Here is a 51070-nt window from a genome sequence, read left to right as displayed (position 1 = left end):
CGACTTGCCACGGCCATGATGCAATCCACACCATGCCCAGAGCCGGTTTTACGTGCAGCGAGCAATTTTCATGGCTGAGAGTCGGGGCTAATCAGGTGATCTTTAGCTTTTGGTAGACCGCTTGGCGTGGAACTCTTCGACCTTGTCCCACGTCATCTTGATCGCTATGGCACTGGCCGCAGACATATCCAAAACATAGACCTCAACACTCGGGTCCTCTACCGGAATGCCCATATTAAACGGAGAGGACATTTGGCCAGTCCCGATCGTCCCGTCTTGCGCGAACAGCACAGCTGGGTGCTGGACTCCAGATTCAAATAAGGCCCTCACTCCGGACTTTAGGTAGTCCCAGTCGACTAGGGTGTGAAACGGTGCCCGCACGGTGTGCAGGACCCTAGGAATAATTGAGTCAATGCCTGGCAGAACCACGGAAGCAAACGACTCAAGTAGTCTTTGATCATCGAGCTTGGCGGTGAGTGAGCCGGCACTCTCACCGCAGCTCATCGCCTCACCGACATCCAGTCCTACAAGCGACGTCCCCCCATCCTGAGTAGCAGTCGGGTTTAGAGTCCGGGGTTGATGATATCGCTGTTGGCCAGGTGCTGGGCATAGGCCGTCGGCGTCATTCCGCCGATNTGATCTGTTCTTCGGAAAAACGCTTCTTCACGTCCAATCTCCTCGGGGTAGGGAATTGGACTCCAAACTAAGGCGCTACTCAAACTTGGGGGGACGTCGCAAGTTCCACCAATTCCAGAAACGGAGCGGATTTGAATGCTTGTCCTTGACTACCATCCGCTTGCTTCAGCGCGAACTCCAGAACTCGACGAGCACTTTTCGCTGCCTCTGTAGCAGCCGGCCCCGCATAAGGATCAGCGGCACCATCCTCTATCCAGTCGAATAGAAGTGCGTTGGAGAACCCAATCTCAAAACATGCCTGATGAGCAGGGTGATCCGAGCCAATCAGATCAAGTGCAACCCAGTCGACTAGCTCCTGGAGTCTCTCCAGTCGCTGTTCTGATCTGTTTGATAGCGTCGGCATTGGCTTTACCACTTCTATGCTGGCATTGGACATCTGCAGCATCTCGACCCCATACCTGACCGCTTCAAGCTGCGACCACTCGAGCATAGGTTCACCTGATTAGCCCTGACCATCAGCCGCCTGTCGCAGGATCTGCGCCGCGCTGGGTGGATGCTGCTGTCACCTGAAGCCAACGAGGTGGCGTGATGAGTATCAATGCCGTGCAGTTCCAAGCGGGATTGTCGATGCCTGAGTTCTTCGCGTCCTACGGCACCGAAGCCAAGTGCTATCGCGCGCTTTACAAGTGGCGCTGGCCGCAAGGCTTTCGTTGCCCTGTTTGTGCCGGACGCGTGCGCTCGCGTTTCAAGCGGGGTGCTGCGATCTACTACCAATGCAGCGCGTGCCGGCATCAGACCAGCCTGATTGCAGGCACGATGTTCGAAGGCACCAAGCTGCCGCTGCGCACCTGGATGCTGGCGTTGCACCTGCTGACCTCGACCAAAACCAACATGGCCGCGCTGGAGTTGATGCGGCATCTGGGCGTCAACTACAAGACGGCCTGGCGGATGAAACACAAGATCATGCAGGTTATGGCCGAGCGCGAATCCATGCGGAAACTGGCGGGTTTCGTGCAGATCGACGATGCCTATCTCGGCGGCGAGCGTAACGGTGGCAAGGCCGGACGCGGATCGGAGAACAAACAAGCGTTCCTGATTGCGGTGCAGACCGATGCCACCTTCACCGCGCCGCGCTTTGTGGTGATCGAGCCGGTGCGCAGCTTCGACAACACCTCGCTGCAGGACTGGATTGCCCGTCGCTTGGCGCCCGAATGCGAGGTCTACACCGATGGGCTGGCCTGCTTCCGCCGGCTAGAAGACGCCGGCCACGCGCACACCACGCTGGACACTGGCGGTGGTCGTGCCGCGACCGAAACGGCCGGTGCACGTTGGCTCAACGTGGTGCTGGGCAATCTCAAACGCGCCATCAGTGGCGTGTATCACGCCATCGCGCAAGGCAAATACGCAAGGCGTTACCTGGGAGAAGCGGCCTATCGTTTTAATCGTCGATTCCGCTTGCGCGAGATGCTGCCACGACTTGCCACGGCCATGATGCAATCCACACCATGCCCAGAGCAGGTTTTACGTGCAGCGAGCAATTTTCATGGCTGAGAGTCGGGGCTAATCAGGTAGGTTCAAGCACCGCGGCATGCTGGTGGCTCTGAGATGAGCTATGTGCGGCAAGGCCGAGGTCACCGAGAGCACGTCCGACGGCAAAAGCCTCTTCACAGCCAATCAGGCCATTGGGAAATGGTGATCCAGCTGTAAGGTTGGACACTAAGGTCATTCCCACTACGGGATCAGTCCAGTCTAGTTGGCTGGCGGAAATGAAGGGCATGTAGTTCTGGCGGACTGCAGGATTTGCTACAAACTCCCGGGCGTAGCGCCCCAGGCTTCCCCAGAAATCGAACCGAACGGGCACAGCCCTCTGCCTTAACCCGTGAGCCTTCACCGCCCACAGAAGATCGCTTTCAAAACCTGTTTCAAAACTTTCGCGCAGCAGAGTGAGTGCCGCTCTGGCAATGCCATAGAGAGACCGGGGTGCGCTGCCTGACTCAACACTAGAGCGGAAGTACTGCGTAGCCTCTGAAGAGCGCTGTGGCAGACCATTGTCAGTCGCCCATGCTGACATCGCGTAGGGATCCACCGTGGTCAGTGTCAAGCACCAGCAACCCGAGCCGTACGCTCCAGCGTCGCGCCACAACATCACGAAACCATGCGCCCCTGTGCGATCGCCCTCCCGTGCAATCATTTCCATTGCTGTGAGTACGATCCTGGGAGGGTACCGGCTGGCATCATCAACGCCCGCCAAGTCATCAGCAGCACCGCATCCTTCCTGATCATCTGAGCGGCAGGTTTTACGATCCTTGGGCCAAAGGTAGAGATCGATGGACGGCAGTGCCTCACCGGGCAAGCACAGAGCACCAGTCAGGTGCCAAGCCTCGGGGATCTCGATTGCTAGGCGGAAGCCTCTCGTCGCCGGGGCTATCTTCAGGCCTAGGTACTGTTTTCCCGACCAAGCGTTCATGTTCCCAACGGCATGTGTCAGCAGCGGTGACCAGTTCGCAGCCACAACGACAAATAGAACGTCGTAGGTGCCGAGAAACGGCGCCGCGTTCCGAAGCTCCTGCTCGTACCCTGCAAGCTCGGTGACAGTCTGTCGCTCAGTATCCGTGGCCCGCTTGACCTCGAAGACCACCAGTGTCCTTGTCTCTTGGTTGAAGCAAAGGATGTCCGGCCGGAGGACCTCGCCGGTCGTCAAGGATATGCTTGTGTCAACCGAGATGATCTCAAGTGAGCCCAGATGCTCCAGCACATTGGCAGCCGCATCTGCGGAAGCTCTGCGGGAGAAGTGGTCGATGCCAAAAGCCGGGAGGAAGTTCTCTTGGCTTCCCATCGCAGCTAGTGCGGTGATGCTATCGCGCCCATCGATCTCATCAAGCAGCAGTCCATCCTGAATCTGCGTAACCAGCCACCTGACAACATCAGACTCCAAGTCGAACTTCCTGGCCATCTAGGTACACTCCGCAAAAATCTATTGATCTTGACCTGCAATCAAGCCGGTATCAGGCCCAAGGCCGCTGGTACCGGATGTCCTCACTGGCAGTGTTCGCCACTTCTCAGACTCTCACATTTGTATATATATTCGTGCTATTGCTCCAAGGTACGGTCGGCCCTGCCATCTTAGCGGCCAGTCAAAACAACCATGGAATAGGCGACGCAGGGGGTGTCAGGTGCCGACAATTGAACGATTGATCCTAAAGAATTTCAAGAAGTTCCGAGATTTTGATGTTTCCTTCGACGACAAGCTGAACATACTTGCTGGAGGCAATGAAGCAGGAAAGAGCTCAATTCTGCAGGCAATAGACCTTGCTCTCAGCTCTAGTCGTAGCAAGGTCGAGGCGCTGGGAGTTGAAACGATCTTCAGCGCACAGGCGATCTCGGAGTTCCTCGGCGGTGATCGAAATGTTGCCAATCTTCCGGTCCTCCACATCGAGGTGTACTTTAAGGGATTGGGCGACCAGGAGTTCGACGGAAGGAACAACAGCCTTCGTCGTGACGGCTGCGGCATTCGAGTGTCTTGTCTTCCAATGGACGAGTACACAGACGAGATCAAGAAGGCTCTGGCCGATAAGGACGGCAGCTTTCCCTTTGAGTTCTACGAGGTGAGGTTCAGAACGTTTGCTGACAGAACACTGCTTCCATACCGGAAGCCTCTTAAGCACCTTCTGATTGATAGCTCCCAGATCAACAACGACTACGCTAATCGCGATTACACGCGTGCGATGTATGTTGCACAGTCGACCCCCAGCGAGCGGAACAAGCACGCCTATCAGTACCGCAAGGCGAAGAGGGCTTAGACTCAACTTCCAAGTGCAACACCCCGCCTTGACGTAGGGTAGCGGCATGGGCACACAGTACAGGCACCTGGGTTCCGAAGAACGCGCTTTGCTTCAAATTGAACTCNGACGCCGACGGCCTATGCCCAGCACCTGGCCAACAGCGATATCATCAACCCCGGACTCTAAACCCGACTGCTACTCAGGATGGGGGGACGTCGCAGCACACGTACGACACGAGCCGGGATGGCCAGAAGAACAGCACCTTGCATGATGACTACGCAAGGTACAAGGCTAGGTTCGTAGCAGCAGGGCTTCGAGTGGACACAGATTCCCTCAAGGTCAGCAGGCGCTGCTCAGTGAGTGTCTGCCAGTTCATCAGCAACCAGTTAGGCGTCTCAATCGTTGCGCATGAGGACCGAGAGACCGCAGTTAGATTCGAGTCCGATCCGGAAGCTGTCCTGGCTCTCTATAGTGACCCGTCGGTCGTCAAGCTCTTCTACCAAGAGCACTACAAGTACGGCTGCTTCTCGGAGAACTGGGGTGCTTCCAAAGGTGCAGATCACTATGGCGATGTCTGCGTCGTCCTCAGTGCTCCAAACGTCAAGGCCTTCCACGCTTCGACTTTGAGTCAACTCAAACCCGGTCCGCGAAACAGGCTCTACGTAGCATGCTCTCGGGCAAGAGGAAGCCTTACTTTCATCCCGGAGTCCCTGCTCAAACAGTTCAAGCAGAAGTAGCAGCGGTCTGGTCCCACTGGCTGCGCAACATTCATATCGCGAGCTTGAGAATAACGGTTCCCGAAAATAACGGTTCCAGGTTCACTTACAACGGAAAACAACGATTCCAGGTTCACGTCCACCGCAGCCCCGACGTCCCCCAACCATCGCGCCCATACCGTCCGCCACGCGGCAGGCATGGGCGCGACACGTTGGCGCTAGAACTTGTAGGTCAGCCCGAGGTACGCCAGCCGGCCTGCGTAGCCGCCGGTGTAGAAGCGGGCGCGGGTGTCCTCGCCCAGGTGCGAGCGGGACTCCTGCTTGGTCAGGTTCAGCACCGAGGCGGTGAGGCTGAGCGCCGGGGTGATGTTGTACGCCGCGTTCAGATCGATCTGGTAGTACGGCTCCTCAAAGACGTTCAACCCGTTGACCAGGCCTTGCACCAGCTCGCCGCGACGGTTGTACGAGGCGCGCAGCAGCAGGCTGTCGGTCTCGTAGAACACGGTGAGGTTGGTCTGGTTCTTGGCGCTGCCCGGCATGGAGGTCTTGCCGGCCTCGGTGCCGTCCTCCAGCCGCACCGCCGCCTTGCTGGCATCGTTGTAGGTGTAGTTGAACTGCACACCAAGACCGAATGGCAGCGTGTGCTGCGCGTAGAGCTCCACACCCTGCGAGACCGCATCCTGGCCGCCGGCCTGGGTGCTGTAGTTCTGCACGGTGACCGGTTGCCCGTCGACCATCATGTTCACGTCGCTGATGACGTCGACCGCAAAGTTCTCCACGTTCTTGCGGAACAGTCCCACACCTGCCACCGAGCCCGGCTGGAAATACCATTCCAGCCCCAGGTCGAACTGGTTGGCCTTGTACGGCTCCAGGTTCTTGTTGCTGCCCGAGCCGTACCAACCCTGCTCGCTGGCGCCGCCGGTCAGGCGCCGGTCGGCCACGTACTCGGGACTGTAAAACTCCAGGCTGCCGGGCGCGGCAATATCGTTATAGCTGGGACGTGCGATCACCTTCGACGCCGCCGCGCGCAGCAGCAGGTTCTCGGTCAGGTCGTAGGCCAGGTTGAAACTCGGCAGCACGTCGGTGTAGTTGCGGTCCAGCCCGCTGACCACGAACGACTCGGTGCGTTGCACGCTGTCGGACAAACGCCAGTAGCCTTCGGTCCCGCAGTAGGTGTCGGCCGGGGCGCCGCCGGGGGCGGCGGCGCCCTGCTGGCAGGCCAGCGGATTGCCGTCGGCGCCGTCGAAGAAGTAGTCGTTGTAGGCGGTCACCTTGTCGGTGGAAGCGGCACGCTGGCCGGTCCGCGCCACCCGCACGCCGACGTTGCCACGCAGCCGCTCGGTGTGGAAATTGAGTTGCAGGTAGGTGGAATAGATCTCCTCGTCGACGTTGTAGACGAAGTTGTCTTCGCTGCGGGTCTGCATTGCGCCGTAGGTTTGGTTCAAGTAGCCGATGTAGCCCGGGAAGTCGATCGCCGGGAACGCGCTGGCCTTGACGCCACCGGCCAGGTTGTCCTGCGCGAACAGCAGGCCCGGCGAGAACTGCGTGGCGATGGCATTGCAGCGCCCGTTCCAGTAGCGGTTGTCGTAGTCGCCCGGGTCGGTGCCCGGGCACACCCAGTAGTTGTTGCCGGTACTGCGGTGGATGCCGCCGTCGCGACGCTTGAGGCCGAACTGCAGCGAGTCGAAGACCTCGCCATCGAAATGCCAGGTGGTATCGATCTGCGCGTACTGCTGCTGATTGGTGTTGCGGGTCCAGGACGAGCCGGTCGAGCCCAGGTCGACCTGCAGGATGCCGTCGCGCAGGTTTTGCATCAGCTCCGGCGAGAACGTCATGGACGGCGTGCCGGTCAGGTCCCAGGCGCTGGCGAAGTTGCCGTTGCTCCAGCTGCCGTCGGCGTTCTGCAGGCGCGGCTTGATCGGCAGGGAGAACTGCAGCTCCGGCCCGCCCTTGGCCCAGGTGCGGCCGGCCTTGAACGCCACGTCCACCTGCTCGCCACGCCATTCGCCGCCCAGATCCACCGTCTGCGATTGCGATTTCTCGATGTTGTAGCTGCCGGTGATCTGAGGGGTCGGCACCGTGCAGTCGTCCGAGCCCCAGCCGCCCGGCGGCAGGCCGGCCGCGGCGGCCTGCGCCTCGCTGCAGTAGTAGGTCTTGCCCGGACGCAGGCTGTAGGCGGCGCCAGTGACAATCGTGCCGCTGGGATCGAACTGCAGGCCGTCGAGCAGACGCCCGCCGCGCCAGTTGCCGTCGCCGTCATAGCGCGCGATGTTCCACTCGGGAATCTTGATGGTATTGGTCTGCGAGTCCTGCGACAGGTCGAAGCGGAAGTAGTTGGCGGTCAGGGTCAGGTCGTCGGTGGGCTTGAACTGCAAGGTCAGTTGCCCGCCCTTGCGCTCGCGCTCCTCGCGTTTGGCCTCCAGACTGACCGCCGTCGGCATCATGAAACCGGTGGAGTACTTGCCGTCCTGGTTCCAGAAACCGGTACCGCCCCACCAGTTGGCGTTGAAGTCCGACGGATTGCCGTTGACGTCCACCGCCGGGCCGACTTCGTCGCGGCCGTACCACTGCCAGCTCTCGGTACTGGCATTGAGCGTGCGTGCAGTGCGCTTCTGCTGCGTGTAGCCAACGAAGACACCGAAGCGGTTGTCCTGGTCGTGCCACGAGTAAGAACCGGAGAACTGGCCGTCGGTCTTCTTGCTGGTATCCGACCAGGTGCCCTCGGCAGAGACGAAACCGGAATGTGGCTCCAGTTCCAGGGGGCGCCGCGTCTGCAGGATCACCGTGCCGCCGATGCCGCCTTCGTCGATGCGCGCTTCCGGGGTCTTGTACAGCTCGGCGCTACCCAGCAGGTTCGACGGCAGCAAGGTGTAGTTGAACGAGCGCGTCGGGTCGCCATTGGACTCGGCGGTGGCGATGTAGTTGCCGTTCAATTCGGTCAGCACCAGCTCCGAGGACAGGCCGCGGACACTGACATTCTTGCCTTCGCCGCCGTCGCGGCTGATGACCACGCCGGGCACGCGCTGCAGCGCATCGGCCACGTTCTTGTCGGGGAACTTGCCCACGTCCTCGGCGGTGATCACATCGACCACGGCGTTGGCGTTGCGCTTCTGCTCCAGACTTTTTTCGATCGCGTAGCGGTAGCCGGTCACCGTCACCGCATCCAGGTCTGTGGCCTGCACCTCGGTCTGGCCCGTGGGCGCCGGCGTGCCGTCGGCCTGCTGGGCGGCGGCGGTAGAGGCGGCGCTTGCGAACAAGGCGATGGCGATACCGGCGGACAGCGTGCTGCGGTGGCGTGCGAATGGCGTGCAGTTCATGTCGATCGTGCTCTCCCAAAAGTGATCGGCTTCGGTGGATTTCTATCGATCCAACGATCGGACCAGAACGCCACGCGAAGTGACACAGAAATATCCGGCGCCACTGCAGCGACCCGGCCCCTCCTCTTGCGTCCGCTTCCGCGCAGATGCAATTAGATCGTTCTAATGCAGTGGGAAACTTAAGTAACACAGCCCATTCGGCAACGCATTCTGCCGCGCAGCAGACCTGCGCCGTTGCTGGGCATCCACGATGGGCCGAAGACTTATCACGCTTGCACGCTGCACGGCAGAGCCTGCTGCGTCGCTGGCTGCAGCAGAGTCATCGCTGCAAGCAACACAGCCTCGCCCGCAACCGGACGCAAGCGGTTTGCCGAGGCGCCAGCACACGCCTTACTTGAGAACGAGCTCAGCGAGAAACAGGATCGACATGGGTGTCGACACGCTCCAGGGCATGGCCCACCTCATGCCGCTTGGCGGCAGTTCCAGATCCAGTCCGAACTGGGCCGCGGCAGCCGCTTCATGATCCGCGTGCCGCTGACGTTGGCGATCCTGCCGACCCTGCTGGTGCAAGCCGGCGAAGCGGTCTCGCCTTGCCGCTGGCCCGCGTGGTCGAAGTGCTGCACGCCCCGCAGACCTCGCTGGGCTGGTTCGACGGCCGCGCGGTGCTGGACCGCCGCTCGCATACCCTGCCTCTGATCGACCTGCGCCGCTGGCTGGGCGTGCCTGCCGAACAGCCGCCGCTGCTGACCGTGGTGCTGCAAGCGGCGAAACCCGCTTCGGCCTGGTGGTGGACCAGGTGCGCGGCCGCGAGGACGTGGTGATCAAACCCCTGCCCCGCGCCCTGCGCGGCCTGCCCGGCTACGCCGACGCCACCCTGATCGGCGATCGCCGCATGGCACTGATCCTGGATGTGGGTGGATTGCGTTCCAGCGATCATTGATTTTGGGAATCGGGAATCGGGAATCGGGAATCGGGAATCGGGAATCGGGAATCGTGCTGACGATCCGGGTTGCTCGATGTGATCACAACGGCCGCCCACAGCGGCCGTTGTCGTTCCATGCATGCGCAGTCAACCGGCGCGATTCAACCGGCGTGATCTAGCGCAACGCTCGCCGTTGGAAGCAATCGCTCAGCTCACCCGCCACGCCGTCGCCACCTGCTGCGCGTTCCACAGCGCGCCATAGCGGCCGTTGCAGGTCAGCAGTTCCTCATGCCGGCCCTGCTCCACCAGCCGGCCATCCTCCATCACCAGGATGCGGTCGGCGCCGGCGATCGTGGACAGACGGTGAGCAATCACGATCACCGTCTTGTCGCGCACCAGGAGGTCGATGGCCCGTTGCACCGCCAGCTCGCTCTCCGTATCCAGCGCGGCAGTGGGCTCATCCAGGACCACGATGGGCGCGTTCTTGAGCAACGCGCGGGCGATCGAGACGCGCTGGCGCTCGCCACCGGACAGCCGGTCGCCGATTTCGCCTAGCCGCGTGTTCCAGCCCTGCGGCAGGCGTTCGATGAAGTCCAGGCACTGCGCGGCTGCGGCGGCAGCGCGGACCTGTGCGTCATCGGCATCCGGGCGTGCCATGCGGATGTTGGCCAGCACCGTGTCGTCGAACAGATGCACGTCCTGGAACACCACCGACACCAGCGCGTTTAGCGCCTCCGGCGGCATGCGACGGATATCGATGCCGCCGATCGTGACGCTTCCCGCTTGCGGGTCGGCATGGCGTAACAGCAAGCGGGCCACGGTGGTCTTGCCGGAGCCGGAGGAGCCTACCAGCGCCGTCATCGCCTGCGCCGGCAGCGTCGCGCTGAAGTGCACCAGCGCGGCACTGTCCGGATCGTCGGCATAGTGAAAACAGACCTGTTCGAAACGCACATCGAACTGATCGGGCATGGCCTGCGGCAGCTGCACCGGTAGCGCCGGAATGGCCAGCAGCGCCTCGATCCGTTCCAGCGCGGCCTCCATCATCTCCAGCACCATGGTGTAACTGACCAGGGTCGCCATCGGTTCGGACAAGCGCACCACGATCACCATGACCGCCGCCACCGCCGCAGGCTGCAGCCTACCCGACACGACCCATCCGGTGGCCGCCACGACGACCCCCAGCAGGCCCAGCTCGACCAGGCTGGCGGTGACCACCGACGGCCGCACGCCTTGACGATGGGCCGCAGTCTGGATCTGCCGCAGGCGCTCGAACCCCGCGTGCAGCATCCCCACGCGACCGCCTTCCTGGCAGGCCGCGCGCAGCGCGGTCAGCCCCTGCGTGTACTCGACCAGATCCGCATGACAGCGCCGATGCGCGTCGTTCAGGCTGCGCATGTCGCGCGCGAAGGCTGGACGACGCCAGCGATGCAGTCCCCACAGCAGCGGGAAGACCGCCAGCAGCAATGCCCCCAGGCGCAGATCGAACGCCAGCACTGCCAGCCCCAGCGCCAATGGCGCGACGGTGGCGGTCAGGATCAGGTTGGCGATGGCCACGATGTAATTCAGCTGCTCGTCCACGTTGCCCAGCAGCAGCGCGTTCATCTCCCCGGCGCGGCTTTCGCGCAACCGCTCCAGCGGCATGCGACGCAGTTGCTCGCCGAGCCGCAGGCGCAACGCGTGAGTGACCTGCGCCAATCGACCGCCGTACTCGAACCCCTGCGCACGCCAGCGCAGCACCGTGGCGATGCCGGCCAGCACCGTCATGGCGGCCAGCCAGCCTAGCGCCCGGCCCTGATCCGGCGCAGGAAACACCGACGCCAACAGCGGCAACACACAAGCCAGCGCCAATCCCTGCAGGACCGCAGCGGCGACAAGCCCGGCCAGGCAGCGCTGCAAGGCCGGCGCGTGCGACCCCATCACGCCCAGCAACCGGCGCCAGGCCGTCCGCGTGGAAACCAGCCGCGTGGACAACTGCGACAACGGTCTAGGCAACCCACTCATTTCACTACCTGCGGCGCGCGATCGGCCGGCTGCCCCACAGCATCAGTCCCGCGCAAGGCCCAACGCCGGGCCTGCGCGTGATGCTCCCAGAGCCGCGCATACACGCCCCCGCCGGCAGCCAGCGCAGCGTGCTGCCCGGATTCGACCAGTCGCCCACGCTCGAAGACCAGGATCTGGTCCACATCGCGCACCGTGGCAAGCCGGTGCGCCACGATGATCACCGTCTTGCCGCGCATCAGCGCAGACAGGGCGGTCAACAAGGCTAGTTCGTTTTCCGGGTCCGCAAACGCGGTCGGCTCGTCGAGCACCAGGATCGGCCGGTTCTGCAGGATCGCGCGGGCTACGGCGATGCGCTGCCGTTGCCCGCCGGAGAGCGCGGCGCCACGCTCCCCCACCTGGGTGTCGTAGCCCTTGGGCAGCGCCTGGATGAAGACGTGCGCCTGGGCGGCGGTGGCGGCTTCGATCACCGCGCGCATGTCCGCATCCGGCACGCCAAGACGGATGTTGTCGGCCACCGTGTCGGCAAACAGGAAGGTGTCCTGGAACACGAACCCGACCTGGGCCATCAGCATCTCGGTAGGCAGTGCGCGCACGTCCACGCCGCCGATGCTGACCTGGCCCTCCAGCACGTCCCAGAAGCGTGGAATCAGCCGGGCGACGGTGGTTTTGCCCGCCCCCGAAGGACCGACCAGCGCGGTGACGGTGCCGGGTTCGACGCGGAAGCTCACCCCGCTCAGCGCGCGCTCCTGCGGCGGCTCGTGCGCTCCATTGGCCGATCCCGTCTGCTGCGCATAGCCGAAGCTGACATTGTCGAACACCACTGCGGAATCCGCCGGCACGCTGACGCACGCCGCCGGCACCGGCTGGACCGGCAATGCCAGCACGTGCTGGATACGCGCCGCACTCAGCTGCGCCTTCTCGACCATCTGCCGCAACATCATCATCGGCATCATCGCTTCGGCCATGCCAGCGCTCAGCAGCAACGCGCCTACCCAGATTCCGAACGCGAGCTGCCCGCGCAGCAGCAGCCATCCGCCCAGCCACAGCAGCACCAGCAGCGTTGGCAGCGGGTTCAAGACGGCGAAGGACACCCGCGCCGAAAACCCGGCCTGACGGTACCAGCGCGTGAGCACGTCCAGATACCCGTCCAGTGCCTGCCGATAACGGCCAAAGGTCGACTGGCCGGTGTCGAAGCTGCGCACCACCGGCATTGCCTGCACGAACTCGATCACCGCCGCGCTCACCTGCTCGCGGGCCTGGTTGTAGCGCCGGCCCATCTCGGCCCCGCCCAGCATCGCCAGCGCCAGCACGCCGAACCCCAGCGCCAACGGCGCCGCCGTGATCAACGCCAGTCGCCAGTCGAGCCATAGCAGCGCCAGACCCGTGCAGACAGGCATCACAAAGGCCCGCGCATACAGCGGCGTGCTATCAGCAACGAACACATGCAGCGCCTTGACGTCGTCCTGCAGCACTTTCGACAGTGCCGCCGCGCCCCAGCGCTGGATCTCGCCCAGCGGCACGCGCGTCAGGTGCTGCGCCAGTTGCTGGCGCAACAAGGCCTCCAGCCGAAAAGCGGCCGCATGGGACTGGTTGAACCCGGACAGGCGCATCCCATAGCCGCCCACCAGGCACGCTGCCGCAGCGAGCAGCGGCGCCACCGGCCAGCGGCCCGACGCCTCGGCAAGCTGACGTACCGCCAGCGCCAGCGCCAGCAGCGAGCCCAGATTGAGCAGTGCAGCGGTAGCGGCAAGACACATCGCCAGCCGGATCTGGCCACGCACCGGCTGCATGATCTGCCAGGCGTTCGGTTCGCCACATTGCGCCCGTGCGTGCGTGGGGAGCGCGGCCGCAGACGCTGGCCCGTCGGTGTTGCCTTGCCTGGTTGTCGCGCTAGAAGTCATGCCTGACACCGACACCCAGCGTGCGGCCACGCGCGGGTGCGCCGACATAAGTGGGCGCGGCGGGTGCGAACCCGTACAGGTCGTACTGCTCGTCGAGCAGGTTGCTACCGAACACATAGATCTCGGTGCCACTGGAGGCCACCCCGATGCGCACGTCGACTTTTTGATACTTGTTCAGATCGAAGTGATTCTGGGTGTCGGCCGCACGCGTACCGACGTACTGGTAGTCGAGCCGGGCGTTCAGCACCGACGCGGAAAGCCAGCGCAGCGCCGCCAACGGCCGCATGTACGCCGCACCCAGCGTGCCGCCCCACCTCGGCACGTCGGGCAAACGGTTGCCCTTGCGGATATCGCCGCCGGACACACCCGACACGTTGTTGGTGATCTCGGCATCGATGACGCTCAGCCCGCCCGACAGCGAGAATCCCTGGCCCACCTGCCAGGTTCCCTGCAATTCGGCGCCCCGGCTGCGGGTATCGGCATTCACCGTCGAGGTGGCCAACGTTGCCGGATCGAAGCCCATCAAGTGGTCGTCCTTGACCCGGGTGGCAAACAGCGCGCCATTCAAGGCGTAACGGCCGTCGGCAGACTCCGTCTTGAAGCCCACCTCGAGCGCATTGGACGCGGCCGGTTTGAACGGCACGCTGTCGGCCAGCTGGGTCGGAAAGTCGCCGATGCCCCCGGATTCGTAACCGCGCGAGACTGCGGCATACAGGTTGGTGGTCGCTGTCAGCGCAGAGGACAGCGCCACCCGCCCGGTGGAATAGTCGTCGCGAAGCCGGCGGTAGTCGGAGACGGTTCCGGCGTAGAGGGCATCGTAGGCCTTGTGGTCCCAGGTATGGCGCAGGCCGCCAGTCAGCTTGAGCACGTCGGTGAGCGGCCAGGTGACCTCGCCGTACACCGCGTGACTATCGGTCTGGTAATCCCGTTCCATGGCCTGGTTGCTGCTGATGTACAGCTGGTCGAAGCTGCGCTGGGCGCGCGACAGGTTCACACCGGTCACCCAGAACACCGACGCGCCCGGCAGGGAGGTCCAGCGCAGGTCCTGGCTGAGCGTGTTGCCGTCCATTCTGCTGCGCTGCATGTTTTCGGCCGCCACGCCGAACATTGCCTGCATCGCACGCGCGTCGTAACCGCCCACGAAGTCGGTATCGAACCTGCTGTAGCCGGTGACCGACGTCAGCCGCCCCACCGGCAGATCGTGGTTGAGGATGACCGCATAGCGCTCCACCGTCTTGCTGTTGTCGTCGTACAGGCCCGGCGTGACATCCATGACTGGCGGGTCGTCGTAAGGCCGCAGCACCGCCAGGCCCAGGTTGCGCCTGGCATCCTCGCGGTCGGCAGTGAACAGCAGATCGGTGCCGGCGCCGTTTTCCCAACACACGCTGCCACGGAACATCAGGCTGCGCGGCTTGGACAGCGGCTCGCCGGTGCGCGTGTTGTCGACCCAGTGATCGGAGCCGCTGTTGCGAATCGCAAAACGCCCGCTGAGCGACTCCGACAGCGGGCCGCTGATCATGGCTTCTTCCAGTTGCTGGCCTTGCTGACCCATCTCGCCGCGGACGTAAGCCTGCAGATCGCGGGTAGGCTTGTTGGTGATGACGTTGATCGCACCGGCCCGGCTATTGCTGCCGAACAAGGTGCCCTGCGGACCCTTGAGGATCTCGACGCGCTCGATATCCAGCGTGCCGAGCGACATCGAACGCATGGACAGCGGCACGCCATCGATCGACAGCGCCACCGCGCCATCGTCGGTGCTGACCGGATTGATCGAGCCAGTGCCGCGGATCAGCACGTTCGCGCTGTGCGGTGAGCCATCGCTCCAGACGTTCACACCCGGCGTGGCGCGCAGCGCCTCTTCCAGCGTGAGCTGCCGGCGGGTCTCAAGCTCGCTGCCCCCGATCACGCCGATCCCGAAAGGAATATCCTTGGCGTGCTCTGCCGCAAGGCGCGCCGTCACTGTCATTCCATCCAGTTCCGTTACCTGTCCCTCCACCGTGGCGCCCGGATCCGACACGGCGTCCTCGGCGGCACGATTCGGCGAGCTCCCCTGCGCCGCTGACACGCTCGGCGCGGCGGCAAGCGCAGCCAGCAACGCCAGGGTCAAGGAATGGAGCGTTTGAAAACGGCATTGCGGCGTCTGCGCGACGAACGGGTGCTGCACGGACCGGGCTCCTGACTGAAATGGGAAAAGCGGCTGCGTCTGGATCCACAGGCAGCTGGCGGCAAACGCCGGCCGGTTGCGGCATGCAGAAACCAGAAACGGTCGACGACGCGCATTGCCCGCCTGCCTGGTTGCTGAACCAAGCCGAAGCGACAGCCGTCACACCGTCTTGACGGTTAACGATAATGATTCTTATTTTTTTACACTACCCGTATCGGTTCACGCTTCCCCCGGATCCGCATCGCCCATGAAGCAGGTCGTATGAACTCCACCCCTACGCCGCATATCGCTTCCGAAGTCACCGTCTCCTCGTTACTTGCCGGCACGGCGGTGCCGGATCTGCAAGCCGACGCATCCTGCGGACTGATTCAGGTGACGCCGCAACCCGGTGTCGATGTGCTGCTGTGGCAGGCGCACTTCCCCCAGCCGGTGACCATGAGCGTGCGCGACGACTGGGACCGGGTGCACTTTTCCTGCGCCCTGCATGGACGCTGCAGCTTCGCGATGCGTGAACGCGGCAGCGAGATCGAGCATGTGCTGGAAGAACGCATGAGTTGCATCAACTACACCCCGGGCTGCACCAGCAAGTCGTCCTACGCGGGCAGCTTCGAGCAGGTCACCGTCTCCGTCCGTCCGGATCTGCTTGCCGATTGGATACCTGACTTGGGCGGATCGCTGCGCCGGGACCTGGACGCAACCCACTGCTGCGACATGCAGCGCTGCGGCGCCGAAATGCATGCCACGGCGCATGCCCTGAGCGAGGCCTTGCGGGCGGCGTCGGCACGCCCGGATTTGCGCAAGGCTGCCTCCCCGCTGTGGTTGCTGGGCCAGGCGCTGGTGCTGGTGAGCCTGTCGGTGGAAGCCCGCTGCGAACAGGCACCATCGCAGCAGAACGCGCCCTGCCCGGCCAGCCAGAAGAAACTGCTGCGTGCACGCGACCTGCTGCTTGCGGATCTGAGCAAGGCGCCCACAATCACCGAACTGGCGCGGGAAACCGGACTGAGCGCGGTGACGCTCAAGCGCGGCTTCCGGCAGTTGTTCGACCACAGCATCTATGGGCTGTTCCAACACGAACGGATGCACATGGCGCGCGAGCGTCTGTGCAACGGCCATGCCGCGGTGACCGTAGTCGCCGCCGACCTGGGCTACACCAACGCGAGCCACTTCACGGCCGCCTTCCGCAAGCAGTTCGGCGTCAATCCTTCGGCGTTCAAGCGCCAGCGCTGAGACAACTCCGGCGCGTTCGCCGCATCGGCCATCGCGCACACCGGCCCTGCCATGCGCCTGCGGACTGACCGGATACGGGCCGAGAAAAGCCTGATCCGGGCGGCAACACAATTACGAATAATTATCATTTACCTCTCGATCAGGCAGCACGCCACCCTGCGTCAAGAGCGGCGTTACGGGCCGATGCGCGCACATTGCGGCGTGCCGCCCCCTGTCCTGCTGATCGCCGCCGGCTTTCCTTCCGAAGGTATTGCATGATTCCGTTTGTCGACACCCGGGACTGGCCTCTGGTCGCACTGCACATGCCGGAGTATGTGCCCGATGCGCAGGCCGATGCGCTGATGGCGCAACTCCAGGCTGTCTATGCGCGTGCCGAGCGGCACGTGCTGTTGCTGCAAGGCGCGCAACTGCCGCGCCACTCGGCGCACTTCATGACGCTCTATACCCGCTGGAGCAAGGACAGCTTTGCCCTGCAACAACGCGACTGCCTGGGCGCGGTACGCGTGGTGGAAGACCCGGTGGCGCGTGGCGAGTACGCGTGTCAGGCCGATGCCTGGAACGCCTCTGGTCAGGCCGCGTATCCCTACCGGATCGTCGCCACGCAGGCCGAGGCACTGGCCCAGGCGCGTGCCTGGCTTGCGGCCGCGCAGGCCACCGACGTGGCTGCGGCCGAGCCGGCACCGGAACGATGACGGCCTTGCGGCCCCTGCTGTTGCGCCGCCACTGGCGCTTCTGCCGTCAGCTGCCGACCCGCGTCATGTCGGCATGGAACGACCCCTATGAGCTCGCCCGTGGCCTCTGACACCGAATCGGACATCAAGCGCCCTGCCCCCGCAGGCAGCGCCGCGCTGCAGACAGATCCTGCGCAAACCGACCCGACACTGCACGCCGAGCTCGCAGCTGATCTGGGCATCCCGACCGCACACCTGGAGGCGCACGCCAATCTGATCCAGCTGGGCATGGACTCCATGCACCTGATGGCGTGGCTGAACCGGCTGCGCCAACGCGGCCACAAGGTCACGCTGCGAGAGCTCTATGCCGCGCCCACGTCAGCCGGCTGGAGCCGCCTGCTGCGGCACAAGACCGGTACCGTGCACGCGCCAGCCGCCGCGTCGCCGGAGTGGCCGCAGATGCGCGACGGCGAGGCCTTCGAACTGACGCCGGTGCAGCATGCCTATCTGGTCGGCCGCTCCCCTCAACAAACGCTCGGCGGGGTCGGTTGTCACCTCTACCAGGAGTTCGATGGCGGCGGCCTCTCCAGCCGGGCGCTGGAATCGGCGGTGCAGGCGCTGATCCAGCGCCATCCGATGCTGCGCGTGCATTTTCGCAGCGATGGGCTCCAGCAATACCAAACGCAATCCAGGTGGCCCGGTCTGGCCATCCACGACCTGCGTGCGATGGACGCCGCCGCGCGCGATGCCGCCTTGCTGGATCTGCGCGAACGGCTCGGGCATCGCGTGCTGGCCGTCGCGCGCGGCGAAACCATCGATTTCCAGCTTTCGCTGCTGCCTGATGGCCGCCATCGGCTGCACGTCAACATCGATCTGCTGGTGCTCGACGCGGCCAGCTTCACGCTGGTGTTCGAAGAATTGGCTGCATTGCTGCGCGGCGACACGCTTGCGGCGCCCGATCCCGGTTACGACTTCCGCAGCTATCTGGCCCAACTGCAGCAGCAGACCGGACCTGCCCGCGAGCGTGCGCAACGCCATTGGCTCGACCGGCTGGGCACCCTGCCACGCGCACCGGCGCTGCCGCTGGCCTGCGAACCCGAGCGCATCGAATCGGTCCGCACCCGCCGGCACCGCGCCGAACTGAAGGCCGCTGACTGGGAACGCTTCAAGACCCATGCAGGCGCCAGCGGCGTGACGCCGACCATGGCGCTGGCGACCTGCTTCGGCGCCGTGCTGGCGCGCTGGAGCAATCAGCCGCGCCTGCTGCTCAACCTCACCCTGTTCGACCGCCAGCCGCTGCATCGGTCGGTCGAGCGCATGATCGCCGACTTCACCAATGTGCTGCTGCTCGACCTGTGCGGCGAAGGCGCCGCGTTCGACACGCTTGCGCAACGCAATCAGGACGCCTTCGCAGACGCTTACGAACATCGCCACTGGTCAGGCGTGGAACTGCTGCGCGAGTTGCGCAAGCAGCAAACCCATCCGCACGGTGCGCCGGTGGTGTTCACCAGCAACCTCGGCCGCCCGCTGTACGGCGATGGCACCGGCCCGATGCTGGGTGAACCCGGTTGGGGGATCTCGCAGACGCCGCAGGTCTGGATCGACCATCTGGCGTTCGAACACGGCTCGGCGCTGTGCCTGCAATGGGACAGCAACGCGACGCTGTTCCCGCAGGGTCTGGTCGACACCTTGTTCGAGGCCTACACGACCCTGGTCCGCCGCCTGGTTGACGACGCGGAGGCTTGGCACGTGCCGTTGCCGGACCCGATGCCGGCCACGCAGCGCCAGGTGCGCGCGCGGATCAACGCCACCACGCGGCCGGTGCCGCGCGGGCTGCTGCATCAGGGCGTCTTCGCCGCCGCCGAGCGCAACCCGCAGGCGCTCGCGCTCATCCACGGCACCCGTTCGCTGAGCTATGCCGCCTTGGCCGAGCAGGCGCGGCGTTGCGCCGGAGCGCTGGTTGGCCAGGGCGTGCGCCCCGGCGACACGGTTGCCATCGTCATGTCCAAGGGCATCGGACAGGTGGTCGCGGTGCTGGGGGTGCTGTCTGCCGGTGCGGTCTACGTGCCGGTCGCGCTCGACCAGCCGGCGCAACGTCGCCGCAAGATCCAGCGCGACGCCGGCGTGGTCATGCTGCTGACCTGTCGCGAAGACGCACAGCCCGCCGCTGCGCAGGACACCGACGCCAACGACCCCCCGGTGCTGTGCTGGCAGGACGCCATCGGCCATGCGCCCATGGCCTCCCCCGTCGACGTGGACCCGGAACATCCCGCCTACGTCATCTACACCTCCGGCTCGACCGGCACGCCGAAGGGCGTGACCATCTCGCACCGCGCGGCGCTCAATACCTGCGCCGACATCAACCAGCGCTACCGGCTCGCGGCCGGCGACCGCGTGCTGGCGCTGTCGGCGCTGCACTTCGATCTTTCCGTATTCGACATCTTCGGTCTACTGGCGGCCGGTGGCGCGCTGGTGCTCGTCGATGACGCGCAACGCCGGGATCCCGCCGCGTGGTGCCAGATCATCGACAGCCACCGCATCACGGTCTGGAACAGCGTGCCGGCATTGTTCGACATGCTGCTGACCTACAGCGAGGGCCTGCAGCTGCATGCGCCGGCCCGGCTGCGCCTGACGCTGCTGTCCGGCGACTGGATCGGGCTGGACCTGCCGCAACGCTACCGGGCGTTCCGCGCCGACGGGCAGTTCGTTGCGATGGGCGGCGCGACCGAAGCGGCGATCTGGTCGAACGCCTGCGATGTGCAGGACGTGCCGCCGCAATGGCGCTCGATCCCCTACGGAACCCCGCTGGCCAACCAACGCTACCGGGTGGTCGACGAGCACGGCCGCGACTGCCCCGACTGGGTGCCCGGCGAGCTGTGGATCGGCGGCGAAGGTGTCGCCTTGGGCTATTTCAACGATCCAGAGCGCACCGCCCGGCAGTTCGCCGCCGCCGCCGATGGCCGCTGGTACCGCACCGGCGACATGGGCTGCTACTGGCCCGACGGCACCCTGGAATTCCTTGGCCGCCGCGACACCCAGGTCAAGATCGGCGGCCACCGCATCGAGCTGGGCGAAATCGAGACCGCCCTGCAGCGCATCGACGGGGTGCGTCAGGCCGTGGCGATGGCGGTCGGCAAGCGCGAGAAATCGCTGGCTGCCTTCGTCGTGGCCCAGGGCGATGCATTGCACAGCCTGCGTCACGCCGACCCTGCACTGCCGGCCGACTATGCCGCCCTGTTTGCGCCGATTGCCGCCGAGGCGACGCGTGAGCCGGAGGTCGAACGCCTGGTCGCCGACTTTGTGCTCGCACATCTACGCCGGCAGGGTCTGGACTTCACTGCACCGACCGATATCGATGCGATCGTCCACCAGATGGGCAGTGCGCCGCGCTGGCGCGGCTTGCTGCAACGCTGGCTGGACCTGCTGGTCCGCCAGCAACGCCTCGACCACGCTGCGCAAGGCCAGGGCTACGTTCGCGGGCTGCACCACCATCAGGCGCCCTGGCAACCTGCGAGCGGCAACCCGCTCAGCGCAACCGCCGAGGCCTTGCTCGCTCACCATGACGCCCTGGCACTGATTCTGCGCGACCAACGGCCGGCGTTCACCCTGCTTGAGCATGCCGTCTGGGCACCCGAGCGACTGTTGTTGCAAAGCCGGGGGACGCCTGCAGCAATCGATGGGCTGGCCGCTGCGCTCGAGGCGCTGTCGCAGACGTTGGGCCGCCCTGTGCGCGCTGTCGAGATCGGCGCACGCACCGGTCTGGCCGCCGAAACGCTGCTGCGCCGCCTGGGCGTGGACCAGCTCAGCTACACCGCGCTGGAGACCTCGCAGGACATGGTGCTGCGCGCAACGGACCGGCTTGCCGCCTATCCGCATGCCTGCGTCAGGCGCTGGGACCGCGCCGCGCAGATGGAATTGGCCCACCGCGCCGACCTGGTGTGGTCCTGCAACGCCTTGCACCGGCTTGGCGATGACGCACTGGACGCCCTCGCCACGTTGGCGGCGCCAGCGGCGCTGATCCACGTGCTTGAGTTGCGGAGTGCCTCCTGCCTTGCCCTGGTCAGCGCCGACCTGCTGGCGCAGGACGGAGAAGCGCTCGGCAGCCGTCTGCGCGACGCTGCCGGTTGGCAGGCCACCTTCCGGCAACGCGGCCTGCACGATGCCCTGGTCGATGCGGCAGGCGACCAGCAACGCTTCGTGCTGCGTGCGCCTGCGCAGCTGCGCCTGCCCGATCCGCGCAAACTGTCGGCGGCATTGGCCGCACAGTTGCCTGCCTATATGGTGCCGCAGCGACTGGTGTTCCTGGACGCGCTGCCGCTCACCGCCAACGGCAAGGTCGATCACCAGGCCCTGCGCACGCTCTGTCAACCCGCCCTGCCGGCCGAAGCTGCGCCAGAACCGCCCTGCGGCGATGCCGAGATCGCCATCGCCGCCACGTGGCGCGCGCTGCTGCAGGCGCCGGTGCTGCACCGGCATAGCCACTTCTTCCAGCTGGGCGGCGACAGCCTGCTGGCAACCCGCCTGATCGGCGCACTGGACCAGGCCGGCGTCGATGCCCGCCTGGGCGATCTCTTCGACTACCCCACGCTGGCCACCTTTGCGGCCACCGTGCAAATGCGGGGCGATCGTGGTGCCGAGCAGCTGCGAGCCGACCCGAACGCGCGGCACGCGCCGTTCGCGCTCACCGAGGTGCAGCAGGCCTATCTGGTGGGACGCCAGCCCGGCTTCCCGCTCGGCGGCGTCGGCGCGCAGTTCTTTATTGAATTCGAGGTCGCCGACCTCGACGTACCCCGCTTCGAGGCTGCCTGGAACCGCCTGATCGCCCGCCACGACATGCTGCGCGCCGTGGTTCGCGAGGGCCGGCAGCAGGTGCTGGCCGAGGTACCTGCGTTCACCTTGCAGCGTCATCGCGTCGCGCATTTCGACCACGCCGATGCCAGCGCGCTGTATGCGCGGCTGTCCTGTCAGGTGCTCGATCCGACGCGCTGGCCGGTCTTCGACGTGCAGGCCGCCGAGGACGGCAGCGGCACCAGCCGCGTGTTCGTCTGCCTCGACAACCTGCTGCTGGACGGGCTGAGCATGCAGATCCTGCTGGCCGAGCTGGAGCAGCTCTACGCCGACCCCGAGCGTGCGTTGCCGCACCTGGAGATCGGCTTTCGCGATTATCTGGCGCATATCGCCGGCCAGCCACCCAGCGATGCCTCGCTGGCGTACTGGCAGCGGCGACTGGACCGCCTGCCAGCCGCGCCGCAACTGCCGCTGCGTCGCGATCCGATCGCCATCGGCGTGCCGCACTTCGTGCGCCTGTCCGACCGCCTCACCGTGGCCGAATGGACTGCGCTCAAAGCCTGCGCCAAACAGGCAGGGCTGACGCCGTCGGCGTTGTTGTTGTCCGCCTACGCTGCGGTGCTGTCGGCCTGGAGCGCGGACAAAGACTTGTGCGTGAACCTCACCCTGTTCGACCGGCGCCCAGTGCATCCGCAAATCGAGGCCGTGCTGGGCGATTTCACCTCGCTGCTGCTGGTGGCCTGGCAGCCCGCCACGCACTGGCGCGCCAGCGCCCAGCAGCTGCAGCAGCGCCTACGGCAAGACCTGGTGCATCGCGATGTCTCGGCCATCCGCATCATGCGCGAACTGGCGCAGCGCCGCGGCCAGGCCGCGGCGGCCATGCCGGTGGTCTTTACCAGTGCGATCGGGTTTGCCGGCGACCGCTTCCTGGCGCAAGCCGCAGCGCTGAAACCGCGCCGGGGCATCTCGCAGACGCCGCAGGTCTGGCTGGACCACCAGGTCTACGAGTCCGAAGGTGAGCTGCGCTTCAACTGGGACGCGGTGGAGGCGCTGTTCGACCCGGCGCAGCTGTCGGCCATGTTCGAGCAGTACGCGGCGCTGCTGCGCCGCCTTGCCGGCGATCCCGGCGCCTGGGATCTGACACTGGACTCGCTGGTGCCGCCGGCGCAAGGGCACGCCACCGCACCTGTCGCAACGGCGCCGCTCGCCCTGGCGACCGCCGCCCAGCCGCCAGCAGCCGATGCGGCGCTGGTTGACACGCTGCGCGCGCGGTTCCAACGCGTCACCGAGCTGCCGATCGCCGCTCGGCAAAGCTTCTTCGAGGCCGGTGCCTCCTCGTTACAGCTGGTGCAGTTACATCTCCAACTGCGCCAGGCCGGGCACGACGGCCTGGCGGTGACCGACCTGTTCGCACATGCCACGCCGCACGCGCTGGCGCTGCATCTGGCTGGATTGGCTGGCGCTGCCCCCGCCACCGCACCGTTGCCGGAGTCGGGGCGGCAAACGCTGCTGGAACAGCGCAAGGCGCGTGCACTGCGTCGGCAGGGCGAGGCATGATCGCCCGGCATGTCCCGCATTGGTGCTACTACCTGCACCAGGGCATGCTCACCGCCCTGGTGATGCAGGGCGTGGTCGGCTACTACCGCCATGCGGGACTGGACCTTGCGCAGCTCAGTTGGCTGTCGCTGGCGATGCTGCCCTGGGTCTGCAAATTTCTGTGGGCGCCCTGGTGCGAGCGGAATGCGCGGTCGCTGCGCGGCAACCGCTTCCTCGGCAGTCTGGTGCTGCTGCAACTCGGCATGGCCGCGTTGCTGGCCGGCATCGCGCTGATCGCGCCCACCCTGACCGACCCCACCTGCTCCACCGCCGTGGTGGTGTGCGCGCTGATGCTGCTGACCTTGCTGTCGGCCAGCCATGGCATCTATGCCAACGGCATCGTCATCTGCACCACCGACGCAGGCAGCCGCCCTCTAGCCAATGCCGCCCAGGTCGGTGGCAGCTACCTGGGCATTCCGCTGGGCGTATTCGGCTTCCTGGCAGTGGCGCAGCAGGCCGGCTGGACTGCCGGCTTCCTGTGCATGGCGGGGTTGTCGCTGCTGCTGCTGATTCCCGTGCTGGTGGTACGTCAGCCCATTGCGCACCGCACGCTTCCCGCGCAGCCCCGGTTCGATCCCGCCGGCCTGCGCATGCTGTGGCCGGCGCTGGCGCTGACCGCCATCTACTATCTGGCCATGCGCGGCCTGATGGCGCTGCAGACCGTGCTGCTGGTGGACCAGGGACTGAGCCTGGTCGCGCTGGGTCAGGCGATCACCGTGTTCAGCACCGTCGCCAGTGGCCTGGGCGTGGTGCTCGGTGGCTGGTTCGCGCGGCGCGTCGGCGCCGCGCGCGGTCTGCTGCCGGTCATGCTGCTGCATGCCGCGCTGGCCTGCGCGATCGCGCTGGGCTATTCGCATTTCGGGCTGAGCGACTGGCTGGTGGTGTTCGGACTGGTCAACACCGCCGCCGCGATCGGCTTTGTGATGCTCTACAACGTACTGATGGGCCTGGTGCGCCCGCACCAGCCGGCCTCCGATTACGCGCTGTTCCAGTCGCTGGACATGGCCGTCGCCCTAGCCATGTCCATGGCAACCCTGCGCATTGCGCACCACGCCGGTTACCAGAGCGCCCTGACCCTGCTCGCCGCAGTTGCCGTGCTGTGCCTATGGCCTGCCAGCCGGTTGCGTCACCGCTTCCCCCGGAGCGCGCTCGCGGAGCCGGCAGCCCCTCACGACACCTGCCTGAGCCCCCGCAATGGATAACGCTTCGCCCCGCAACGCGCAACCCGATTTTCGCGCCCTGGTGACCCAGCACTACCCCGGCTGCGATCCGGTCGCGGTGATCGGCCATGCCGGCCGCTTCGCCGACTCTCCCGACAACGAAGCGCTCTGGCACACCCTCGTGAACGGGCAGGCCTGCAGCCACCACTTCTCGCGTCAGCAACTGCTCGATGCCGGCCTGCCGGCCTCCACCGTCGATGCGCCCAACTTTGTCGGCGTCGGCAGCGTGGTCGCCGATGCCGATGCCTTCGATGCCGACCTGTTCGGCTATTCGCGCCAGGAAGCCGAATCGATCGACCCGCAGCAGCGGCTGTTCCTGCAGATCGCCTGGCATGCCCTGGAGCACGCCGGCTATGCCCCCCGCCAGGTCCCCCACAAGACCGGCGTGTTCGGTTCCGCCCGGGTCAGCACCTATCCGGGCAAGGAACCGCTGCGCATTGCCGAGGTGGCGCAGGTCAAGGGCCTGCAATCGTTGATGGGCAACGACAAGGACTACGTGGCCACCCGCGCGGCCTACAAGTTGAACCTGCACGGCCCGGCGATCTCGGTGCAGACCGCCTGTTCCAGCTCCCTGGTAGCGGTGCACATGGCCTGCGAAAGCCTGCGTGCCGGCGAATGCGACATGGCGGTGGCCGGCGGGGTCGCGGTGTCGTTTCCCCAGCAATCCGGCTATCTGCACCAGCCGGGCATGATCTTTTCCCCCGATGGCCTGTGCCGGCCGTTCGACGCCCAGGCCCAGGGCACCTTCGGCGGCAACGGGGCCGGCGCGGTGGTGTTGCGCCGCCTGGCCGACGCGCTGCGCGATGGCGACCCGATCGTCGCGGTCGTACTCGGCAGTGCCGTCAACAACGACGGCGGGCGCAAGGTCGGCTATACCGCGCCCTCGGTCGCCGGCCAGTGCGAGGTGATCCGCGAGGCAATGACGCTGGCAGGCGTGGAGAGCCGGCAGATCGGCCTGATCGAGGCGCACGGCACCGCCACCCCGTTGGGCGATCCGATCGAAGTGGAAGCGCTGCGCGCGGTGTTCCACCGGCGCGACGATGGCCCGGCCTGCGCGCTGGGGTCGGTCAAGAGCAACATGGGCCATCTGGACACTGCCGCCGGCATCGCCAGCCTGCTCAAGGCGGTGCTGGCAGTGGAGCGCGCGATCATTCCGCCGTGCCTGCATTTCCGCAGCCCCAATCCGGCGCTGCGACTGGAAGACAGCCCCTTCCACGTCCCCACTCAGGCCGAACCGTGGCACGCGCCGATCCGCTGCGCCGGAGTTTCCTCGTTCGGCATCGGCGGCACCAACTGCCACCTGATCGTTGCCTCGCTGGCCGAGCCACTGCGCGCAGCCGCGACCGCAGCCGGCCCGGACGCGAACGCTGCACACACCGGCACCCTGTTGCTCAGCGCCGCCAGCGAAGCTGCGTTGCGGCGCCTGGCCGGTGCCTATGCGCAAGCGCTGGGCAGCGCGCAGCCAGCCGATCTGGCCCACACCGCCTTGCACGGCCGCCAGTTGCAGCTCGGCTTCCGGCTGGCCACACCGCTGTCGGAGGAGACCGCTGCAGCCCTGGCCGCCTGCGCCGCCGGCGAGGACGACGTGCTGCTGCAGCGGGGCGATGGTGAGCCCGGCAAGCAGGCCTGGCTGTTCACCGGCCAGGGGTCGCACTGGCCCGGCATGGGCCAGGCGCTGTATCGGCACTCGGCCGCCTTCGCGGACCGCCTCGACCACTGCCTGGCCGCCTGCGAGAGCAGCGACCAGCCGCTCTCGCCCTCGCTGCGCGAGGCCTTGCTGGGGCAGCACGGCGAGCTGCTGGAACGCACCGACTATGCGCAGCCGGCGATCGTCGCCTTCGAGCTAGCGATGGCCGCGCATTGGCAATCGCTGGGGCTGCAGCCGGACCTGGTACTGGGCCATTCGGTGGGCGAATTCGCCGCCGCGGTGGTCGCCGGGCACTACCCGGCCGATGCGGTGATGCGCCTGGTCTGCCTGCGCGGCGCGCTGATGCAGCGCTGCAGCGGCGGCGGCATGCTGTCGGCTTTTGCCGACCACGCCACCCTGCTGCCGCTCGCCGCGCCGCTCGGCCTGGAACTGGCCGCCTGCAACGGCGATCGCCATCTGGTGTTCTCCGGCGAGCGCGAAGCCATCGACGCGTTCGTCGCGGCGCTGGACGCACGCGAGATCCGCTGCAACCGGCTGTCGGTTGCCGGCGCGGCGCATTCCCGCCAGCTCGACCCCATCCTCGACGACTTCCAGCGCGCGGCGGCCAGCCTGCGCGCCGCGCCCGGCCGCCTGCCGCTGATCTCCACGCTGACCGGCGAGATCATCGACGCGCAAGGACTCGACGCACCCGACTACTGGCGCCGTCACCTGCGCGAGCCGGTGCGTTTCATCCAGGCCCTGCGCACCGCGCTCGCGCAGGGTGCCGGCATCTTCCTTGAACTGGGCCCGGATGCCCCGCTGACCGGCATCGGCAGCCGCGAGCTGGCGAACACAGCGACCTGGATCTCCAGCGCCCGGCGCCATCAACCCGCGTCGTCCCAGTTGCAGCACGCCTTGCTGCAGCTGTATGCGGCCGGAGTAGAGCTCCCCTGGCACACCCTGCTACCTTCAGCGGGACGCAAGATCCACGCACCGCTCTACCCCTTCGACACCGAGCGCTACTGGCGCGAAAGCGAACCGGCCCCCGTATCCGGGCCTGCGGCGCAGGCGTCCTGGGTCGGTTCCGGCGCACTGGAGGCCGGCCGGCGCATCGCCATGCAGGCCGCCACCCAACTCGATCTGCCACGCCTGCATGCGCTGTACGCCTGCGTAACCAAGCTGCACGCCATCGACGTCGACGCGCTGGTGCGGCGCTGCGTCGGCGCGCGCATCGAGCCAGGCGTGAGCGTGCTGGAGGTGCTGCGTGGCGGGCGCCTGCTGCCGCGCCACCGCCAGTTGCTCACCCGCCTGCTCGATGCCTGTGTCGAGGATGGCTACTACCGCCGCGATAACCACCGCTACAGCGCCGCTGCCGCGCTTCCGCAGGAGCCGCGCGCGGCGCTAATCGAGGCGCTGCGCGCCTGCTGCGAAGGTCTGGACGTCATCGCCGATACCGTCGCCCGCGCCGGCGAGCAGCTGTACGCGATGATGAGCGGTCAGGTGGAGCCGGTCGCGGTCATTTTTCCCGAGGGCGCATCCGCCGGTGTCGAGGTGCTCTACCAGGACTTCAGCTTCGGGCGCTACTTCAACCAGATCGCCGCCGGCACACTGGCGGGTCTGATGCAGGAACGCCAGGCGCAGCGCCGCCAGCACCAGCCATACCGCATCCTCGAGGTCGGTGGCGGGACCGGCGGCACCACCGCCTGGTTGTTGCCCGAGTTGGCCGATCAGCCCGCCTTGCACTACGACTTCACCGACATCTCGGCGCTGTTCACCCGCCGCGCCGAGCGCAAGTTCGCCCAGTACGGCTTTGTAGCGTACCGCGAACTGGATCTGCAGCAGGATGCCCAGGCGCAAAGCTTCGAAGCTGCCGGCTACGACCTGATCGTGGCCGCCAACGTGATCCATGCCACCCAGCATGTCGGGCGCACCCTCGCCAACCTCTATCCGCTGCTGAAGCCGGGCGGCCGACTGCTGCTGCGCGAGATCACCCGACCGATGCGCTTGTTCGATTTCGTGTTCGGCCCGCTGGTCGCACCGCTGCATGACGCCGCGGCCCGTGGCGGCGAATTGTTCCTCAGCACCGCGCGCTGGAAGCAGCATTGCCTGGCCGCCGGTTTCGAACGCGTCGACTGGCTGCCGGAAGACGGCACCCCGACCGCGACAATCAGCGAGCACATCCTGCTGGCGACGGCACCGGGTCAGGCGACGGACCTGGTACTGCCCTGGCAGGCTGGCGCTGGCGCTGGCGAGGGCATCCTCGGTCACGCGCTCACCGACGACGGCTGCTATCTGGCCGATTGGTCGGACTGTGCCGGTCAGGACGCGCGCTGGCAGGAGCGCGTGCATGCCGCATGCGCCGAATTGGCGCGTCGCCACGGCAGCGGTCAGCCGCTGGTGCCAGTCGGCACGCCGGCAGTACCCAAGCCGCTGGCGCTGGTGCGGCTGCGCTGGCAGGCCGCCCCATTCGCTGCGCCGCAGGTTGGCATCGAGGCCGGCGACGCGCAGGATGGATGGCGCTTCACCCTGGCCGCCTGCGCTGCCGCGCCAGGTCTACCCGCGCCGCTGCCGGCCCCGGCCACGCATTACGCGTGGCAGTGGTCGGCCACCACCGACTCCGCTGTCACGCCGCCGCAATTCGCCCTGCGCGATGCCACGGCAGCCACTGTGGCGGCGCTGCACGCGGCGGGCGTCCGGCTTGCGCCACAGGCGCCGCAGGCACTGCTGATACTGGACAGCGGCGACCAGGATCCGCTGTCGATCGTCACCCCGCTGCTGGCTGCGCTATCGGGCGACCAGCCGCTGGTGGTGGTGACCCGCTGTGCCTGGAAGATCGGCGCCGATACGCGTGTCGACCCGGTGCAACATGCGGCCTGGGGGCTGTTGCGGGTGGCCGCCGCCGAACAGCCCGCACGCGCGCTCGCGATGGTGGATCTGGATGCCCAGACCGGCTGGGACGACCTGCTGCCGGCACTCGCAGCCGCGGCGGCGGGCCAGTGCTGGATCGCGGTGCGTGGCAAACGCGTGCTGCTGCCGCAGCTGGTTGCCCAGCCTCATTGTGCGCCCGCGTTGCCTCCTGCCGGCCTGGCGGATGCGGGCTGGCACGTGGTGACCGGTGCCTTCGGCGGCCTGGGACGCCTCACCGTGCAATGGCTTGCCCAGCATGGTGCACGCCGGATCGCGCTGTTGGCGCCGCGCGCCGCTGCGGATTGGGCGGACTTCCAGTACATGCTGAGCGAACGCGACGGTTGCCGGCTGCACTGGCTGCCATGTGACGTCGGTGATCCGGAGCAGCTCACCCGGGCATTGGAAACTCTGCAGGCAGACGGCGGCATCGCCGGGGTCATCCACTCGGCGGGGCTGCTGCACGATGCGCCGTTGGCGTCACTGGACCGCACCCTGATGGCACCGGTGCTGGCGGTGAAAGCGCAGGCCGCGCGCAGACTGCAGGCCTGGCTGCAGGCACACCACGGACGCTATCTATTGCTGTATTCGTCGGCCGCCGCGGCATTGGGCGCCGCCGGCCAGGGCGCGCATGCGCTTGCCAGCGCCTACCTGGACGGCCTGGCCCTGGCGCAAGACCCGCACACCTTGCCCAAGGTCATCTCCATCGGTTGGGGCGCCTGGGGCGATACCGGCCGCGCCGTCGATCCCGCCCTGCAGAATCAGCTCGCCACCAGCGGCATGGGACTGCTGGCCACCACCGAAGGCCTGTGGCATCTGGACCAGGCGGTGATGCGCGCAGCGCCATACCGGCTGGCCATGCGCGTGCTGACCGAGCGCCTGGACCCCCAGCGTCGCGCCCTGCTGGCGCCCGTTGTCGGCGCCGATCCATCGGCTGCCAGCAACACCAAAACCGCGCGCGCCGGCAACGTCACACCCGACCAGGCCACGCCGTCGCCGGCCCCAGCCGACCTCCACGACGCCGCGGCGGTGAGCGCCTGGCTGAGCGAGCGCATCGCTGCGCAACTGCGGCTGGACGATCCCAGCCGGCTCTCGCCCGGACGCGACCTGCTGCAGTTGGGGCTCGATTCGCTGTTGTTCCTTGAACTGAGCAGCGACATCCAGCGCCAGCTCGGCGTGCGCCTGGACGCCGAACGCGCGTATCGCGACCTCAGCGTGAACGGGCTCACCACGCTGATCGCCGCGTTGGCCGGCGACCCCGCCTCCATCCCCCCCGCCGGGCAGGTGCCAGCCGCGCTGGAGCACGACGCGCCCGGCCGTCATCAGCCGTTCCCGCTAACCGCGATCCAGCACGCCTACTGGCTCGGCCGCACCGACCTGATCGACTACGGCGGCGTGGCCTGCCATGTGCTGTTCGAATGGGACCTGCGCCACGACGCGTTCGACCTTGCGCGCCTGGAGCGCGCCTGGAACACGTTGGTGCAGCGCCACGACATGCTGCGCATGGTGGTGGATGCCGACGGCCAGCAGCGCATCCTCGCCCAGGTGCCGGTCTACCGGATCGAACGCCACGATCTGCGTGCGCTCTCTGCACCACAGCGGCAGCAGGCGCTCGAGGACACCCGACAGGCGCTGTCCTACCGCGTACCGCCCACCGATCGTTGGCCCATGTTCGAACTGGTCGCCAGCGACCTGGACGGTCGGCATTACCGGCTGCACATGAACCTGGATCTGCTGATGTTCGACGTGCAGAGCTTCAAGGTCATGCTGGACGACCTGGCCCGCGCGTACCGTAGCGAAGACCTGCCGCCGCTGCCCATCACCTTTCGCGACTACGTGCTGGCCGAACAGGCCCGCCGCCAGGAGGACAGCTGGCAGGCGTCCTGGCAGTACTGGCAAGGCGTGCTCGCCGACCTCCCACCCGCCCCGCGCCTGCCGCTGGCGGCCGCGCGTGCGCTGACTCAGCCACGTTTCACCACTTATCAAACCCGGCTGGACGCGACCGCCTGGGCCGCCCTCAAACAGGAATGGCAGCGCTGGGGCGTCACGCCTTCGGCAGCGCTGTTGACGCTGTTCGCTCATACCCTGGAGCGCTGGTCGCGGCAGCCGGATTTCACACTCAACCTCACTTTCTTCGACCGCCGGCCGATTCACCCGCAGATCCGCGCGCTGATCGGCGACTTCACCTCGGTGCTGCTGGTGGACTTCGACCTCAGCCGTCCGGTCTCGCTGCGCGCCTCGATCGAACACACCCAGCAGCGGCTGTGGAAGCGCCTCGCGCACAGTCAGGTCAATGGGGTGGAACTGTTGCGCGAACTCGGCAAGGGCCGCGGACATCAGCGCCAGCCGCTGATGCCGGTGGTGTTCACCAGCATGCTCGGCATGTCGCTGGACGGGCTGGCCATCGACCAGGCGCTGACCGGGCTGCTCGGCGATCCGGTACACGTGTTCACGCAGACCCCGCAGGTCTGGCTCGACCACCAGGTGATGGAGATCGATGGCGAACTGGTGTGCAGTTGGTACTGCATGGACGAGGTGCTCGAACACGGCGCGGCCCAGGCCATGTTCGAGGACTACCGCGCCGTGCTGGGCGCAGTGGCTGCGCAGCCGGAGTTGATGCAACAGGCCGGAGTGATGCAACTGCTGGACGGCGGCGGCATGGCCGCATTTGCGCGCGCGCCCTGGCCTGCACTGGTTCACGACGCCGGCATCGACCTGCGCGATCTCGAAGACGCCCTGCGCGAACGCGGCGACATCGCGCAGGCCGAGGCGGTGCCCGCATCAAAGGGCGACGCGCTCGACGTGCAACTGGTCGCCGCCGAGCGCGACTGCCTGCCCCCCGATCAGGTGCCCTTCGATCCAGGCCCGCTCGCGCCACTGGACACCGCGCAGCAACACGAACTCGACTCGGCCTGGAGCTGGCTGGATGCGCGCGCGGTGCGCGGCATCGCCGCGACCCTGCTGGGCCATGGGCTGTTCGAGCGGCAAGGTCAGCGGCATCGTCTGGACGAGGTCCACGCCAGGCTGCGCGCGCTGCCGCAGTACCGCCGCCTGCTGCGGCAATGGCTGCACCTGCTGTGCACACGCGGCTGGCTGCGCCAGGACGGCGACGCCTTTGTCTGCGAACGCGCGTTTATCCACGATCCTGGCCCGGCGCACGCGCCACCGGATGCGCCGTGGTGCCGCAGCATCGCCGGCTATCTGGACAGCTGCATCGATCAACATGCCGCCCTGCTCACCGGCACCCGCTCGCCGCTGGAACTGCTGTTCGCCGATAGCGCTGCCACCACCCACGCGCTCTATATCGACAACCCAGCCTCGCGCTGCCTCAACGGGCACGCCGCGCAGGTGGCCCGCGCGCTGAGCGAAGGGCGCTCGGACTTGCGTGTGCTGGAAGTCGGCGCGGGCATCGGCTCGACCACCCGGCAACTGCTGCCGGCGCTGGGGGGTCGACTGGCGCAGTACCGCTTCACCGACGTCTCTACGCTGTTTCTCGACGATGCCCGTACGTTATTCGCCGGGACTGCCCACGTCGACTACGCCCTGCTCGACATCAACCGCCCGGTGGACTTCGACCAGCACCCCGCACAGGGCTACGACCTGATTTTCGCCGGGCAGGTGATGCACGACGCCAGCCATGTGGTGCGCACGCTGCGCCGACTCGGCATGCTGCTCAAGCCCGGCGGCCGGCTGATGCTGACCGAGGCCACCGAACGCGACAGCGCCTTGCAGATGGCCAGCGTCGGCTTTATCGAGGGCCTGGTCGGCTATCAGGACGCGCGCATTGTGGACGACAAGCCGATGCTCGACCTGCCGATGTGGCGCAGCGCCCTGGAGCAGGCCGGCTTCGGCATCGAACTGGCATGGCCGGAGCAGACGCCCTCGCCGCTGCGCCAGCACTTGATCGTTGCCCGCGCCGAGCGTATCGGCCGGCTCGACCTGGACGCGATCGCGGACGAGCTGCGCGCCCGCTTCGGCACGGGCCTTCCCGCCCTGCAACTGCGCCAATGCGAACGCCTGGGTTGCAGTACTGACACCGCGCCGGCGATACCGTCGGCAGCGCCTCCAACCACTGCCGACACCCCGCAACGCGCCAACACGCCGGACGACGGCGCAGCCGATCAGGCCGCGCTGGAGCGGCAGATCGCCGACATCTGGCTGGAACTGCTGGCACGGCCGATCCAGCGCGACAGCGATTTCTTCCAGTCCGGCGGCGACAGCCTGATCGCCACGCGGATGATTGCCCGGCTGCACCGGCAAGGCCTGCGCGGCGCCACCTTGCAGGGCTTGTTCGCCAATCCGGTCCTGGCCGCATTTTGCAGCCTGCTCGCGTCGTCGCGCGAGGCCGACAGCACCCCCGCCCCCATCGCACTGGCACGCGGCAGCCAGGCCGGGCACGCCTTCGTGTTGCATGCCTCCGATGGCGAACTCGGTGCCTATCTACCGCTGGCCAACGCCCTGGATATCGAGGTGTTCGGGCTGCAGGCCCCGGAGGTGGTGACCGCCGGGAGCCTGAACGCACTGGCCGCAAGCTATGCCGCTGCGATCGGCCGCCTGCAGCCGCAGGGGCGGTCGACCTTGATCGGCTGGTCCTACGGCGCGTTCCTCGCCGCCGAGACCGCTCGCCAGCTGCACCAGGCCGGAGCCAAGGTGGAGCTGGTGCTGATCGATCCGGTCTGCCGCGCCGACTTCGCCTTCTCCAACCGCGCCACGCTGCTCCGCCTGATCGCCAACGGCAGGCACCAGGTGCCGCTGCCCGACGACCTGGAACAGCTCGACCCCGACGCACAGCTCGCCTGCTTCGCGCGCAGCGCGGAAGCAGCCGGGGTGCTTGCCGTCCCCCGCGATCCCGCACAGGCGCGCGCCTGGATCGAGCGCATCGCGCGATTGCTGGAGATGCTGGCCCGACATCCCGCGCCGGACCTGCTGCCAGTGCCGTGCCTGTGGCTGAGCGCAACCCGCCGCCCGGCGCACTGGACACCCGCCGAGCACGACTGGTCGCTGTGGGCGCCCCACGCCGAGCGGCACACGCTCGAGGCCGATCACTGGCAACTGCTGATGGACGACGGCAGCGCCCGACGCGCCGCTGGCCTGATCCGCCAGTGGCAACACCGCCCCCGTTGCATCGCCGAGCAGACCGCATGACCGCCTCCTCTCCTACCCCCCGGCGGGTGCTGATCGCCGGCGCCAAATTCGGCGAGATGTACCTCAACGCCTTTTTGCAGGACCAGCCCGGTCTGGAGCTGGCGGGCCTGCTGGCAACCGGCAGTGCACGCGCGCAGCAGTTAGCGCATGCCTTCGGGATTCCGCTGTACACCGCCATCGAACAACTCCCGGACGACATCGACATCGCCTGCGTGGTGGTGCGCTCCACCGTGGTGGGCGGCACCGGGACGGCGCTGGCCGAGGCCTTCCTGCGCCGCGGGATGCACGTGATCCAGGAGCACCCCATGCATCCGGACGACGCCGCACGCCTGCAGGCACTGGCGCATGCGCAAGGCCGGGCCTACTGGATCAACAGTTACTACGCGCATACCCCGGCCGGCGTGTGCTGGATTGATCGGGCGCGCCGCGTGCGCCAGTTGCTGGACGGTGAGGCGGCGCAGTTCGCCCAGCTGACGACCAGCCGGCAACTGCTGTATTCATCGCTAGACCTGTTGCTGCAGGCCTGCCAGGTCCCTGGCAGCGCCGAAGACGTCGCTGTCGAAGCCATCGCCGACCAGGATCGGGCCTTCCGGCTGCTGCGGTTGAATCTGGGGCAGTGTCAGGCGTCGTTACGTCTACAGACCTACCTGGACCCGCAGGATCCGGACCTGCACAGCCTGGTCATGCACCAGCTCACGTTGGGCTGGCCGTCCGGTTATCTGTCGCTGGAGGCCAGTCACGGGCCGGTGCTGTGGACAGCGGCGCTGTACGACCCACACCACCACGACAGCGACCGCAGCCTGTACCAGCGCGCGCACGACCAGGACGAGGATCCGTTCGCGCGCCCCGCCACCCAGGTGCTACACCCCGCGCCGCCGGATTGGCGGCACAGCCTCGAGATCGACGGCCCCACCGGCGTGGGCCGGGTGCTGCAGCTGCTGTGTCAGCATCTGGATGGCGCCGCGCTGCCGCTGGCGTTCGGTCCGGACTACCAACTCGCCCTGGCCAGCCTGTGGCAACAGGTGCTGCGCTGCGCCGGCCCCGCCCACGCGCGCAGCCTGCCCGCGCCGCGTCTGCTCGACCTGCGCGAACCGGCCACGCCGGGTCACGCCGAACCGATCGCGGCTCGATGACCCACGGCGGCAGGCTGCGCACACTGGTGACCGCGCCGGACCCGGCGCTGCACGTGGTGCTGTGCCCGTTCGCCGGCGGCAGCGGCGCGGCCTTCCGCAGCTGGCACGGCATTGACGCAGGCGAGCTGCAGGTATCCCTGGCGATCTATCCCGGCCGCGACCATCGCCTGCACGAGGCGTGCAGCACGGACATCGGTACGCTCGCCGCCGACCTAGTCGCAGCGCTTGCCGAAGCGCAGATCGCCCCGCAGCGCGCAGTGCTCGCCGGCCACAGCATGGGGGCTCAGGTCGCCTTCGAGGCCTGTGCGCTGCTGGAACGGCAGGGGGAATCGCCGGCCGGCCTGGCCCTGTCCGGCTGCCACGCGCCCCACCTGCGCGGGCGACGGCTGCTCAGCCCATTGGACGACCGCGCCTTCCTGACGCAGTTGGTCGACATCGGCGGCTGCAGCGCCGAGTTGCTGGCAGAGCCTGCACTGATGGCGCTGTTCCTGCCCATGCTGCGCGCCGACTTCCGCGCTACCGAAGGTTATCACCGCCCCGCGTCATCGAACCGGCAGCGCCTGCGCACGCCCGCCTTGCTGATTCACGGCAGCAACGACGCCGAAGCCGATCGCAGCGAGGTTGCGGCGTGGGCGCAGTGGCTACGCGACGCCGACGGCCCGGTCTGCATCGCCGGCGACCACTTCTACGCCACCCGGCGGCCACGCGCCTTTCTGAGCCATCTGGCGCGCCGCTTCGCATTCCACTCCACAGGCGTGACCCACGCCAGGTGATTCCATGAACGCACTCAGTAGCAACCCGCTTGCAGACGCCACCTCGGCCTGCGGCCCGTCCGATCCGCATCCCGCGCTGAGCGAATGCCTGCGCCGTTGGGCACAGCTGCATGCGTCCCGCACCGCGCTGGTGGACGAAGACCGCCGGATGTCGTTCGCCGACCTGGACCGCCGCGTGGACCGGCTGGCTGCGGGCCTGCATGCATTGGGACTGCGCAGCGGCGACCGCGCGATGCTGCAACTACCGAACGGCATGGGATTTGTCACGGTTTGCTTCGCACTGCTGCGCCTGGGCGTGATTCCAGTGCTGGTGATGCCCACCCAGCGCGCGCACGACATCGACGCGCTGTGTCGCCTGGCCGAGCCGGCAGCCTATTTCGTGCCGGACCAGGTCGGCGGTTTCGACTACCGGCCGCTGGCCGCGCAGATGGCGCAGGCGCACCCCTGCCTGCGCGCGGTGGTCATCGATGGCGAGCCCGGCCCACAGGCTCCCGGCACCTACGCGCTCGCCAGCCTGGAGGACGAACCACGGCCATGGCCGGTTCCTGCGCCTGGCGACACCGCGCTGCTGTTGCTCTCGGGCGGAACCACCGGCGTGCCGAAGCTGATTGCGCGCACCCATCGCGACTACGCCTACAACTTCAGCGCCTCGGCCGAGCTATGCGGCCTGGACGAGACCACCGTGTACCTGGCGGTGCTGCCGATCGCCCATAACTTCACCCTGGCCTGCCCCGGCATCCTCGGCACGCTGGCGCGCGGCGGCACCGTGGTGCTGTCGCGCAGTGCCAGCTGCGACGAGGCGATGCCGTTGATTGAACGCGAACGCGTCACCCATGTGGCGCTGGTACCGCCGCTGGCGCAGTTGTGGGTGCAGGCCCGCGACTGGGAGGACAGCGACCTGTCCAGCCTGCGCCTGGTCCAGATCGGCGGCTCGCGGCTGGAACCGGCACTGGCACGGCGCGTCCCCGACGCGCTGGGCCCGCTGCAACAGGTGTTCGGCATGGCCGAAGGGCTGCTGTGCTACACCCGGCTAGACGATCCGGCCGACACCATCCTGCACACCCAGGGACGGCCGCTATCGCCGCAGGACCAGATCCTCATCGTCGACGAGCACGAACAACAGGTGCCGCCGGGCAACGTCGGGCAACTGCTCACCCGCGGCCCCTACACCATCGGCAGCTATTACCGCGCCACCGAACAGCATGCCAGCAGCTTCACCCGCGATGGCTACTACCGCACCGGCGATCTGGTGCGCCAGGACCCGGCCGGCAACCTGATCGTGGAAGGCCGCATCAAGGAGCAGATCCAGCGCGGCGGCGAGAAGATCTCCACCGCCGAGGTCGAGTTCGCACTCGGCAAGCTTGCCGGTGTAGGGGCGGCGGTGGTCGTGGGGGTACCCGACACCGTGCTGGGCGAGCGAATCTGCGCCTTCGTGCAGCCGAGCGACAGCGGCATCGACATCGCCAGCTTGCGCCAGGCGCTGCGCGCGCAAGGCCTGAGCGCCTTCAAACTGCCCGACCAAGCGGAAACGATCGCAGCCTGGCCACTGACCCCGGTGGGCAAGATCGACAAGCAGCGGCTGATCGCAATCGCCCAGGAGCGGCGCGCCAGCGCATCCGCAGCATCGCCGCCGCCCGCCGCGCGCTACGCCGAACGCTGCGTTGCAGTGACTACCCCGCCGCTGGAGCTGGCCACGCGGCTGGCCGCCACTGTGGAGTCACAGCACTACACGCTGTACGAACGCGGCGACGAATGCAGCATCGGCCTGGATGCGGTGTTGCAGGTGGTGATCGAGCCGGACGGAACCGTGCGCCGCAGCGACGCTGCGCTCGGCCCGGCGTCCTCGCCGTGCGCGGGCCTCGCCCAGGCGCTCGCCGGGATTCCGTTCGAAGGCTGGCGTGCCTATGGCCGCGCCGATTTCGAATTGGCCCACCTGCTGCATGATGGCCTTGGCGGTAGCCAGGGCAGCCGGCCGTTGCTCACATTGTCCATTCCCCGCGCCGAAATCCGCTTGCGCCCCGGCCAGGCGCTGCTGCGTGCACTGGATTCGGCCGATCTGGATGACCTGCAAGCGCGCGTGGTCGCCCAGGATGCCGCCAGCGAGCCGGCGGCGGGCCAACCTGTCCAGATCGGCGTGGACACGCACCCAGGCGAGGAGCGCCTCTACAAGCAGCACGTCGCCGCTGTCCTAGCCGAGATGCATGCGCATGCCTACCAGAAGGTCATTCTGTCGCGCACCGTCGAAGCGCCGGCAGACCTCGATATGGCGGCCAGCTATCTGGCAGGCCGCCGCTACAACACGCCGGCACGCTCCTTCCTGCTGCGCGACGGCGCCTTCCAGGCCTATGGATTCAGCCCCGAGACGGTGGTGGAAATCGATGCCCTGGGCCGGGTCTCCACCCAACCGCTGGCCGGCACCCGCGCACTGTGCGGCGATTCGGCAGAGAACGAACGGCTACGCCGCGAACTGCTCGCCGACCCCAAGGAAATCGCCGAACACGCCGTCTCGGTGAAGCTCGCCTTGCAGGAAATGGCGCTCATCTGCAGCCCCGACTCTCTGGGCGTGAGCGAGTTCATGGAGGTCTCTTGCCGAGGCAGTGTGCAGCACCTCGCCTCGCGGGTCAGCGGCCGGCTGGCATCGGGGCGCGATGCCTGGAGTGCCTTCGAGACGCTGTTCCCGGCGGTGACCGCATCCGGCATCCCCAAACGCGAGGCGCTGGACAGCATCCGACGCCACGAACCGGCACCGCGCGGGCTCTACAGCGGCTGCGTCCTGCTGGTCGACAGCGATGGCGCGATGGACGCCGCACTGGTCCTGCGCGCGGTTTACCGACACGGCGAGCGCTGCTGGCTGCAGGCCGGCGCCGGCCTGGTGCCCTCCTCCACGACGGAACGGGAATGGACGGAAACCTGCGAAAAACTGGCCTCGGTGGCTTGCCATCTACGCCGACGTCCCCTCCCCGACGCCGCCGACTGACATCCCCTGCACCTCGCTGAGCACGCCCCCGCCAGCACGACCTCGCACAAACGCCTGCCTCCCACGTCGATCGCCGCACATCGCCGCTCACCAGGAGCCCCCATGACAGACAGCCTCGCCGCATCCCAGGACGCCTACACCCAGTCCGCCGAGTGGTATGACATCCTGTCCGAGCAACATTGGACAGCGCGCCACGCGTCGGTGTCCGGTGCCCTGCGCGCCGCCTGCCCCGACGCACGCGTCGCGCTCGACATCGGCACAGGCACCGGCATGGCGCTCGAGCTCATCGCCGACGCCTTGCCACTGGCCGACATCCACGCCCTATAACCCTCAGCCTCGATGCGCGCAGGGCTGATGGCGCGCGTCCTTGCCGACGCCCAACTGCACCGCCGGGTCACCGTGCACCCCGCCGACATCGCCCAGGCCTCGTTGCCTGCCAGCATCGATGTGGCGCTGGCCTGCGGGTGCATCGGCTTCTTCGACCCGCCCACGCGGCGCGCGCTCTGGCCACGACTGGCGGCAGCGCTGGCACCGGCAGGCGTGGTGCTGGTGGACGTGATGCCGCTGGACCGGCCGCAATCCATCCCCGAGTCGCAGGTGGCCGACGTCCAGGTGGGACGGCACCGTTACCAGATCTGGCTCAGCGGGCAACCTGCCGGAGCGGACCCGGAGCTCATCCGCTGGCGGACGCGCTTCGGCCAAAGCGATGGCGCTGCACAACTCCGCAGCTTTGCGATCGAGCGCGAGTGGCGAGCGTTCGGTCTGGACACCGTACTGGACGAAGCCGCTGCAGCCGGCTTCACCGCCGAGCGACTGACCGACAGCCCGGTTCCCGCTGCGTTGCTGCGGCGGGCATGAGCATGCGGTCACGCCTTAGCCGATGGTGCGGGTGCCGTCGGCAACGCGCGCGCGGTCCGGCACGCGTTGCGCTCGCTGCAGACCTGAGGCGCGGTTGCGCGCGCGGAAATTCCTGCGCCAGCCAATCGCGTCCCCTGCCGCAACACGTCAACCGTGACGGACATCAATTGTTATGTTAAAACATAACATCCTGTTCACTTGGCGACTGCGTCCCGACCCTGATTGCATCAAGACCATCCACCCCCTGTGCTGCGTATCGACACCTTGTCCGCGTGAGTGGAAGTGCCGGCGTTTCACCGCATGTCGGCGCGGACCCGCACGCGACGGCGGCAATCCGGCGCTGCGCCTGTGATCGCCCAGCTGCACTGACGGTATCGCGCCTCTGCGGGTACCGGAGGCTGCGAAGGACTCGCATCCCTGCGCCGTCGGCGATGGCTTGCAACGACACACCACTGCCCGACTGGCGCCGCACCAGACCGGATCGACGCGCCTGCCTCTCCGCTCCGCAGGCGCTGCCGCAGCACGTCGCCGGCGCTGCGCTTTTTCCACATTCACGGCACCCACTTCAAGGCACTGGACGCATGACCGCCCCCTCCGGCTTACTGATAGAAGGCTTGACCAAGACCTACCGCAACGGCGTCCACGCGCTCGCCGGGGTGGACCTGCATGTGCAATCCGGCATGTATGGGCTGCTCGGGCCCAACGGTGCCGGCAAGAGCAGCCTGATGCGCACCCTGGCCACCTTGCAGCCCCCCGACAGCGGCCGGATTCAGCTGGATGGTGTGGACGTGCTCGCAGACCCTGACCACCTGCGCCGGCGCCTGGGCTATCTGCCGCAGCAGATTGGCGCCTATCCCGGCATGTCCGCGCGCACGCTGCTGGATCGGTTCGCCTGGCTCAAGGGACGCACCGACCGAGGCGAGCGCCGCGACGAGGTGCACTGCCTGCTGGAGAAGGTCAATCTGGCCCAGGTCGCCGACCGCGAGGTCGCCAGCTATTCCGGCGGGATGCTGCGCCGCTTCGGCATCGCGCTGGCACTGGTCGGCGCGCCACGTCTGCTGATCGTCGACGAACCGACCGCCGGGCTGGATCCGGCCGAGCGCAATCGCTTCCACCATGTCCTTGCCGAGGTAGCGGCCAACGCCATCGTGCTGCTGTCCACCCATATCGTCGAGGACGTGGAAAATCTCTGCCGGCGCCTGGCGATCCTGGCGGCCGGGCGCATCGTCGCCGAAGGTACCCCGGACGCGCTGATCGCGCCCTATCGCGGTCGCCTGTGGCACTGCGTGGTGCCGCGCGGTCAGCCACTGCCGCCCCATCTGCATGCCATCGCTAGCCCCGAGGGCTCACACGTGATCGCACTGGCGCAGCAGGCGCCGGATCCCCGCTTCGTGTCGCACCTGCCGCGCCTGGAAGACGTGTATTACGCCGCGTTGGCGCAGGCGCAGGCCAACGTCGCGGAGGCGGCATGAGCGCAGCGCAGCTGCTGCTGCAGGAAGCGCGCGCGGAGCTGCGCGCCGGGTTGCGCAGCGGCATTGTCGGCCTGGTCTTCGTCGGCCTGGCCGGCTATCTGCTGATGTGCCTGACCAATGCCGACTACGTGCAGCAGATGGGCGGTACCGACATTCCGCGCAACGCTCCCAGCCTGATCTACCTGATGTCCACCGGCTGCATGTTCTTCCTGTTCTTCGCCTGGGCCTGGGTGTTTGCGCAACCACTGCTGCGCGACCGCCAAGCCGATCTGCATTAAGTGGTGTTGTCGCTGCCGATCTGCCTGCCGGCCTTGCTGTGGGGACGCTTCATTGGCGCCGCACTGGTCGGCGCGCTGCTGGCCAGTGCGTTGATCGTGGGTTTCATCGCCGCCCCGGTGCTGGGCTGGCTGGGCCTGGTGCCAGCCGGTTCGATCGCTGCCCTGCCATGGCGCGCCTTGCTGTTCGCCTGGGGCTGGCTGTTGCTGCCGGCCGGCACCGGCATCGGCGCGCTGTACTACCTGATCACCCTGCGCACCCGCAGCGTGGCCGGCGCCTTCGGTCTGTCGGCGCTGTTGATGCTGCTGTGGATGTTCGCGGTGGTGGTGCTCAAAGGCGGCGACATCAATCCGCTGCTGGCGGCAGTACTGGATCCGTCGCTGTTCACCTTTGCGCATACCCGCATCGAGGCCTGGACGCCCCTGCAGAAATCCACCGCATTGCTGCCGATGACGCCGGGGTTCCTGCTCAACCGCGCAGTCTGGGGTGTACTGCCGCTGGCGCTGCTGGCCTGGGCGCTGCATGGCGTCCGACGCGAATCGCTGGTGCTGGAAACGGCGCCACCGCGTGCTGCCGTTTCCGCCGCGGCGGCCATCCAGATGCTGGCCGTGCGGCGGTCACTGGCGCCGGTTGCTGCGTCGCACTGGGGGATCGCGCTGTGGCTGGAAACGTATTGGCAGCTACGGCAACTCGCACGCAGCCGTGGCTGGTGGGCCGGCATGACCGTCCTGGCCGCCATGTGCGTGCTCAGCGCATTCGTCCATGGCATCTGGCATGCCGACGGCCCGCTGCTGCCAAGACCGGACCTGCTGCTGCCGCTGCTCAAGGACGCCACCTATCTGGTGATCGCGTTCCTGATCGCCGCCTTGGTCGGCTGGCTCTGGCGACGCGACCAGGTGGATGGTTTCGACAGCATGTTCGACGCGCTCCCTGCGCCGATCTGGCTACGCCCGTTCGCGCGCGCCTTGGCGGTGATCGCCACGACCGTGCTGCTGTCGCTGCTGCCGGGTGGCGCCGCCGTGCTGGTTACCGCCCTTGCCTTGCCTGCAGCCCTGGACCTGAGCGATGCCCTGCTCTATCAGCTGCTGGTGATGGCGCCGCCGCTGCTCGAGCTGGGCCTATTGAGCTTTCTGGTGCATGCGCTGTGCCGCCGGGCCGGTGTCGCCTACAGCCTGTCGATGCTGCTGACGTTCATCCTGGTGGTGAACCATGAGCTGGGGATGGCGGACTACCCGCTGTACCAGGTCGGCATTCCGGTCCATCTGCAGCTGTCGGGGCTGAGCGGCTGGGCGCCTTGGCACGCGTATCTGCTCGCCCTGGACGGCTACAAGCTGGCGCTGGGCGCACTGTTGGTCGCCGCTGCGGTGCTGGTGCTGCCACGCGGTGTCGATAGCCGGTTGCGCCAGCGCGCCGGGCAGCGCTGCAACCGCTTGCGCGGACCGGTGGGTGTGCTCGGCAGCGTTGCGGTGGTCGGTCTGCTGGGGCTGGGCACGCTGCTGAATGCCCAGCTGATCGGGAATGGCGGCTATCGGCCGTTGGCGCTCATCCAGCGCGATGACGCCGCCTGGGAACGGCGCTGGCTGGTCGACGCCGGTGCTTACACGGTCGCCGGCGGCGACCTTCGCCTGCAGCTGGATCCAGCCGCCGAGCGCCTGCAGGGAGAGTGGACGCTGCGCGGCGTACGTGCCGCTACCGGCAACCTGCATGCCGAACTGCCGAACGGATTCGCCCTGCAGCGCGCCACGGTCGACGGCCGCAGCGTGGGGGCGGAGCTCGCCCATGCGCATCTGGTCGTGCCGCTCGGCGCCTGCGCCACCCGTGCCACCGGCTGTACGGTACGACTGCGATGGTCGCTCGCGCCCAACCGATGGTCGGCCGACGGCCAGCCGCCATGGCTGGGTCACGCCGGCTTCTGGTTACGTGCGCAGGACGCTGCACCGCGGCTGGGGCTGGATCCGGATCGGGTGCTCAGAAGCGCTGGCGATCGGCGTCGCTACGGCCTGGGTGAGGCTGTCGTCCTGCCGCCCGATGCCGCATCGGTCGCCAGCGACGCGATCGCCCCGAGTGGGACATGGCATTGGTCGTTGCAACGTGGCGGCACCGTCTCCACTGCCGTCACGCATGGCCAGACGCAGGGTCCATTGACGTTCGCAGTGGCATGGGCGGCTGATCCGCACCAGACCCTGGTGGGTCCAGTGCGGATCACCCACGACCGCCACCGCGCCGACAGCGCACCCGGTATCGGCGCCGACGTGCAGGCCATGCAGGCCTGCGTGCAGCGGCGGCTGGGACACGTCGGTGTGGTGCAGGAGATCGCGCAGTGGCCGCGCGGCCTGGGCGAACCACGTCTGCTCGGCACCACCCTGGTGCTGCCGGAAGCGCCAAGCTGGGACGTGGCCGATCTGGGCGTAGGCCGCTCGCTGCGGCGCGCGCGCATTGCCTCGGCACTGGCGCGGCAAGCGCTGGCCAACGCGGCCGATCTGCGGCAGGGCCGCAGCACCGCCTGGTTGAGCGACGGGGTGGCCGGTGCGCTCGGCCTGCTGTGTGTCGGCGATGTCGATGGGCTGGCTGCCTTGCAGCAGACGCTGATCCGCGCCTCGGACACCACCGCACGCGTGCTGGCCGACAGCGATGTCCCGGTCGATGCGGTGAGCCTGGCGCGCAGTTCCGGCTGGGCGCAGCACTACGCCGCATTGGCGGCGTTGGACTGGACCGCGCGCCAGCGCCCGCAGGATTTCGACGCGTTGACCCGCCAGCTCGCCGCACGGGTGCCGTTGGCCGATGCACTGGCCGCACACGCCGGGCCGCAGGCCGCCGCAGAACAGCTGGGCGCACCGCTGGCCTCGCAGCTGTCACTGCATCGCGATCGCGCCGGGACCCGCATCGACGCCAGCCGCTGGCGCTGGCACGGCGGCGGCTGGAAACGTGCAACCGACAGCCTCCCGCATTACCGCCTGCTCACGCGTCACGACGGACGCGTGCGGTTGCAGGCCGCGCCATCCAGCTACCCGCGCTATCCATCCGACAGCGATGGACTGCTGCTCGACGCCTGGCCCTCCTATCAGCGCAACCCGCAACAGATGTTGCTGCATCCCGACGCGGGCAACCCGCCACCGCCCTGATTCCGCGATGCCAGCCCATCGTGGCGCGGCAGCGGCGCCAGCCCCCTCTCCTCCCCGCCTTTTCCCATCCAAGGATTCTCCATGCCGTCCACCGTATTGCTTGTCGCTCGCGGCAGATCGCGTTACCGCGCCAACGCGCCCGCCGCGGCCATCGTCATGGCCCTGCTGCCGGTAGCCGCGCTCGCCGACTCCGGCTCCGGCTCCGGTAACGACGATGCCAAACAGGCCACCGATCTGCCCACCGTCACCGTCAGTGCCCGGCTGGCCGACGAAAGCGCCAAGGATGTGCCGTTCGGCCTCAGCGTGACGCGCCGCAGCGATATCGAGGCCGGGCGTCTGCTCAACATCAAGGAGGTGCTGCGCAACACGCCCGGCGTGGACGTGAGCTCCTACGGCGGCAGCAACGACGGCAATGTCCGCATCCGCGGCGTCGGCTCGCTCAATCAGGTCAGCATGGACGACGGCTCGGTTGTATTGAATGTCGATGGCGTGGCGATCTCGATGCGCCACGCCTCGTTGGCGACCTTCGATGTCGAGCAGGTCGAAGTGCTCAAGGGGCCGCAAGGTACCTTGTTCGGTCGCAACAGCGAAGCCGGCGCCATCAATGTCACCAGTCGCCGGCCAACCCGCGAACGCGAAGGCTATGTGCGCGTGGAAGCCGGCGAGCAGGGCCAGCAGTTGCAGGAAGCCGCGCTCGGCGGCGCGCTGTCCGAGCATCTCTCCGGGCACATCGCGGTGCGTCACAGCGGCTACGACGCCTGGGTGGATAACGCACAGGACGGCCGCCCGCTGGTCGAACCCAGAGAAACCGCGCTGCGCGGCAGCCTGTTATGGGACCTTGCCGACAGCACCAAGGCGCTGCTGATTCTCGAGGGCCAGAATACCCGCCATGAAGTGGCACAGGAGGTGCTGCGTCCGTTCGGCGAGCAACCCAGCCTGGACCTGACACCTGGCGTGTTCGATGGCAACCGCAAGCAAATGCGGCGCTACTCGCTGCAGATCGAGCATGACCTCGACAACAGCCGCATCACTTCGATCACCGCACATACCTGCGCCGATTTCACCGGCGGCAAGGGGTACGACCGCCGCCTCACCCAGGCCCTGTTCGGCTCGGCGTTCGAGTATCTGGCCACCGACGTCTCCGAAGAACGCGTCAACAGCCAGGACCTGCGTTGGTCCTCGTTGCCGCAGGCGCAGATGTTCTGGGTAACCGGGGTGAACCTGCTGCACTCGCAGCGCAGTTTCGACTCGCTGTTTGCAAGCACCGGCAACCAGCAGCTGCGCGACTTCGGCACCGACAGCTATGCGCTGTACGGCGAGGCCACGCTGCCCTTGGGCCAGACGTTCAAGCTTACCGGCGGGTTGCGCTACTCGCGCGATCGCAAGACCTATCACGGGTTGTATCGCGTCAGCGGCAGCGCTGTCGGCGACAGCCGCCGGGTTGGCGACGATTACCTGACCGGCCGCACCGCGCTGTCCTACGCCTGGAGCGACACCACCAACGTGTACGCGGTGTACGCACGCGGCTACAAATCGCAAGGGTTCAACGACTACGCGACCCAGCCGATCGACAGCCGGCCCTATCGCGCCGCCACGGTGAACAGCAGCGAGATCGGCTTCAAGCATGCGTCCGCAGACCAACGTTTCTCGCTGGACGGCGCGGTGTACCTGAACCAGGTCCGCGACGACCATCTGCTTGGCTACGATGTCGCGACGCTGGCGGTCAGCACGGTCAATGCGGACACCCGCAGCAAGGGCGCCGAACTGCAGGGCAACTGGCACCTGCCGAGCGGCTGGACGCTCGGCGCCGGCCTCAGCTACATCGATGCCAACATCACCAGTACCGCCATTGGCGTCTCCGGTGGCGATGTCGCCGCCGGCAACCGTGTCTCCGATGTTCCGCACCTGAGCGGCAACCTCAGTCTTGCCTACCACCGCGAGCTGGCCCAGTTCTGGGGCCTGGGGGCGCCCGCGCTGAACGCACGTCTGGGCTACCGCGGGGTCGGCAATCGTCCGGCCAATCCACAGAACAACTTCGACCTGGCCGGTTACCAGAAAATCGACCTGCGCATCGGCCTGGAAAACGGCAACGCCGAGCTGTATGCCTGGGCTGACAATCTCGGCGACGATCGCTACGACCTCTACGGCAACTACGCTGCTCCAGGCGTCGTCACCGGCTTGCCGGCGCGCGGCCGCACGCTGGGGCTGGGGTTCCAATACTCTTTCTGAGCGCAAGCCTCTTACCGATCGACTCTGGGATGTGAGGCGCTTGGTTCGCCCCATCCACACGCAATGCCTGCGGGAATGCTGCGCAGTGCGAACGTGGCACAAGCGCCCAGGTTCTCAAGCAGCGTCGTGCTCGCTACGCTGGCGTGAGCGGTCAAGCGCTTGATGTGCATGCCGGGCAGGCGCGGGCATCCTGCGTGCCAGTCGGTGAACCGGCCGGCCCCTACGCCACCACGCGGGGCCGCACCTTGCGCTCGATCTCGCTGCTGTTGGGCAAGGTCTTCAGATCGTAGCTGGCCTGTAGCGCCAGCCAGGACGCTGCATCGCCACTGAAGTGGCGTGCAAGCCGCGCCGCGGTGTCGGCGCTGACGGCACGCTCGCCGTGCACAACGACTCGCCGAGGCGACGGCGTGGCCGGGGATTGGCGGAAAGCGGCGTACGGATGTGCCGCGGCGACGAGTCAGACCGATCTGACCGAGCCGAGGAGCCGATCCCCGGCCGCGCTGCCGCCCCCATCGAAGCGAGTGACTGACGGACGACGCGGGGCCGTACCATCACCCAACGCTCCTCTGGCGAACGGGGCCTGAAGCGAGACCTCATCGAGTTTCTCAAGAAGCTCTCTAAGGCAAGGAAGGTAACGCGCCGCGCTGGCGGCCTCAACGAAGCCCGGCAAAAATGGCCAACAGCCCGGAACGACGACTTTCTGGCGCTTCACCTGAGCACGTCTATCAAGTCCGCCGCGGTCGCGCCGATATCGCTTGCATGGACAGACTCAGCATCATCGGACTGGTGCTGGCGATCGTGGCGATCGTCGGCGGCAGCGTATTGAAGGGCGCCGGCATTTCGTCGCTGTGGTCGCCGGCTGCCTTCGTGATCGTCATCGTAGGCACGGTGGCGGCGATTCTGCTGCATACCTCGCCGGCGGTTTTCCGGCGCGCATTCAAGATCCTGCGCTGGGTGATCCAGCCGCCGGCCAGCGACCGGCCGCAGTTGGTCGCCCGCATCGTGGACTGGAGCAATACCGCGCGTCGCCAGGGCCTGCTGGGCCTGGAGGACCAGTTGCCGCGCCTGGACGACCCGTTCCTGCGCAAGGGCCTGCAGATGCTGGTCGATGGCGTGGAGCCGGAGGCCATGCGCCACATGCTGGAAATCGAGGTGGACAATCAGGAGCGTCAGGATCTCGCCGCGGCCAAGGTGTTCGAGGGCATGGGCATCTATGCGCCCACGCTGGGCATCATCGGCGCGGTATTGGGCCTGATGGCGGTGATGAAGAACCTGGCCGACCCGGCCATGCTCGGCCACGGCATCGCGGCGGCGTTCACCGCCACCATCTACGGCATCGCCTCGGCCAACCTGCTGTTCCTGCCGGTGGCCGCCAAGCTCAAGAGCGTGATCCATTGCAGCACCAACGAGCGCGAGATGGCCATCGAAGGGCTGATCGCGATCGCGCAAGGCGAGAACCCGCGCAACATCGAGTCGAAATTGGCAGGCTACTTGCATTAACTCGTCATGGCCCGCCGTCGCAAACACCACGAAGACCATGGCAACCACGAAGCGTGGGCGATTCCGTATGCCGACCTGATGACGCTGCTGCTGGCGTTCTTCGTGGTGATGTACGCCATCTCCTCGCTCAACGAGGGCAAATACAAGGTGATGGCGCAGGCGCTGACCAGCGCCTTCGGGGGTTCGTCGAACACCGCCAGCCCGGTGCAGATCGGCAAGACCCAGACCCTGGGCGCCGACTACGACCGCCCATCGGTGATCAAGGCCGGCGCGCCGATGGCCGCATCCAACGGCCCCACCGACCCCACCCTGCTGCCGTCCATGGCCGCGCAGATGCGCATGCCGGTGTCGCTGCGCAACCAGACCCAGCTGGCGCGCGCGCAGCGCCAGATGGATGCGGTGGAGCAACAGCTGAGCAAGACGCTGTCGCCGCTGATCGAGAAGAAACTCATCACCATCCGCCGCAACGATCTGTGGATCGAGGTGGAGATCAACAGCGACATCCTGTTCGGCACCGGCTCGGCCACCCTGGCCGGCGGCGCCCGCGGGACGCTGTCCACCTTGGCGTCGGTGCTGCGCGATGCGCCCAACGGCGTGCGCGTGGAGGGCTATACCGACAATCAACCCATCGCCACCGTGCAGTTCCCCTCCAATTGGGAGCTGTCGGCGGCCCGTGCGGCCAGCGTGGTGCACCTGTTTGCCGACGACGGCATCGCCCCGCAACGATTGGCGATGGTGGGCTATGGAGAATTCCGCGCACGTGCCGATAACAGCACTGAGGCGGGACGGAATGCGAACCGGCGTGTGGTGTTGATCATCCTCGCTGACTCGGCTGGCTCACTCGCACCCGATCCGCCATCGCAGATGCATGCGACCGCCGCCGGGGCGCCCAAGCTTCCCAAGTCTGACGGCGGCCAAACGGCCGTCACCACCGAAAGCGGCACAAGTTCCGTCCCCGCCGTAATTCAAGGAGTGCAGTGACATGCGTATCTGGGCAATCGCCAACCAAAAGGGCGGCGTCGGCAAGACCACCACGACCCTGGCATTGGGTCGCGGCCTGGCCGCGCTCGGCCACCGCGTCTTGTTGATCGACCTCGATCCGCACTCCTCGCTCACCCGCGCCTTCGGCGTGGCGATCGACCCGCCGCCGCGCGGGGTGCTGGACCTGTTCGGCACTCCACCGAGCGACCTGGCCAGCCTGGCACACGAAAGCGCCATCCCCGGCCTGTCGTACGTGTGCGCACAAGCCGCACTGGCCACGCTGGAGCGCCGCAGCGCCAACCAGCCCGGCCTGGGTTTGGCCCTGCAGAACGCGATGACCCGCCACGCCGGCCAGCACGACTACATCCTGCTAGACTGCCCGCCCACGCTCGGCCTGCTGATGATCAACGCATTGGCCGCCTGCGACCGCGTGGTGGTGCCGACCCAGGCCGAACCCCTTGCCCTGCATGGCCTGGCCAGTATGGTGCGCACCGCCGACATGGTGCAGCGCTCGCGTCGCCGCGAACTGCCAGTGTCGATCCTGCCGACCCTGTTCGACCGCCGCACCCGCGCCGGCAACGAAACGCTCAAAGAGATGCAGACCACCTACGGCCCGGTGGTGTGGGAAGACGCCGTTCCGATGGACACCCGTCTCTGCAATGCCGCCGCACTCACCGTCCCTGCCACCGGCGGCGACTATCAGGGCCGCGGCCTGTCCGCCTATCGTCGCGCGCTGGAATGGGTGCTGGCCGATGACGCGATGCGTATGGAGCAAGCCGCATGAGCAACCACACCGCCAACGGTGAGCTGGACGATTATCTGGAAGGCTTGCTGCACGATGCCGGCGTGGAGCTTCCCGCTGCCGTCGCAAGCACTCCAGTCGCTGTGCCCCTGGCCGCCGAGCCGGCCGCCGCGCTCGCCACGATCGAAGACAGCGACGTCGCTGTCGCCGACGCGCCGGTTGCGGTCGCCGCAACGCCGGAGGCCATTGCCGCCGATTTCGTGGCCGAAATGGACGCCGATCCTGCCTTCGCGCCGGTCGTCGCCGCACCCAGTGCTGCCGACATCGCCGCCGATTTCCTGGCCGAAATGGATGCCGATCCTGCCTTCGCGCCGGTCGTCGCCAAGCCCA

28 protein-coding genes and 1 pseudogene (1 of these 29 only partly in view) are annotated in these 51070 nt (G+C 67.2%); 22 read left to right on the top strand and 7 right to left on the bottom strand.

The window, feature by feature from the left end:
• Positions 1 to 715: 715 nt before the first annotated feature.
• Positions 716 to 1126, bottom strand: a complete 411-nt coding sequence (locus XCSCFBP4642_RS0110640) for a hypothetical protein (RefSeq protein WP_029219769.1) — start codon at positions 1124 to 1126, stop codon at positions 716 to 718.
• Positions 1127 to 1224: 98 nt separating this feature from the next.
• Between XCSCFBP4642_RS0110640 and XCSCFBP4642_RS0110635 the strand changes: the two genes are divergently transcribed.
• A complete protein-coding gene (locus tag XCSCFBP4642_RS0110635) occupies positions 1225 to 2187 on the top strand; it encodes an IS1595 family transposase (protein ID WP_029219768.1) in 963 nt (320 codons plus the stop codon).
• A gap of 13 nt (positions 2188 to 2200) precedes the next feature.
• On the opposite strand, the gene XCSCFBP4642_RS0110630 is transcribed toward XCSCFBP4642_RS0110635, so the two are convergent.
• The gene (locus XCSCFBP4642_RS0110630) at positions 2201 to 3589 is read right to left on the bottom strand and encodes a hypothetical protein (protein ID WP_029219767.1); all 1389 of its coding nucleotides are present in this window, start codon (positions 3587 to 3589) and stop codon (positions 2201 to 2203) included.
• Positions 3590 to 3827: 238 nt separating this feature from the next.
• Here XCSCFBP4642_RS0110630 and XCSCFBP4642_RS24590 point away from each other — a divergent pair, with 238 nt between their 5' ends.
• Complete coding sequence (locus tag XCSCFBP4642_RS24590; protein WP_053329547.1) at positions 3828 to 4436, top strand: AAA family ATPase; 609 nt, start codon at positions 3828 to 3830, stop codon at positions 4434 to 4436.
• Between the two features lie 916 nt (positions 4437 to 5352).
• On the opposite strand, the gene XCSCFBP4642_RS0110615 is transcribed toward XCSCFBP4642_RS24590, so the two are convergent.
• A complete protein-coding gene (locus tag XCSCFBP4642_RS0110615) occupies positions 5353 to 8451 on the bottom strand; it encodes a TonB-dependent receptor (RefSeq protein ID WP_029219765.1) in 3099 nt (1032 codons plus the stop codon).
• A 477-nt stretch (positions 8452 to 8928) separates the two neighbouring features.
• On the opposite strand from XCSCFBP4642_RS0110615, the pseudogene XCSCFBP4642_RS0110605 reads away from it, so the two are divergent.
• Positions 8929 to 9391, top strand: a pseudogene (locus XCSCFBP4642_RS0110605) (chemotaxis protein CheW); the annotation flags it as partial.
• A 189-nt stretch (positions 9392 to 9580) separates the two neighbouring features.
• Here the strand turns inward: XCSCFBP4642_RS0110605 and XCSCFBP4642_RS0110595 are convergent.
• The 3 genes from XCSCFBP4642_RS0110595 to XCSCFBP4642_RS0110585 all read right to left on the bottom strand — a co-directional run bounded on the left by XCSCFBP4642_RS0110595 (position 9581) and on the right by XCSCFBP4642_RS0110585 (position 15439).
• Positions 9581 to 11374 carry an ABC transporter ATP-binding protein gene (locus XCSCFBP4642_RS0110595; RefSeq protein WP_084624481.1) on the bottom strand — a complete coding sequence of 598 codons (1794 nt, stop codon included), beginning with the start codon at positions 11372 to 11374 and terminating at the stop codon, positions 9581 to 9583.
• On the bottom strand, positions 11371 to 13164 hold the full coding sequence (locus tag XCSCFBP4642_RS0110590) for an ABC transporter ATP-binding protein (RefSeq protein WP_029219761.1): 1794 nt from the start codon (positions 13162 to 13164) through the stop codon (positions 11371 to 11373). Before XCSCFBP4642_RS0110590 ends, XCSCFBP4642_RS0110595 begins: the two co-directional genes overlap by 4 nt.
• Positions 13165 to 13264: 100 nt before the next feature.
• On the bottom strand, positions 13265 to 15439 hold the full coding sequence (locus XCSCFBP4642_RS0110585; RefSeq protein WP_200859748.1) for a TonB-dependent receptor: 2175 nt from the start codon (positions 15437 to 15439) through the stop codon (positions 13265 to 13267).
• Positions 15440 to 15700: 261 nt separating this feature from the next.
• Here XCSCFBP4642_RS0110585 and XCSCFBP4642_RS0110580 point away from each other — a divergent pair, with 261 nt between their 5' ends.
• The 15 genes from XCSCFBP4642_RS0110580 (at position 15701) to XCSCFBP4642_RS0110525 (ending at position 47457) form a co-directional block, all read left to right on the top strand.
• Positions 15701 to 16666 carry a helix-turn-helix transcriptional regulator gene (locus tag XCSCFBP4642_RS0110580; protein WP_029219759.1) on the top strand — a complete coding sequence of 322 codons (966 nt, stop codon included), beginning with the start codon at positions 15701 to 15703 and terminating at the stop codon, positions 16664 to 16666.
• 51 nt (positions 16667 to 16717) lie between these two features.
• Positions 16718 to 16924, top strand: coding sequence for a hypothetical protein (locus XCSCFBP4642_RS28515; RefSeq protein WP_152527250.1), 207 nt, complete (start codon positions 16718 to 16720; stop codon positions 16922 to 16924).
• Entirely contained in the window at positions 16921 to 17358 is a 438-nt protein-coding gene (locus tag XCSCFBP4642_RS0110575) for a hypothetical protein (RefSeq protein WP_029219758.1), read from the top strand. Before XCSCFBP4642_RS28515 ends, XCSCFBP4642_RS0110575 begins: the two co-directional genes overlap by 4 nt.
• An 87-nt stretch (positions 17359 to 17445) precedes the next feature.
• Complete coding sequence (locus XCSCFBP4642_RS0110570; protein WP_029219757.1) at positions 17446 to 23682, top strand: non-ribosomal peptide synthetase; 6237 nt, start codon at positions 17446 to 17448, stop codon at positions 23680 to 23682.
• Positions 23679 to 24923 carry an MFS transporter gene (locus XCSCFBP4642_RS0110565; RefSeq protein WP_200859746.1) on the top strand — a complete coding sequence of 415 codons (1245 nt, stop codon included), beginning with the start codon at positions 23679 to 23681 and terminating at the stop codon, positions 24921 to 24923. Before XCSCFBP4642_RS0110570 ends, XCSCFBP4642_RS0110565 begins: the two co-directional genes overlap by 4 nt.
• Positions 24916 to 34617 carry a type I polyketide synthase gene (locus XCSCFBP4642_RS0110560; protein WP_029219755.1) on the top strand — a complete coding sequence of 3234 codons (9702 nt, stop codon included), beginning with the start codon at positions 24916 to 24918 and terminating at the stop codon, positions 34615 to 34617. Before XCSCFBP4642_RS0110565 ends, XCSCFBP4642_RS0110560 begins: the two co-directional genes overlap by 8 nt.
• Positions 34614 to 35750, top strand: coding sequence for a Gfo/Idh/MocA family oxidoreductase (locus tag XCSCFBP4642_RS0110555; RefSeq protein ID WP_029219754.1), 1137 nt, complete (start codon positions 34614 to 34616; stop codon positions 35748 to 35750). Before XCSCFBP4642_RS0110560 ends, XCSCFBP4642_RS0110555 begins: the two co-directional genes overlap by 4 nt.
• Positions 35747 to 36523: a thioesterase II family protein gene (locus XCSCFBP4642_RS0110550; protein ID WP_029219753.1), complete on the top strand. Its 777-nt coding sequence runs from the start codon at positions 35747 to 35749 to the stop codon at positions 36521 to 36523. The genes XCSCFBP4642_RS0110555 and XCSCFBP4642_RS0110550 overlap by 4 nt, the downstream gene beginning before the upstream one ends.
• A gap of 4 nt (positions 36524 to 36527) precedes the next feature.
• Entirely contained in the window at positions 36528 to 39500 is a 2973-nt protein-coding gene (locus XCSCFBP4642_RS30480) for a salicylate synthase (protein ID WP_029219752.1), read from the top strand.
• A 102-nt stretch (positions 39501 to 39602) separates the two neighbouring features.
• Positions 39603 to 39827 carry a hypothetical protein gene (locus tag XCSCFBP4642_RS25850; RefSeq protein ID WP_053329546.1) on the top strand — a complete coding sequence of 75 codons (225 nt, stop codon included), beginning with the start codon at positions 39603 to 39605 and terminating at the stop codon, positions 39825 to 39827.
• A gap of 27 nt (positions 39828 to 39854) precedes the next feature.
• Positions 39855 to 40358 carry a hypothetical protein gene (locus tag XCSCFBP4642_RS24585; RefSeq protein WP_228325712.1) on the top strand — a complete coding sequence of 168 codons (504 nt, stop codon included), beginning with the start codon at positions 39855 to 39857 and terminating at the stop codon, positions 40356 to 40358.
• Positions 40359 to 40939: 581 nt separating this feature from the next.
• Positions 40940 to 41830: an ABC transporter ATP-binding protein gene (locus tag XCSCFBP4642_RS0110535; protein WP_029219751.1), complete on the top strand. Its 891-nt coding sequence runs from the start codon at positions 40940 to 40942 to the stop codon at positions 41828 to 41830.
• Positions 41827 to 42108 (top strand): hypothetical protein, encoded by a 282-nt coding sequence (locus XCSCFBP4642_RS29640; RefSeq protein WP_053329544.1) that lies wholly within the window; start codon positions 41827 to 41829, stop codon positions 42106 to 42108. Before XCSCFBP4642_RS0110535 ends, XCSCFBP4642_RS29640 begins: the two co-directional genes overlap by 4 nt.
• Positions 42109 to 45228: an ABC transporter permease family protein gene (locus tag XCSCFBP4642_RS24580; protein ID WP_053329543.1), complete on the top strand. Its 3120-nt coding sequence runs from the start codon at positions 42109 to 42111 to the stop codon at positions 45226 to 45228.
• Positions 45229 to 45309: 81 nt separating this feature from the next.
• Complete coding sequence (locus XCSCFBP4642_RS0110525) at positions 45310 to 47457, top strand: TonB-dependent receptor (protein ID WP_029219750.1); 2148 nt, start codon at positions 45310 to 45312, stop codon at positions 47455 to 47457.
• Between the two features lie 220 nt (positions 47458 to 47677).
• Here XCSCFBP4642_RS0110525 and XCSCFBP4642_RS28510 read toward each other — a convergent pair whose 3' ends face one another.
• A complete protein-coding gene (locus tag XCSCFBP4642_RS28510; RefSeq protein ID WP_228325714.1) occupies positions 47678 to 47842 on the bottom strand; it encodes a helix-turn-helix transcriptional regulator in 165 nt (54 codons plus the stop codon).
• Between the two features lie 374 nt (positions 47843 to 48216).
• Here XCSCFBP4642_RS28510 and XCSCFBP4642_RS0110515 point away from each other — a divergent pair, with 374 nt between their 5' ends.
• The 4 genes in view from XCSCFBP4642_RS0110515 to XCSCFBP4642_RS0110500 are tightly spaced (at most 6 nt apart) and all read left to right on the top strand, a layout consistent with a single transcriptional unit that may run on beyond the window.
• A complete protein-coding gene (locus XCSCFBP4642_RS0110515) occupies positions 48217 to 48957 on the top strand; it encodes a flagellar motor protein (RefSeq protein ID WP_029219749.1) in 741 nt (246 codons plus the stop codon).
• A 6-nt stretch (positions 48958 to 48963) separates the two neighbouring features.
• Positions 48964 to 49938 carry a flagellar motor protein MotD gene (gene motD, locus XCSCFBP4642_RS0110510; protein ID WP_029219748.1) on the top strand — a complete coding sequence of 325 codons (975 nt, stop codon included), beginning with the start codon at positions 48964 to 48966 and terminating at the stop codon, positions 49936 to 49938.
• A gap of 1 nt (position 49939) precedes the next feature.
• Positions 49940 to 50722 carry a ParA family protein gene (locus XCSCFBP4642_RS0110505; RefSeq protein ID WP_029219747.1) on the top strand — a complete coding sequence of 261 codons (783 nt, stop codon included), beginning with the start codon at positions 49940 to 49942 and terminating at the stop codon, positions 50720 to 50722.
• A protein-coding gene (locus XCSCFBP4642_RS0110500) for a chemotaxis protein CheW (RefSeq protein ID WP_029219746.1) crosses the window boundary here: on the top strand, positions 50719 to 51070 show its beginning. Its footprint extends 959 nt past the window's final position; only the first 352 of its 1311 coding nucleotides appear in the window; its start codon is at positions 50719 to 50721; its stop codon lies beyond the right edge, outside the window. The genes XCSCFBP4642_RS0110505 and XCSCFBP4642_RS0110500 overlap by 4 nt, the downstream gene beginning before the upstream one ends.

The organism is Xanthomonas cassavae CFBP 4642 (genome assembly GCF_000454545.1).
Classification (GTDB): Bacteria; Pseudomonadota; Gammaproteobacteria; order Xanthomonadales; family Xanthomonadaceae; genus Xanthomonas; species Xanthomonas cassavae.
Note: the sequence above shows the minus strand (reverse complement) of the source record. Positions and strands in the feature narration are given on the sequence as shown.

Excerpts from the sequence above, each read along its gene's own strand:
- XCSCFBP4642_RS0110640 (WP_029219769.1), bottom strand. The coding sequence starts at position 1,126 with ATGCTCGAGTGGTCGCAGCTTGAAGCGGTCAGGTATGGGGTCGAGATG.
- XCSCFBP4642_RS0110635 (WP_029219768.1), top strand. The coding sequence starts at position 1,225 with ATGAGTATCAATGCCGTGCAGTTCCAAGCGGGATTGTCGATGCCTGAG.
- XCSCFBP4642_RS0110630 (WP_029219767.1), bottom strand. The coding sequence starts at position 3,589 with ATGGCCAGGAAGTTCGACTTGGAGTCTGATGTTGTCAGGTGGCTGGTT.
- XCSCFBP4642_RS0110615 (WP_029219765.1), bottom strand. The coding sequence starts at position 8,451 with ATGAACTGCACGCCATTCGCACGCCACCGCAGCACGCTGTCCGCCGGT.
- XCSCFBP4642_RS0110595 (WP_084624481.1), bottom strand. The coding sequence starts at position 11,374 with ATGAGTGGGTTGCCTAGACCGTTGTCGCAGTTGTCCACGCGGCTGGTT.
- XCSCFBP4642_RS0110590 (WP_029219761.1), bottom strand. The coding sequence starts at position 13,164 with ATGCAGCCGGTGCGTGGCCAGATCCGGCTGGCGATGTGTCTTGCCGCT.
- XCSCFBP4642_RS0110580 (WP_029219759.1), top strand. The coding sequence starts at position 15,701 with ATGAACTCCACCCCTACGCCGCATATCGCTTCCGAAGTCACCGTCTCC.
- XCSCFBP4642_RS28515 (WP_152527250.1), top strand. The coding sequence starts at position 16,718 with ATGCGCCTGCGGACTGACCGGATACGGGCCGAGAAAAGCCTGATCCGG.
- XCSCFBP4642_RS0110575 (WP_029219758.1), top strand. The coding sequence starts at position 16,921 with ATGATTCCGTTTGTCGACACCCGGGACTGGCCTCTGGTCGCACTGCAC.
- XCSCFBP4642_RS0110570 (WP_029219757.1), top strand. The coding sequence starts at position 17,446 with ATGAGCTCGCCCGTGGCCTCTGACACCGAATCGGACATCAAGCGCCCT.
- XCSCFBP4642_RS0110565 (WP_200859746.1), top strand. The coding sequence starts at position 23,679 with ATGATCGCCCGGCATGTCCCGCATTGGTGCTACTACCTGCACCAGGGC.
- XCSCFBP4642_RS0110560 (WP_029219755.1), top strand. The coding sequence starts at position 24,916 with ATGGATAACGCTTCGCCCCGCAACGCGCAACCCGATTTTCGCGCCCTG.
- XCSCFBP4642_RS0110555 (WP_029219754.1), top strand. The coding sequence starts at position 34,614 with ATGACCGCCTCCTCTCCTACCCCCCGGCGGGTGCTGATCGCCGGCGCC.
- XCSCFBP4642_RS0110550 (WP_029219753.1), top strand. The coding sequence starts at position 35,747 with ATGACCCACGGCGGCAGGCTGCGCACACTGGTGACCGCGCCGGACCCG.
- XCSCFBP4642_RS30480 (WP_029219752.1), top strand. The coding sequence starts at position 36,528 with ATGAACGCACTCAGTAGCAACCCGCTTGCAGACGCCACCTCGGCCTGC.
- XCSCFBP4642_RS25850 (WP_053329546.1), top strand. The coding sequence starts at position 39,603 with ATGACAGACAGCCTCGCCGCATCCCAGGACGCCTACACCCAGTCCGCC.
- XCSCFBP4642_RS24585 (WP_228325712.1), top strand. The coding sequence starts at position 39,855 with ATGGCGCGCGTCCTTGCCGACGCCCAACTGCACCGCCGGGTCACCGTG.
- XCSCFBP4642_RS0110535 (WP_029219751.1), top strand. The coding sequence starts at position 40,940 with ATGACCGCCCCCTCCGGCTTACTGATAGAAGGCTTGACCAAGACCTAC.
- XCSCFBP4642_RS29640 (WP_053329544.1), top strand. The coding sequence starts at position 41,827 with ATGAGCGCAGCGCAGCTGCTGCTGCAGGAAGCGCGCGCGGAGCTGCGC.
- XCSCFBP4642_RS0110525 (WP_029219750.1), top strand. The coding sequence starts at position 45,310 with ATGCCGTCCACCGTATTGCTTGTCGCTCGCGGCAGATCGCGTTACCGC.
- XCSCFBP4642_RS0110515 (WP_029219749.1), top strand. The coding sequence starts at position 48,217 with ATGGACAGACTCAGCATCATCGGACTGGTGCTGGCGATCGTGGCGATC.
- motD (WP_029219748.1), top strand. The coding sequence starts at position 48,964 with ATGGCCCGCCGTCGCAAACACCACGAAGACCATGGCAACCACGAAGCG.
- XCSCFBP4642_RS0110505 (WP_029219747.1), top strand. The coding sequence starts at position 49,940 with ATGCGTATCTGGGCAATCGCCAACCAAAAGGGCGGCGTCGGCAAGACC.